This is a genomic window from Undibacterium sp. GW821-FHT11B02, from assembly GCF_058808955.1.
In genome coordinates this window covers 73,552-121,884 of the sequence record NZ_JBXASD010000013.1, presented here as the reverse complement: position 1 = coordinate 121,884, position 48,333 = coordinate 73,552, and the positions used below count along the sequence as shown (strand labels likewise).

Genomic DNA, 48,333 nt, shown 5'->3' with positions numbered 1-48,333 from the left:
GATGTCAACAATTAATTCTTGCTTTGATCAACCAGTTTGTTTTTAGCAATCCAAGGCATCATGGCACGCAATTTCGCGCCCACTTCTTCGATCTGGTGTTCGGAAGTCAAACGACGACGGGAGATCAAAGTCGGTGCACCTGCTTTGTTTTCCAGGATGAAGCTCTTCGCGTATTCACCAGTCTGAATATCTTTCAGGCATTGGCGCATGGCGTTTTTGGTGTCTTCTGTAACGACTTTAGGACCAGTCACATATTCGCCGTATTCTGCATTATTAGAGATCGAGTAATTCATGTTGGCGATACCGCCTTCATAGATCAGATCAACGATCAATTTCAATTCATGCAGACATTCGAAGTAAGCCATTTCTGGCGCGTAGCCAGCTTCAACCAGTGTTTCAAAACCAGCTTTGATCAGTTCAACCGCGCCGCCGCACAAAACAGCTTGTTCGCCGAACAGATCGGTTTCTGTTTCTTCACGGAAGTTGGTTTCGATGATGCCAGCACGGCCACCACCATTAGCCATAGCATACGACAAGGCGATGTCACGGGCAGAACCGGATTTGTCCTGATACACGGCGATCAGGTGAGGCACGCCGCCACCTTGGCTATATGTACCACGTACAGTGTGGCCCGGTGCTTTAGGAGCGATCATGATGACATCCAGATCAGCACGTGGAACAACTTGACCGTAGTGAACGTTGAAACCATGGGCAAATGCCAGCACTGCGCCTTGTTTGGCGTGTGGTGCAACGTTTTCAGCATAAACCTGGGCGATGTTTTCATCTGGCAGCAAAATCATGATGACGTCAGCTGCTTTGACTGCGTCGTTAACTTCAGCTACGTTCAAACCGGCATTTTTTGCCTTGTCCCAGGATGCGCCACCTTTACGCAAAGCGACAGTCACTTTACAGCCGGAATCATTCAGGTTTTGCGCATGGGCATGACCTTGGGAACCGTAACCGATGATAGTAACGTTTTTGCCTTTGATCAGGGACAGATCACAATCTTTGTCGTAGAAAACTTTCATTTTGTATCCTAATAATTAAGTATTTTGTATAAAACGGCAAATGCCTGTATTTTTTTAAACCTTGAGGATGCGTTCGCCGCGTCCTATGCCTGAACCACCGGTACGTACCGTTTCCAGAATTGCCGTGCGGTCAATTGAATCAATGAAAGCGTCCAATTTACCTTTATTACCGGTCAATTCTATGGTGTAGGTCTTTTCGGTGACATCAATGATGCGGCCACGGAAAATATCTGCGGTGCGCTTCATTTCTTCCCGCTCCTTGCCAACCGCTCTTACCTTGATCAGCATCAGTTCACGTTCTATGTGCGCACCTTCGGTCAGGTCAACCACTTTGACCACCTCAATCAGGCGGTTCAAATGTTTGGTGATCTGTTCGATGATGTCGTCAGAACCGGAAGTCACGATCGTCATACGTGACAAGGTCGCGTCTTCAGTCGGTGCAACGGTCAGGGTTTCAATATTGTAACCACGGGCAGAAAACAGACCAACCACACGCGACAAGGCACCGGCTTCATTTTCAAGAAGGATGGAAATAATATGTCTCATCACAGATCCTCCGAACCCAGCAACATTTCAGTCAGCCCCTTACCTGCCTTGACCATAGGCCAGACATTTTCGGTTTGGTCAGTAATGAAATTCATGAATACCAGTCTGTCTTTCATGGCAAAGGCTTCACGCACCGCGCCATCCACGTCTGCAGGGTTTTCTATCTTCATGCCGACGTGACCATAGGCCTCAACCAACTTGGTAAAGTCAGGCAGGGAATCCATATACGATTCAGAATAGCGTGAACCATAATCAATCTGCTGCCACTGCCTGACCATGCCAAGGAAGCGGTTGTTCAACAAAATGATTTTTGGTGTCAGGTGGTATTGCTTGCAAGTTGCCAGTTCCTGTATGCACATCTGTATCGAGGCTTCGCCAGTGATACAGGCTACTGTCGCATCCGGGTTGGCCATCTGCACACCCATGGCATACGGCAAACCCACACCCATGGTGCCCAGGCCACCGGAATTGATCCAGCGACGCGGTTTGTCAAAGCGATAGTATTGTGCAGCCCACATTTGATGCTGACCAACATCAGAGGTCACAAAGGCATCGCCCTTGGTGACTTCCCAGACTTTTTCAACAACGGATTGTGGCTTGATGACTTCCAATGAAGTCGGGTATTTCAGGCATTCACGACCACGCCATTCATTGATCTGCTTCCACCAGGCGGCAAGCGCCTTGGGATCAGGACGCGTCTCAACTGCACTCAGTTGTGACAACATTTCCTGCAACACGTCTTTGACATTACCCACGATTGGAATATCAACCTTGACGCGCTTGGAAATTGACGATGGGTCGATATCAATATGAATGATCTTGCGCGGATGCGAAGCAAAATGTTTCGGGTTGCCAATCACACGGTCATCAAAACGTGCGCCAATGGCAATCAGCACGTCGCAGTGCTGCATGGCCATATTGGCTTCATAAGTGCCATGCATGCCTGGCATGCCAACGAATTTTTCATCGCTGGCTCGGTAGGCACCCAGACCCATCAGGGTATTGGTGCATGGAAAACCCAGTGCATCAACCAGTTTATTCAGTTCCGGCGCTGCATGCGCAAGTATCACGCCGCCACCGGTATAAATCATTGGACGTTCAGCCTGCAACAACAGTTGCACAGCCTTGCGAATTTGTCCTGCATGCCCTTTATCGACTGGCTTGTAAGAGCGCATTTCGATTTCTTTAGGGTAGCTGTAGGTGGTTTTGTGCATGCTGATATCTTTGGGGATATCTACCAGCACAGGACCAGGACGACCTGTCGTTGCAATATAGAATGCCTTCTTGACGGTCTCGGCCAGGTCCCTGACGTCTTTCACCAAAAAATTATGCTTTACGCATGGACGGGTAATGCCAACGGTGTCGCATTCCTGGAAGGCATCCTGGCCGATAACGGCACTGGGAACCTGACCCGAAATGATCACCATGGGTATGGAATCCATATAAGCAGTTGCCAGGCCAGTCACCGCATTGGTAACACCAGGCCCGGAAGTGACCAGGGCCACACCGACTTTATTGGATGAACGGGAATAGGCATCAGCGGCATGTACCGCAGCTTGCTCATGACGAACCAGGATATGTTGAAACTTGTCCTGATTGAAAATCGCATCATAGATATAGAGTACGGCACCGCCCGGATATCCGAACACATGCTCAACACCCTCTTCGGCCAGACACTTGACAAGTATCTCTGCGCCTGTAAATTCTGAACTCATAAATTGTGTCCTTTCAAGGTCCATAGGAGATTGATCGGATGTTCTTTCCTGGCGAAATCGACATGTAAGACCGGAAAGCTGAAATCCCTTTATGTGCGGTCACATTACCCTTTACACATCCGTTGGATATGGTGCCAGGCAAGGCTTAGTGCACTCGTTCAATCAGTATTAAGGCTTTACAACGACAGACTTCTCACGCTTGTGGCATGGGTTAGAACAAACAGCTTCTTAAAGCGAACTTGTCGGTTTCAGCATTGTGAGCTGTTCCAGACAAGTATTTTGTACCCCGAGATTTTGGAGCGGACTCACAAGGTACTGTGTTGCAGCATTTTGGTCAAGGAAAATTCACAGGAAAAAGCAACTTATTCGGGTAAATTAAATTATCAAAAAAATCATTTTCAACGAAATACAGGACATGAACGCGTATTTTTGCTAGCATGTGCGCAATTTTGAGCGCTGGCATCCTCCTTAAAAAGTCCAATCAGATCAGGAACCAGCGCCTGCTTAAACAATAAAACTGCGCAACGTAACTGCCAACGATGGCCACAGACAAAGAATTATCCAGCTTTTTGGAAGGTGTAGAGCGACGCGCTTTCAAGCATGCCGTGTATACCGTCCGCAATGAGGAATCTGCTTTAGACATTGTTCAAGAAGCAATGATTAAACTCGCAGAAAAATATGGCGACAAGCCTGCTGCCGAATTGCCCATGCTGTTTCAGCGCATATTGCAAAACACCATACTGGATTTTTTCCGCAGGGAAAAAGTACGCAATACCTGGGTCAGTCTGTTTTCGAGCATTACTCCAGCCAATAATCAGGATGATGACAATTTTGACTTATTGGAAAGTTACGCTGCAGAAGAAGGCACAGAAGCTTCGGAATCCAGTGCGGACAAGATAGAGCGCGAGCAGGTTCTGAATATCATTGACGAAGAAATAAAAAAGCTTCCTGCACGTCAACGGGAAGCATTCCTCATGCGTTATTGGGAAGACATGGATGTAGCGGAGACCGCCGCTGCAATGGGTTGCTCAGAAGGCAGCGTCAAAACACACTGTTCCAGGGCAACACACGCGTTGGCCGTCACACTAAAGGCTAAAGGAATACACCTATGAATTATTCAAAAGAAGCGAAAGACCTTGAATTTGCTTACAAGGTAAGACGGGCGCTGAATGAATCAGCAGAAAGTCTTCCTGCGCCAACACTGGATAGGTTAGCACAGGCTCGTAAAATGGCCATGGCACGCAAGAAACAGGAATCTCCTGTTGCTGTATTGGCATTCAAAGGCGTGTTTGCCGGCAATTCCGGCTTCTCTTTCCAGGGACCCGGCTCCTGGTTGGGCAAACTCGGTATCGTCCTGCCACTGCTGGTACTGGTGGCCGGTCTGATAGGCATTTACGAATATGAACAACAGCAAAACATCAACGAGCTGGCAGATATTGATACTGCCGTTCTGGTGGATGAATTGCCGCCTGCCGCCTATGTTGATACCGGATTCACTGCCTATCTGAACAAAACGGAGGAATAGGCGTGACGTTGCACTTAATGCGAGATTTGCTCTGCCTTACTGTTGTATTTTTCTCATTATCACCGGCTTTTGCCGGTGGTAACGCTACGCCTGTACCACAAACAAACGTCAAACCTGCCAATAGCGCAGCAAGTTCCAGCTATGCCAAACCTTTATGGACAGAACTCAGCCCCACCCAAAAGCAGGCATTGACCCCGTTAAGCCCTGAATGGGACAGGATGTCCGAACTGGGCAAGAAAAAATGGCTGGAAATCGCCAATCGCTATGCTGCGATGAAGCCGGATGAGCAAGCCAGATTGCAGGAACGTATGCGTGACTGGGTTAAACTGACCCCAGAACAACGCATGGCAGCACGTGAAAATTATGCAAAATCCACCCAGCTCAAACCGGAACACAAATCTGCCCAGTGGCAGCAATACCAGCAATTGAGCGAAGAAGAGAAAAAACGCCTGGCTTCTGAAACCCAGAAAAAGAAAAGCGTTACCAATCTTCCGGTTGAAGCATTGAAAAACCCAAAAATCCTGGCACCGATCAAAGTTGGTCCCCAGCCAGCTACCACAGTCAAGGCCAAGCCACCAATAGCTGCGCCATTGGCCCAACAGCCAGCCGCTGCTTCAGCACCTGCCATTTCTGCGGCACCTGCCCCGGCGTCTGTAGCGACAGTAATAGACGCTGCACCTGCCAGCGCGACCGTATCTCAGGGCCCTGCCAAATAAATCTGTGAATTCTGAACTTACTGCTCCATTATTGCGTCGTCGCCTGATTTGTATGGTCTATGAAGGAATGCTGTTGTTTGGCATTGTTTTTGTGTCCGACTGGATTTTTGATGTATTGACGCAAAGCCGGCATGCCCTGGTATTGCGTCATGCACGCCAGTTCTGGCTATTTCTGGTCATTGGTGCTTACTTTGTCTTTTGCTGGAGCCGCAGCGGTCAGACGCTTGCTATGCAGACCTGGCGCATCAAGGCAGTAGATCTGGATGGTGGCAAGTTGCCTGTGGTGAAAGCTATCGTGCGTTATTGCCTGGCATGGATGTGGTTTTTGCCCGCCATGGCATTGAATTATCAGCTTGGCCTGAAAGAATGGCCGATGGTATTGGTCGTCACCGCTGGCATCATTGGCTGGGCCATGACAGTCCGCCTGGACAAACATGGACAGTTTCTGCACGACAAACTTGCCAAGACGCGATTGATTCACATTCCTGCTGAAAATGAACTCAAACCGAGTTCTGAAACCTGATCTGCTTTTGATGTTGGCTTTTCAATGTTATTCTTATGAAATAGTTTATCGAGAAGAATGACATGCAACACAAAGCTCCTCGTCGCACCAGGGAACGCATACTGGAATTATCCCTGCGCCTTTTCAATGAATTCGGTGAGCCAAACATCACCACAACCGTGATTGCGGAGGAAATGAATATTTCCCCCGGCAATCTGTATTACCATTTCCGCAACAAAGATGATATCGTCAATTCCATCTTTACCCAGTTTGAAATGGAAATCAACAAAAAACTGGCCTTTCCTGAAGGCCGCAAGGCCAATATCCAGGATATCTGGACCTATCTGCACCTGACATTTGAACTGGTCTGGCGTTATCGCTTTTTTTACCGTGACCTCAATGACCTGCTGTCCAGAAATCGCAAGCTGGAACTGAATTTCAAGCAAATCCTCACACACAAGATCAAGGTAGCAACCGAGCTATGCAATGGCCTGCGCGCCGATGGCGAGTTTGAAGCCAGCGATATCGATATCGACGCCCTGGCAACTAATATGGTGGTAGTAGCCACCTACTGGCTTTCGTATGAATATGTACGCAATCCTCGCAAATATACCGAATTACAGACCATGTCTGACTCGCTGGCGCGTGGCTGCTATCAGGTGATCGTGCTGATCAGCCCCTATTTGCGTGGCGAAACTAAAAATGTCTTTGAAAAACTTTCGCAAGATTACCTCCGAAAGATAAATCCAGCATGAAAGCAGTCTGCGTTTATTGCGGTTCTTCACCCGGCATCACGGCTGACTATGCAGCCGGTGCCAGGCAACTGGCGGCACAACTGGTCAGCCAGCAATTGCGCCTGGTCTATGGCGGCGGCAATGTGGGCCTCATGGGCATTATTGCTGATGAAGTATTGCGCCTGGGCGGACAAGTCACCGGCGTCATCCCCAAGGCATTGATGGACAAGGAAGTTGGTCATACCAGCCTGACTGAACTGCACATCGTCAGTAATATGCATGAACGCAAGGCCATGATGGCAGACTTGTCGGATGCCTTTATTGCCATGCCCGGTGGCATAGGCACGTTTGAAGAACTGTTTGAAGTCCTGACCTGGTCACAACTGGGCTTTCATGAAAAACCGATTGGCTTATACAATATTAATAATTTCTACCAGAAGCTGCATGACTTCTTGCTGCATACCGTAGAACAAGGTTTCTTGCGGGCGGCACATCTGGACCTGTTACATATCGACAATGACGCCACCAGTCTCTTGCAAAAATTTGCCCAATACCGCCCTGTCCATGTCAAAAAATGGCTGGATGTCAAAGACCTGTGACATCCATTGCATGATTTGAAACCTCGTCTGGGGCATCATCTGAAGACTTACTTCACAGGCAAAAGCCGTTTCCCGGTCAAAACCGGAGTAAAATGCGACTTTTCCCCGACCTTTTAGTGTTTATTTCAAATTATGAAATTCTCCAAGCAATTCCCGCTGTACGAATCCGAAGCAACCAACTTCATCAAAGACCTGAAAAAGGCCAATCCTGCTTTGGAACAAAGCCAGCGCGATGGCCGTGCCCTGCTGTGGGACAAGACACCGGTTGATCTCGATACCCAAAAGCGTCAACTCGAATCCCGCGTCAATCAACAAGCTTACGTTTATCAAAACAAGGGCTAACACCGCCCACACCCGTCTGTAGACAGAGAAGCTTGTGACAACCACCAATGTGTTACCGCCAACCGAATTGCCACTGGTTGGTGCCGTTGACAGCACACCTGATGTTGTTGATGGGCTAGCCTTTGCCAAATTATATGGCGAGCCACTGTTCAAGCTTCCTACTGATCTTTACATCCCGCCCGACGCGCTGGAAATTTTTCTGGAAGCATTTGAAGGGCCACTGGATTTGCTGCTTTACCTGATACGCAAGCAAAACTTCAACATCCTCGATATTCCAATGGCGCAAGTCACCTTGCAATATCTGCAGTATGTTGATCAGATACGCAAACACAATCTGGAACTGGCTGCAGAATACCTGCTGATGGCTGCCATGCTGATTGAAATCAAATCACGCATGCTGCTGCCATCGAATAAAAGTGCTGACAGCGATGAAGCGGACGATCCACGTGCCGAACTGGTACGCCGCCTGCTTGAATATGAGCAAATGAAACTGGCGGCCTATGACCTGAATGCTGTGCCACAGCTGGGACGCGATTTCTTGCATGCCCAGGTTTTCATTGAACAAAATACCGTCCTGCACTGGCCCCATGTAGAGATTGCCGATTTGCAGTCTGCCTGGGCCGATGTACTGAAACGGGCAACGCTGGTGGCACATCATAAAATCAGCCGGGAAGAGTTATCGGTCCGCGAACACATGACTGGCATTTTACGTAAATTGCAGTCGGCCAAATTTGTAGAATTCTCTGATCTGTTTGACCCCAGCCGGGGTGCGCCTGTGCTGGTCGTCAATTTTGTCGCCCTGCTTGAACTGGCCAAGGAAACGCTGATAGAAATCACGCAGGCCGAAGCCTTTGCGCCGATTTATGTGCGCCTGGCCTATTCACCAGCCTGATTTGTGCGTCATCCATTTGCACTAACACCAACCTATTCATTAACATAGAACTGCATCATGAAAATCATTTCCTCGATTGAAGAATTGCGCGACCAGCTAAGCGGACAATTGCGTACTGCATTTGTGCCGACGATGGGCAATCTGCATGAGGGGCACTTATCCCTGATGCGGCTGGCAAAAAAACACGGCGATCCAGTTGTTGCATCGATTTTTGTCAATCGCCTGCAGTTTGGCCCTAACGAAGACTTTGACAAATATCCGCGTACTTTCCAGGCCGATGTAGAAAAGCTGGAAAAAGAAGGCGTCTATGTCTTGTTTGCACCGACAGAAAAAGACCTGTACCCAGAACCACAAGAATACCGCGTGCGTCCGCCAGATGATCTGGGCAATATCCTCGAAGGCGAATTCCGTCCCGGTTTTTTTACTGGCGTCACCACGGTCGTACTGAAACTGTTTTCATGCGTGCAGCCACGTGTTGCGGTGTTTGGTAAAAAAGATTATCAACAGTTGATGATAGTCCGTAACATGAGCAAACAATTCGCACTGCCGACTGAAATCATCGCGGCAGAAACTTACCGGGCAGACGATGGTCTGGCGCTGTCCTCCCGCAATATGTATCTGTCAGCAGCAGAACGTGCTGAAGCACCAGCACTGTACCAGACCCTGAATGAAGTCGCCGCTGAAGTGCGTGCCGGGCATCTGGATATGTTCGAACTTGAGCGTGAAGCCATGGCCAGACTGGCGGCACGTCACTGGAAACCGGATTATATTTCCATCCGCAAACGCGCCGATCTGCAACCGCCGTCTGCCGGTGACATTGCCCAGCAAGCACCGTTGGTAGTCGTCGCTGCGGCCAAACTGGGCGGTACCCGCCTGATCGACAATCTGGAAATTTGATGCGCGTTCTGCAAGCCGTAACACCTGCGCTGAAACGCTTGTACGCCGCAGGTACGCTGGCGCTGCTTGCTGGTGTTTTTGCTACAGATATGGCACAAGCTGCCATCACCGTACTTGATGATGCACAACGCCAGGTTACCGTAGCCAAACCGGCGCAACGCATCGTCAGTCTGGCGCCACACATTACCGAATTATTGTTTGAAGCCGGTGCGGCCAAACAAATTGTTGCCGTCACTGACTACAGCGATTATCCGGAAGCCGCAAAAAAACTGCCTTCAATAGGAAATATCTTTGCCCTGGACCTGGAACGCCTGCTGGCCCTGAAACCCGATCTGGTCATCATCTGGGGGACCGGCAATGCCAGGATACTCGCCAACAAATTACGCAGTAATAACATCACCGTTTTTGAAAGCGAACCCCATGATTTTGAAATGGTGGCGACCTCAATAGAGCGGCTGGCAACACTGGCAGGCACAGATGCGGTAGGTAGAGCTGCTGCGCAACAATTCCGCCTGCGTCTGGATAATTTGCGTAAGACCTACGCCTTGCCAGCATCAGCAACCCCGGTCAGTGTGTTTTACCAGATGGCGCGCAGGCCGCTGATGACACTCAATGATCATCATATGGTGTCAGACGCAATACGCCTGTGCGGCGGCAGAAATGTATTTGGCAAATTGAAGGAACTCAGTTCCACCATTACTACTGAAGCAGTGTTGGCGACCAACCCCGACATGATGCTGACCAGCGGTGACAATGTGGAAGCTTTGGCCGACTGGCGACAATTCCCCATTCTGACTGCAGTTAAAAAAAATAACTTCTATGCCGTCAACGGTGATTGGCTCAATCGTGCCGGACCACGCATACTCGACGGTACCGAAGCACTGTGCAAGCACATACAAACAGCCAAATCAAAATGACTGTGAAAAGCAAGCAATCCGCTTTAAGGCGATAATAGCTGTCTCGCCTGTTCTGCCGGGCTTTCTTATTTTGATTGGCATCAATGCGTAAAGGTATCTTGTTTGCAGGCTCCGCGTATCTTCTCTGGGGCCTTTTCCCTATCTATTTCAAAGCCCTGCATGAAGTACCTGCACTGGAGATTTTACTCAATCGCATGGTGTGGTCACTGCTATTCCTGTTTGGTGTACTGACCTGGCGCAAGCAATGGTCATGGATCAGTGAAGCTGCACGACAACCCAAACTGATAGGTGGTTTTGCCATCAGCGCTCTGCTGCTGTCAGCCAACTGGTTTGTGTATATCTGGGCAGTCAATCATGGTCATATCATCGACGCCAGTCTTGGTTATTTTATTACCCCGTTGGTCAACATTCTCATCGGCTCAGTATGGCTGCGTGAACGCCTGCGCCCAATGCAATGGTTGGCAGTTGCACTGGCAGCCTGTGGCGTGGCCTGGCTGACATGGCAGGCTGGCCATTTGCCGTTGATAGGCTTGATCCTGGCGACCACCTTTGGTACCTATGGCCTGTTGCGCAAAACCTCGGCGCTGGGTGCACTGGAAGGTCTGTCGCTGGAAACTGCCCTGCTGTTCCCCTTCGCCTTTGGCTACCTGATCTGGATGGGCATGCATGGCCAGAATACCTTCGTCAGCAGCAACATCGATATCAAAATACTGATCATGATCAGTGGCCCCATCACCGCCATTCCGCTGCTGTTGTTTGCCGCCGGTGCAAGACGCATTCCCATGACCACACTGGGTTTGTTGCAGTACATGTCACCATTGGTTCAGTTACTGCTTGGTGTATGGCTGTATCACGAACCTTTTGACTCGAACAAACTGGCTGGCTTTATTGCTATCTGGGCTGCTCTGGTAGTGTATTCTTGCGAAGGACTTTGGCGTAATTTCAGATCATATGAAAGCCCTGGAAAACCAGCTGTTCAAAGTCGAAATTGAGATCAAACAGCGTCTACAAACCCTGCACTCATGCAGGGTTAGTGTTTATCTTGTTGTGCTTAATTTGATGCGTAAGGGAAATTGCATTTTGCACGGTGTCCCCTTGCACAGACCAGGCTTATATCGTTCCTGTATCAATGCCGTCGCAACCAGGTTTGTCATCCTTTCATCCGGCGATTTCATCACACCAACAGCATTTGGTGTCCCATCTGCATTGACTTCGACAAAGACAGACAAATCCCCTTGCAGATGAAGTACATCCTGGGCATTCGAAATCGCACTGAGAATTGCTTTGGTGCCTTTTAATGGATAAGGTGGTTCATCCGCTTCATCCAGATGTTCATACAATGAACGAACAATGGATTTTTGCTCGCTAGTCAACTCAGCATAAGATTTATTGGCAGGTACTTTCATACCAGTCACAGCATTTTGACGGATACGCGAGCCAGTTGAGTCATTCTCGCGTTTAAGCGTATATTCCGGCGCAGATGCACCTTCTTGAGCAAAGACTGACGTAACGCCGAACAGGCAAAAAATTAAACCCAAGCGCTGAAAATTGGATGTAAACATATTGAGATTGAGATGTTGAAGTGTGTATAAATGGTTATTTGAACAGACATTATTTGCCGATTATACATGCACGTTATACATGTATGTATTTCAACAATTAATTGGGAAAATAGTATTTTTTTAATTAACATCAAGATTCCACTGCACACCAGATCACTGTTCAAGTCCTGCTGCCCGCTTTCATGTTAAAGTACCGGCTTCGCTAGGGGTCCTGGAAACAAACGTTTCCGGGTGAGAGAGTCCCTTCTACCTGATCTGGATAATGCCAGCGAAGGGAAGCGCAAAGTCCCGTCTGTCCGTTTCTTTGTTTGCTCCCGCGCTGTCATCCGCAACGCATTAAATAGCAAATAAAGAGCAAACCATGTCTGATACACCATTTCGCCCTGCCCTGCTGGCTTTTTCCATTGCACAGGCATTTGCCTTATTGCCGCAGGCATATGCCCAAACCGCAGATAAATCTCTGCCTGAAGTCGTGGTAACAGGCAACAAGACTTCCGAAGTGAAAGCAGAGCGCAGCAAGGCATCCGGCTTTATCGAAACAGCCTTGGTCGATACCCCTTTCTCGGTAAATGTCATGACCAGCAGCCAGATGCAGGATTTGCGCGTGCGCCAGACCACCGATGCAATGAAATTCGATGCCAGCGTGAATGATGCCTACAACGCCATCGGCTATGCCGAACAATTCTCGATACGTGGCTTTGCCCTCGATAATTCATCCAGCTACCGCAAGGATGGTTTCGCCATTCCTGGTGATGCCTCTATCCCGCTGGAAAACAAGGAGCGTATAGAAATACTTAAAGGCATCGCCGGTTTCCAGGCTGGTTTTGCTACACCGGGCGGTATCATCAACTATGTGACCAAACGTCCGACCAGTGCACCGCTGCGCTCGGTCAACCTGGAAATCAGTGAACGTGGCACGCTGTATGGCGCAGCAGATATCAGCGACTATTCCAGCGACCGCCAGTTTGGTTTCCGCATCAATGCTGCAGGTGAGCGCTTGCGTTCTTATGTCAAAGGTGCAGATGGTGAACGCCAATTCGTGTCCGCTGCATTTGACTGGCATATCACACCGCAGGCGTTGTTGCAGATCGATGCTGATTATCAGCATAAATCGCAGTTGTCGGTTCCTGGTTTTCAATTATTCAATGGCACGGATTTGCCACGCGGTGTGCCAGCAGACCTGATGCTGAATGCACAGCCCTGGGCCAAACCTGTGGATACACGCAACAGCAATCTGGGTTTGCGTTTTGAATACCAGATCAACAAAGACTGGCAAGCCAGCCTGTCTGCCAACAAACATGAATTCAAACGTGACGATTACACAGCCTTCCCTTATGGTTGTGGTGCAGCGAATCTCTACCCTGGTTATTGCGCAAATGGCGATTATGATGTGTATGACTACCAAAGCGTTAATGAATCAAAATCAATGCGCGGCAGCCAGGCGCTGCTGAACGGCAAATTGACGACTGGCTCTGTACGTCATGAACTCGCCATCGGTCTCAGCAATTCACAACGTAAAGATTATTTTGGTGACTACGTGTATGACTATGTGGGTAGCAGCAATTTATTCCACCCTGTGACGGTTCCTTCGTCTACCAATAAGACCGGCCCGGTTTTGCTGCGCCGTACTGACAAGGAATGGTCTGCCTTTGTACAAGACATCATCAGCCTGCAAGATAATCTGAAACTGCACTTAGGGTTGCGTCAACTGCATATCTCGCGCAGCCAATTCGATAACCCTGGCTATGATCAAAACAAATTGCTATCCAGCGCTGCTGTCGTGTTCAAACCGGCACAGCAATGGTCGCTCTACGCCAGTTTTGCAGAAGGGTTGGAACATGGTGGTATCGCCCCATTTGGCACCAGCAATGAAAACAAGATGCTGGACCCTGCCAAATCAACCCAGTTTGAAATCGGTGCCAAAGCTGACCTGCAACGCGACCTGAGCATTTCTGCCGCTGTATTCCGCATTAAAAAACCACTGGAATACATCAATAGCAGCAATACTTACGTCAGCAATGGTGAAGCACTGCATACCGGCCTGGAACTGTCAGTACAGGGCAAGCTGGCTCCGCAATGGAACATTGGTGCCAGCATGACCGCGCTGGACGCCAAGCAGCAAGACACTGGTATCGCGGAACTGGATGGCAAACGCGTCATGAACGTGCCAAAATTAAAGTCTTCTGTCTATGTTGATTATGCCGTTGCCGACATCCGTGGCCTGAATCTGAACGCAACCTGGCAGTATGCAGGCAACAAGGTATTCAGCCCGGATAACAGCGTCACAGTACCTGGTTACCACGTCATCAACCTCGGCGCACGCTACGCCACACAAATAGCCGGTACGGCAACTACGTTGCGCTTCAATATCGACAATGCTCTGAACAAATTCTACTGGCGTGATGTGACGCAATCACTGGGTGGTTATTTATTCCCTGGTGCGCCACGTACATACAAAGTGTCAGCGCAATTCGATTTCTGATACGGTTTACGCCGTTCAAAACCCGATGCCAGATAAATCTGGCATCGGGTTTTTTATTACCTTTGGTACTGATATTCAATACTTCGCAAGCAATGCGTGGCGTCACACGCAGACTATGTCATCCTGAACCTGGCATTTAACCAAAAGGACCAGGCATGATGAATACGTTCAAGTATATTTTTGCTATCGCAAGCTCCCTGCTAGTCAATCTTGCGAGTGCGGAAGAAGTTTTAAAATGCCACGCCAGTTTTCCCGATTTTGGCAATGGCAACAGTCAATTTGAAATACAAATTGACAAATTGACTGATGGAACACTGGTCGGGAAAATCGATGGCAAGGCAGTCAATCAAGACATCAGGATGAAAGTGTATCCTGTATCCAGCGATCTTGATTATGACACCGATCCGAATTCAGCTGCCTATCGCAAACTCAATGAGGCGGAAGTATCACTTATCCATATCCACAAACTGCAACACGACCCGCATTTGGGGAAACTGGCTATCGTTTCATTTCCGTTAAAAGCAGTCAGCAAGATCCACTTTTATGACATGCTGGGCGCGAAACCAAACAAGTTTGGCGGCACGGTATTATTTGAAGCCTATGATAAATCCGGAAAATTACTGGGACGTGTATTCAGGTCATTGATGGTGGCTGATTGCATTTGATTGAATTTGATAACATTGCATCCTTGCCCAAATAAAATTACAGGGCAAGGAATTGCCAATATGGCTGACGAAAAAATTTACACATTCGCCCTGACCAAGAAATCTATCCCGATCTCTCGCCAGGCTTCAATTTCTTTTTGCAACCAGTAGGCCACTGTTGGATGGACACTGACCCAGTCGCGTTTCATTTCCAGCTCTACCCTGCCCTTCATCTTCAGGCGGATATCTTCAAAGTCAATCTCTGCACGTGAATGCATGAGCATGACTGACAGACGCAAGGCCAGCACGGCCTTGGCAAAATCCACATCTGCCAACCCGTCACCGATCTTGCGCAAATTGCCTTTCTGACTGAGAATCAGCTTGCTCATCACTCTTTGTTCGCGCGTGGTAAAACCTGCCATGTCGGCGTTTTCTATCATGTAAGCACCATGCTTGTGATAGCCGGTATGCGATATCACCATACCGACTTCGTGCAGAGTGGCACTCCATTGCAGCAGACGTGTATAAATTTCCGACGATGGTTTCAATTGCAGGTAGAGCGATTTCGCCATATCTGCCACCCGGTTAGCACGCGACAAATCACTATGAAACACCTGCGCCATGCTTTGCACCGCGACTTCACGACGGTCACGCTTGGTGGCGCGCAGGTACAAATCCCACATTACCCCCATGCGCAAACCGGCTTCTACCGGCAACAAGATGGCGATATTGAATTCCGTCATCAAGCCTATCAGGATGGCTAGACCACCCACTACCATGGCGACCCGTTCAGGTTTGATACCGCTCAATTCCAGTTGTTCTATCTGCCCGGTCTGCACACAATATTGCTTGAGCAGATTGAGATTTTTCAGTGTCAGTGTGCCGTCACCCAAACCACCTTTGCCGATAGCGTCTGAAATGGCACGCATGGTACCGGAAGACCCATAAGCTTTACGCCAGTGCTGAGGCTGATACGGTGGTGCAGAATCTTCAAACATGGAGCGGGCAGACAAGATCGCAGCTTCAAAAGCTGCATCAGTCAAACGACCATCCTGGAAGAAACTGGCACTGTGCTTAACGGTACCTATGCTGAAAGATTCAACCCTGGCAATCTCGTGACCATGGCCCAATATCACCTCGGTTGAACCGCCACCGATATCGAGTACCAGCCGGCGTTCACCAGGAATTGCCACCGCATTCGAGACACCCATATAAATCAGGCGGCCCTCTTCCTCACCCGATATCACTTCGATAGGGCAGCCAATTGCTGCTTCAGCCAGCGGCAATAATTGCGTGGCGTTTTTTGCAATGCGTATAGTATTGGTGGCGACAACCCGCAGATTTTCTACCGGATAAGCATCCAGAATTTCCCGAAAGCGCGCCAGGCATGAAACTGCTTTTTGTATCGCGTCTGGCGTCAGGTTGCCATTACGATCCAGGCCTGCGGCAAGACGTATGGGGTCGCGCGCACTTTTAACGACTTTAATGACATCGCCTTCATGTCGGGCGATGTGCATGCGAAAACTGTTGGAACCCAAGTCAACGGCGGCCAGCATGTTTTCTATCCTTTATTGATGATAATGATGATTGAACTGAATTAAGCATAAATGATATTAATCATTTTTTATGACCTGACAGTGACCAACTTGCAATATGTCACAATAATAGGACTTACGCAAAACCGCCCCAGCTGCGTTGCAGCTCCCGCATTTACAAGACCAAGTACCAATGTACTGCCTTCGTCACCGACGCCTTGCTGGGGCAATTTTGCGTAAGTCCTGAATAAGAGACTATTGCACAAAGAAACGCCTTCCCATGGCTTCCAGCCCTGTGGTTTTCAAGACCTCTGCCAGACGCTCCGCCGGGCGCTTTGCTGGCAGGTTTTTATATTCGGCCACGATCAACTCGTTTTTCATTGAATGCTCCCATCCTACCAGTTCCGTGACCCTGACCTGATAACCATGCGCTTCCAATTGCAGGCAACGCAGCACATTGGTGATCTGGCTGCCAAATTCACGTGTATGAATGGGATGACGCCACAGTTCCGACAGCGGGTTATTGCGTACCGCCTCGCCCTTGTCCTTGCGCAACTCGGCCGCCACTTCTGCCTGGCAACAAGGCACCAGCACCATAAACTGTGCCTTCTTCTTCAGCGCAAACTGAATGGCATCATCGGTAGCCGTATCACAGGCATGCAAAGCAGTGACGATATCAATTTTTTCAGGCAAGGCATCTGATGTAATCGAATCGGCAACCGACAAATTCAGAAAAGACATACCGGGAAAATCCAGCCTTTGTGCCAGCTCGGTCGAACGCTGCACCAGTTCATCTCTGGTTTCTATGCCATAAATCCTGGCCTTGCTTTGCGCCTGTGCAGACTTGAAAAACAGGTCATACAAAATAAAACCCAGATAAGACTTGCCCGCGCCATGGTCCACCAGGCTGATGTCCGCATGGTCTTGCTGCAGTTTCAGCAACAGGGGTTCAATAAACTGATACAGGTGATACACCTGCTTGAGCTTGCGGCGGCTATCCTGATTCATCTTGCCATCACGCGTCAGTATATGCAGCTCTTTCAGTAATTCCAGAGACTGACCAGGACGTATTTCATGCTTCTCTTTAGTTTCTTGCGTTTCTGGCACTTTAGTACCGGTCTTTTTCATGGTGATTTACTCGTATCTTATACTTCTTCAACATAGGGCATGATAATTCCACAGGCCACAAAAGAAAACCAGATGGACTGACTCAATTTATCGACAATGACATCCATCCACACTCAAATGCTGGCTGTGACGTAACAGGATATTTATGCCATGCATATCACTGTCCCCCACTACAAAATGCAAGCCGCTGATTCAGTATTACAGATATCTGAGCAGAAAAACAAAAAAGGACTCAGGTATGACACCTGAGTCCTTTGTTTTGGTAGGCCGTGCGGGATTCGAACCTGCGACCAACGGATTAAAAGTCCGCTGCTCTACCAGCTGAGCTAACGACCCAAAACTGCTAAAAAAGATAAAGACTTAGTGATGTGACCTAAGTCTTTGGTATTCGTGGTAGGCCGTGCGGGATTCGAACCTGCGACCAACGGATTAAAAGTCCGCTGCTCTACCAGCTGAGCTAACGACCCGAAGACCGAGATTATAGTATGTTCAGGCTACCCTGTCAACGCTGCTGGCAGATTATCAAGACTGGGCTTACTTCATGGCTGACAAGCGGTTCTTGGCGGCTTGTGCTGCTTCCGTGTCAGGATACTGGGCAATCAGGCTTTCCAGCACTTTCTTGGCAGCGTTTTTTTCTTTCAATTCCATATGGCAGGAAGCGATATTGAGCATGGCTTCTGGTGCCTTGGGATGATCGGGATACGTCTTTACCAGTTGCTGCATGGCTGCGATGGTATTGCGGAAATCACGCTGAGTGTAATACGAATTACCCAACCAGTACTGCGCAGAACCAGCATAGGCCGACTGCGGATAGTTCACCATGAAGCTGGAAAACGCAGCCGCTGCATTTTTGTAGTCTGCCCCTTTGAACAGATTCATGGCAGCATCAAAGGCGCGCTGCTCATTGACATCCACTGTCGCTTCCTTGCCATCCACGGTCATGCGCTTGGGTTCGAGCTTGCGGACGCGGTTGTCCAGATCGACATAAAAATCCTGTTGGCGGCGCTGGGTATTGGCGAGGTCATTGCTCAGCACTTCAATTTGCCCGCGCAGTTTGGCCATTTCTGCCCGCAACTGCTCATTTTCATTGGCCAGTTCAAGCGCCGTGCTTTTGTCTGCCTTGGATTCCAGCTTCGCATCAAGCTTGTTGCTTACAGCATCTACCTTGTTGCGCAGATCCAGTATGGCCTTGCGTGCTTCATCATCATCAAAAATGCCGGCTGACGCGACAGAAGGTGCCAGTGCAATGGCGATAGCCGCTGCAATGAAAGAAGTGCGTATGGAATTGAGTTTCATGGCGATCTGCAAAAAAATGGAAACACGCCGGAAAAGCTGAACAAGCTATCCGGCGTTGAACGCGAATGAAGACCAGGTGATGTCAGGTCTCCAGACACGAAGATTACTTGTACAGGATGTCTGAACGACGGTTTTCAGCCCAGGAAGCTTCGTCGCTGCCAGTTGCTTTCGGCTTTTCTTTGCCCAAAGAAACGGCTTCGATTTGTGCTTCTGGTACACCCAACAGGCTCAGGGCTTTACGTACTGCTTCAGCACGTTTTTGGCCAAGCGCCAGATTGTATTCACGGCCACCACGTTCATCCGTATTACCTTGAATCAGAATACCGCGATTTTTGTTTGCCACCAAAAATTTGGCATGGGCTTCGATAACAGGTTTGAACTCATCTTTAACGACATAGCTGTCATAGTCAAAATACACACTACGTTTTGCCAATGCGCCTTGCGTCAATGGGTCAACTGTTGTTGTTACCGTCTTGACGGCGTTAGGATCAGCCTGGTTGTTTTGTGCGGCAACTGGCTTTTCTTCAACTTTCGCCTTATCTGCCAGAGGCACTTTGGAAGCGCAAGCAGTCATCAGAACGATGCTGGAAATCAGCATGGCCAGAGTCTTGGATTGGGATGTGAAACGCATTTTCTCTCCTGATTAAATAAATGAATACCGAAATAAATACGGCTTATTTCATGAAAGGACCCCAGGTGGGCTCCCGAATATCTCCGGCCTGGACCGTCAATTTCTGCTTCACCTTGCCATCTACCGATACCACGGCGAGCGAGCCGCGACGGCCTGACTCTGTGGCATACATGATGTAACGGCCATTGGGTGAAAAACTCGGTGACTCGTCTTTGGTGGTATCAGACAATCTTTGCTCCTGACCACTGGCCAAATCCATGACATATAACTGGAATTTGCCTTCACGACGTGAAATATAAGCCAAAGTCTTGCCATCCGGGGATATTCTTGGTGTGATATTGTAAGTGCCGCTAAAGGTTACCCTTTTTGCTTCGCCGCCCGCAGTACTCATGCGATAAATTTGTGGGCCGCCACTACGATCACTCAGGAAGTAAATTGATTGACCATCTGCAGAAAATTGCGGCTCGGTATCAATGCCGGAACTGCTGGTCAATTTTTGCAAGTTACCGCCATTCGCATTAACGGTAAAAATCTGGGTTTGGCCATCACGTGACAGTGCAACAGCCAATTTGCTGCCATCTGCCGACCAGGAAGGCGCAGAATTACTACCCTTGAAGTTGGCGATGATGGTGCGCTCACCGGTAATCAGGTTTTGGACCCAGATAACAGGTTTGCGGGATTCAAAAGAAACATAGGCCACCTTGGTGCCATCTGGCGACCATGACGGTGAAATGATGGGTTCGGCAGAACGCAGGGCAACCTTGATGCCCTCACCATCAGCATCGGCAATTTCCAGACGGTATTCAGAGCCAGCTTTGGTGACATAGGATATGCGGGTAGAAAATATGCCACGGACACCTGTCAGCTTTTCATAGATATCATCTGCGATACGATGTGCTGTCAAACGGATGTTACCTGGCGGCGCAGATACCGAAAAACCAGCCAGGGCAGCAGATTTCAGCGTATCAAACAATTTATAACGGACATCAAAACGGCCATCGCTCAGGCTTTGCACGCTGCCAACGACCAGGGCATCCGCGCCTTTGGATTTCCAGTCACCGAAATTGATGGCAGCATTTTCATTGAGCACGACATTGGTATCAATCAGCCTGAAATAACCGCTACGGTTCAGGTCATCCTTGATGATGCTGGTCACCTGTTGGGGTGTCAGGGCTTCATCGGTAAAGCCGGCAATGGCAATCGGGATCTGGTTGGAACCCACACCAGACACTTCAACCCGTATTTGTGCATACACAGGTGCCAGGCCGCTCAGACTACCTACTGCGGCCAACACGGTGGACACCGCAATTTTCTTCAACATGGACATCATTGGTATTTATTCTTCCTTCATACGATAAACCAGCTCCAGGCTGGGAGGCACTTCGCCTGACTTGTCACGAGGAAAAGGCGCAGACTTTTCTATACCTTTTGCCACTGCTTCATCAAAGCTGGGTATCCCCGATGATTTAAGTTTGCGTATTGCACCACGGAGTGAACCATCTGGCAATAGGTCAATGCGATATTCGACTGTAGGATTACCGGCCGTGCTGTCAATTGCACTGAAATTGGTGTTGGAACGAACCTTGGCGGCAATTTTTGCAATATAACTGGGGTCGCCGCGATTATTCCCTGTCGATTTGGCAACAACGCCGGAACCACCACTGCCCGTATTGGCTGCCTGGTTCGTCATGCGCTGCATTTGTTCTTTGAACAATTTATCACTGGCAAGCTTATCCTTGATCTGTTGTTTCTTTTTGTCAGCATCTTCCAATGCCAGTTTCTCTGCCTTGCGTTTTTGCTCGGCCAGTTTTTCCTGTTGCTCTTCCTTGCGCTTTTTCTCAGCTAATTCGCGTTGCTGCTCTTCTTCTTTTTTCTTTTCGAGCAACTTGCGCTTTTTTTCCTGGGCGATCGCGATTTCCGGGTCTTCCTGCCTGACTTCTTCCTTCACAGGGACCGGTTCTTTGGGCTTTTCTTCAACAACCGGTGGTGGATCCGGCTGGATAACGGGTTTGGGAGCCGCTTCACGTGTGGTCATATCCCACACTTCAGCCTCAACTGCAGTGCTTTCCTTATTTTGCCAGCGTATGCCTATCCACAAAAAACCGATCAAAAGAACGTGCACAAGTGCAGCCAATATGACGGACCGCAATTGACCTGACTGATGCCGGTGATTACCTGGATACGCTTGCTTGGAAACCTGATTCATAGCCGATATGACTTCATTTGCCTGACTTGGTTCCGGGAATTGCTCGCCTAATCAGTAGCAAAGTGCCAATCTAATTGTTGTAACAGCTGAAATTATAAACTGCAAAGTGGAATTTCCCTCAAGACTTGACAAGTTCGTGCATAACAAAAAACCAATCCGTGTAAAATTTGATCACCGTTTCCACCTACTTGGAACCTGTTTTCGATCTGTAGCGAGCGTGCGTCAGCGAGGTCAGGGTCACTAAGCGCAGCGCAAAAAGCGGAATGTTCTGGTACATGAGCCTCGATCACGCACGCTCGCTACAGATCGTAAACGGGTTCTTAGCGGTATTTCAACCAAGGCAGTCACCTCATTTAAGTACATCATGTCCAGCTTACCTATTCCAGGCGCAGTCATTTACGCAAAGAATCTGACCAGGCTTAGTCAATTTTATGAGCAAATCATGCAGTGCCACATAAGCCATGCCGACGACATGCATTCGATTCTAGCGTTGTCCCATTTCCAGTTGGTGATACACGCGATACCACATCATATTGCAGATAACATTGACATCAAAACTCCGCCTGAACGCAGGGAAAATACTGCCATCAAATTAATCTTGCCCGTTACCGATATCAACCAGACAAGGGAAACAGCAACCCGCCTGGGTGGGCCAATTGATGCGCCTGAACGCGAATGGGAATTCCAGCATTGCCGCATTTGTGACGGTCATGACCCTGAAGGTAATGTATTTCAAGTCAGGGCAGCTTTACCCATACACGGAAAATAGAAAATCTGGCGCATGAAACTGTCTGACCAATCACATCACACGTATCACCTGGACCTCATTTGACATGGAATGCAAAAACGTAGAAGCAACAGAAATCGATACTTTACTGGCAATGCTCATTGATTTGGGACGTAGCGACGGCGTGAAAGAAATACGCACTGACCAGGCAGCATTACTCAATGCGCTCTTTGGCCCCGAACCGGCAGCCATGGCAAAGTTTATTCTGTTTGAGCAGAATATTGCCGGCTTTGTCATTTATTCGTGGAAATGGGGTACCTTCACAGGTGTCCGGGACATGTATATGCAAGCCATCTACATACATCCTGATTACCGGCGTCAGGGGCTTGCACTAGCCACCATGCAGCATCTGGCCGGTGTCGCCCTGGCTCATGGTTGTAGCAAAATCGAATGGCTCACCGTCAAAGACAAAGCCATGAGCAAGCAATTTTATGATTCCATCGGTGCGACAGAAGCAAGCCATATGACGGTACGCCGTCTGCAGGGTGAAGTACTGACCAGGCTTGCAACAGTCTCTAGGCAATAAAATCTTTATAGAAATCGATGAAAGCCCTGACCTTGGCCGGAACATGCCGGCCAGGCGGCAATACTGCGTAGAGGCCACCTTTTGGCAACTCGTAATCTGGCAAGATACGTATCAGTTTTCCTGCCTCGATGGCGGAAACCGAGCTCAGCTCTTCCATCGCCGATATGCCAGCGGCATTTTGTAAGAGCGCCAGCAAGGCATTCGGTGAATCAACCTGCATGCGTGATTTCATGTGTATGGTCTGCACGCTCCCTTTGGCATCCGTAATTTTCCAGGTCAGGGGTGTCGGTAACAAGGACAGGGCTATCCATTGATGTTCACGCAAATCTTGAGGTACTTTTGGTGTGCCGTGTTTTTTCAGGTAAGCAGGAGCAGCCACGAGAAACTGCTGAAACTCTCCCAGCTTGATAGCCCTTTGCGAAGAGTCACGCAACCAGCCCATGCGGAAAGATAAATCGATACCATCTGCCACCAGATCCGAAATGCGGTCGCCAGTACGCAAATCGATGCGCAAATTTGGATGGAGCCGCGAGAATTCAGCTACAGCAGGTGCAACCGACAACGTGGCATGACTGACGCTGGCCGATAGCCGCAGCAAACCCGTCAGCTCACTCTGTTGACTATCCAATTGCGTCAGGGCGTCACGCAAGCCGGATAACAAAGGCTGGCATTGCTCATGCAAATGCCGTCCGGCATCAGTCAACATCATCTTGCGTGTGGTACGGGTAAACAGAGCGGTCCCCAACTGACGTTCCAGGCGATTGATTTGTACGCTGACTTTTGCCTTGGCGACATCCAGGCGATCGGCTGCCGCTGTAAAACTGCCAGCCTCAACTACTACGTCAAAAATCGTCAGACTGTTCAAATCGATCTGATCCAGCGCAGCCATATGTGCCTCTTACGTGTCAATTGATAAGAAGAATAGAACAATTAATTATCAATTATCACGTTTATTCAGTCAATTAAAAATGGCAGACTGCTTTCTATCAACACTTTTATGAAAGAGAAGAAAATGAATATCGCATTGATAGGCGCCAGTGGTTTTATCGGTTCCGCCATTTTAAAAGAAGCTTTATCAAGACAACATACAGTAAGTGCCTTTGTGGCTCACCCGGAAAAACTGACAGCAGCAACCAATCTGACGGCCTTTGCCACTGATGTGCAAAATCTGCCTGCACTGACTGAGCAACTGGCTGGTTTTGACGCCATCATCACCGCCTTCAGCGGTCACGCAAATGGTGATGTGCAAGGCTATTATGTCAGTGGTATCAAGAACATCATTCAAGCAGCAAAAAGCGTGAATGCACCGCGCTTGCTGGTGGTTGGTGGTGCTGGCTCGCTGGAAGTCGCACCCGGCGTACAGGTGCTGGATACGCCGGGTTTCCCCGATGCGTACCGTGCATCTGCTGAAGGTGCCCGCGCTGCCCTGCAAATTTTGCGTGATGAAAGCAGTCTGAACTGGACTATGCTCAGCCCTTCCGCCATGATTGCTCCTGGCCAGCGTACAGCACAATTCCGTCTCGGCAAAGATACGTTGCTGGTGGCAGTAGATGGCAACAGCCATATCTCGGTCGAAGACTATGCCGTCGCCATGATCGATGAACTTGAGCAGGCAAAACACCCACGCCAGCGCTTTACCGTCGGTTATTGAATAAAAGTCTGGGCACAGGACGTGCCCGGACATGCAAAACCCAAGGATGCTCTGCTGAGACCCGCCTCAGGTCAAACGCTTGAGGCGTCGCAAATACTGGCCTGGCGTACCCACGTTCAGGTAATCGTTACCATCAAAAAGAAAATCCCGCTTTTGCACGGTGCCGGTGTACGCCCGCATGACATCAGAAAATACATTCATGACTATCGTGCCGCCAAGGTGCGGATGATTATTATCCATCTCCACCGTATAGCTGCCAAAGTAGGCGTAAGGGCTGGCGGTCGCAAACGTATCAATCAGCAATGAATGCGGTACTTCCCACGGCTTTTGCGGCGTAAGCCAAGAAGGCTGCGGTGCACCGCTGAAGGGATCTGCCGGAATCGCCAGCGGTGGATTTTGCGAAATCATCAGGCTGAAATGCCCGCTCTTGTCATAGACCCAGTAGCCAGCAGATGGATGTCCCCATGGGTAGGTTTTTTTGGTCGGGTCACTCGGGTCATCGCCTATATCCCAGGCTTCGACCATTTCCCAGCTGCCGATAATGGAATGTGCGTTCAGGCTCATGATGTCTCTCTTTCTTCCATATTGGAAATAAACTATTTTGGAAAACCCTGGCTCATCCATGCCTGAAACATGGCAACCTGTTCTTTGGTCAGAGGTGGATACGGTGGTGGTGGCATGCCATTTTGAATCTGCGCCAGGACCATCGTGGCATTGGCTTTGACCTGTTCATAATTGGTCAGGTCAAGCCGCCACATCATGGAGGCACGAAATTGATTGAACAGCGGGGCAATATCTTTTCCAAAAGAAACCATGCTCATGATCTCAGCTCCATAAAATCAACAGGTATTTTCCAGACGCCGCCACTACCGGCGCGCGCCACAATGTCTTTTTTTGCAGTAAATTCAAAATCGCCAAAGTCGACCACATAGACATAGGCACCGTCAGCAGAAAACGCCACATCAATGGGTCTGTACCAAGGTAGTTGCGGCATGGGATGCAAGCTCCAGTCGCGGGTATTCACCCTTACCAGATTACGACCGACACGCGGACCGGGTGGCCCGGTCATGGGACGTTCATCACCAAACTGTGCCACCAGCAAGTCACCGGCATGCGACAGTTTGTCAGGTATCAGTGCCATCTTGACGGCGCAGGCATTGACTTCAAATGCAAGCAGTGGTGATTCTGGCGGAGGCAGCTCTGGGTGGTTGGTCAACACAAAGTCCTGTGCCGTACCTTCCGGGCTGCGATAAGCGGGTGAGCTAATCGGCTTTCCACCCAGGTAATCTGGCCAGCCATACCAGGCACCCTGTTTGATCTCAAACAGAAAATCAGGGCAGTTCCAGACCGGGCGCACGCCGCGCACATCGGTACCCTGCTCGCTTGCGATCAAACGGCCATCCGGCAAGAACAGTAAGCCATAGGCATTGCGTACGCCCCAGGCCACCAGTTCCAGGTCGCTGCCATCCAGATTGCAACGCATGACGCTGGCAGTACAGGGCAATTGCGCTGGCATGCGGGTACCCGCTGCATGTACATGACCATAGCGGGCAAAGGCGCTGGTGGACACCAGCTTCCCTTCCGGATCGGTAATGGTCGCCACTTGTCCGCTCAGGCTGATGTCATAGCCGGGAATATCTGCCGCATGTTTGATTTCGCGCAGCCATGCAAGGTCATTCGAATCTGTGCCGATGACACCGCTATTGGTCATCGCGCCCTGGCCAAAATAGATTTTATGATCAGGGCCTATGGCCACCATATTGGTATGGTAGTTGCCAAAACCAGGTAAATCATCCAGCAGGGTATGGCGCTGACCAGTTGCGAGATCAAGCCGGCTGATGCGCCCCGGAAAACCGCCTTCAGAGATGATAAGGCCGTTGTCATGCCAGACCAGGCCATTCACAGGTTGCCGCAAATCCTTAAGCAACTCGGCCACGCTGCCATCTTCATTGATACGTAATACACGCCCGCCTTTGGGTGCATGATCAAAGGGCAAACCTGATTCCGCCACGTAGGCCTGACCATCCGGTGCCAGCGCCAGGCTGGTGGGAAAATTAAGTTCGGTAACGAATGCACGCATGGTCGTCAGTCAGCAACCATCATGCGGACAGCAAGAAAGCACAGGTAAGCACCTGCTATCATTTCTATGCGCCTTGGCATAAACCGGCGCAACCAGTTGGCCAGATATAACCCTGAACAAGCCATGACAGCACTGATCACACCAACCACAATGGCAGAAGTGAGTACCGGGGCACTGGAAAAACTGATGCCAGCACCAGCAATCACATTGTCAAGGCTCAGTGATACAGGCAACAAGAACAGCACGGCTTTGTGATTCACAAAATGCGGCAAGGCTTTTGACTCGTTACGAAAGGCCAGCCACAAAATCACCAGACCGCATGTCAGCATCACCAGTGGTGCCAGACCATTCGCCAGCGGGCCAATCTGGGCAAGAAAAGCCTTCCCCAACAACAGGCCGAGTACGGCACCACCTAGTTCGCAGATACAAAATCCCAGGGCCAACAGATGCAGGCGCCGGCGTTGCATGGGCATCAGGCCTATGGAAGAACCTGCCTGCAAATTGTCCAGGCCAGCGGCAACACCAAATAAAATAACTTCAAGCATCATAGCCTCACTTGTCTTTCAAACCGTAGATACGCAGCACGCCGCCCTGTTTGCCAAATACCAGTGCACCCGCCACCATGTAGTTGCCAGCAACGGCAGGCCCCAGACAGTAGCCGTAACCGCCATTCATACCACCGGTCTGTTCACCCAACTGGTCTTGCCACAACACTTTGCCGGTATAGGCATCAAAGGCATACACTGCCACTTTGGAGGTGGAAAAGAATACCAGGTCATTCACCACCACAGGCGAGCTCAGACCAGATTCGCCCGGGGTTCTGTACATCGGCGGCTGTGATTCGATATACAGCCGGGGATCGCTGTCATCCATGGCCCAGGCGTCTTCCAGGGTTTCCCAATCCAGCGCGCGCATGAAAGGCGTGGTACGGTAATCGATACCGGCTTCGACATCATGATAATTATTGCCACCGACGCCCATATACAAACGCCCCAGTTTTGTATGCACGGCAGCCGTGCTGTAGGTGCCGGAATAATTTTCCTGGTCTTCTTCATCGGAAGCATGATTTGACACATAAGGATCAAGGCGCGGATCATTTGGCGACACATGCGGGTCAACAGTTGGAATCTGGCTGCCGTCATTGTAGTAAGGCAGCAACTGGCGCCAGTTCAGCAATTCCAGCGTGGCGGCATCCAACCGGAAGAAGCCGCCATTCTTGCAACCGGCTGTGACCACACGCTGGCCATTGATGGTCATCAGGGTTGGTGACCCACCGAAATCAACATCCACGTCGGTGGAGCGATAACTGCTTTCAGGTGGTGGCTGGAAAAAACCACGGAACGTGCCTGTCGCGGCATCCAGTGACAAGATGCCGTTGGAAAATCCCTTGCTGGGCAAAGCACTGTCCGGCACAGGATTGCCGGTCGCACAATACAGGCGGTCCAGTCGTTCATCATAGGCAATGGATGACCAGACGGAAGCCCCGCGAATGGCAGGATTATTCGGTCCTATTGAATACATCGCTGGCAAAGTACCAGATACCGATTCAGGCGGCAGCACGTTCGGCAAATTGGGCACGCCTTCTTCATACTGGCAAGTGCAGTAGATCCATTGCACCTGACCGGTCAGTGCATCCAGCGCATACACAAAGCCGAAACAGCCAGGATTTTCACCCTCGCCCATGCCAACAAACACCAGCCCATTCTCACCATCCAGCGAAGCAATGACCGGAGACGACCAGCCAGCAGCCGGCACACCTACGCTGACATCGCCCAGGTTAGTCGTAGGCTGGTTGTAATCCGGGTCGGCATGGCGCAAATCAACCACCCAGTTCAGGCTGAGGTCAGTCGCATTCAGACAGTAAAACTTGCCATTGAATGCGCTGAAATACACATTATTATTCCATATCGCCGGGGTACAACCCATGCCCATGAAGCCGTGGGTATCACCTTCTGCCGGGTCTATCGGCCATTCATAATGTGCCACTGTCTTGCCGCTGGCCAGTTCAATTTTCATGAACTTGCCGCCGTTTGCACCAGGCAATTCATGGTTGTTCGCCAAGCCTACATACAGATAGCCATCCACGATGGCTGGCACTGACAATACCGGGCCGGGAATGGGTACGTCATGCAGCAGCGTGAAACGGTCCAGGCTGTCACGATTGATATCGCTGCCCTTTACCTCGCCAGTATGCGCCGTATCACCATGAAACATCCACCAATTAGTTTGTGTCATCAATGTTCTCCAAAAAATCAGGCTGGAATATAGTCAAAGGTCGGACCGGCAGTCTGGCCAGGCACCACTTCCTGCGTCATCAACAATTGCGCCTGTTCGCGCAGTGCCTGCATGGACAACAAGGCCAGTGCGAGCCTGTCTGGTTGGCCATTGAATACGGCATGCAGTTTGCGCAGCATGTCGGAATAGGTACTATTGAAAGTCAGGTTCAGGTCTTCAATACGTGGCTTGCTGACATAGCTAAGTCTTTGCGGATTGCTGATGACGGGGTAAACACCATCAGCATCAAATTCGATGCGGTGGCCTTCAAATACCCACGCCGGTTTTCCGGGTTGTGGATCAGGGTTGGGAATGATTTTCCTGCCATAATAAATTTCGGCATATTTGTAATAGTGAGCCAGTTGATGTTCGGGATCGATGGGGCTGACATCACTGCCCTCGCCTTGCTCAACGATCATATCTATGGCTGCCAGAGCACTGGCTTCATCAGTCACACCTTTGTTCTGCAATTCCGGGAAACCTGTAACCAACTGTTTTTCCGGGTCGCCAGTAAAAATATTTCCCAGTTTGCAGAGCGCAGTAATTTCATTTTGTATGTGTTGATAAAACTGCCCTATCGTCATGCCCTCTGGTGGCGGATCAACACCATCAACCGTTTTTGCAGGTTCTTCTATCACCATAAACACGTCGTACACCAATTGCTTGGACAAAGCCGCCAGCGGTACGATCAAGCTATCTTCCACGCTACCAGGCAGATGGCCTGGGTAGTGTGGGATAAAGCGGGGATGATCGATTTTCGGGTGCCCCCCTATCGCATTCAGGACATTGCAGTCCAGCGCCATATGCAGCATTTCCTGCTTCACTATGGATTTGATGAGATGGGCAATTTCCAGGTTCCGATCCGTCTTGATCGAATACAAGGCATACAGATATGGCGGAATGGTCGAGTGTTCTAGCTCGATGGCAGTTTGCAATGAATGCTTGAGTGCTTTCAGCCTGCCTTCAAAGCTATTGTCATGACTTTCAATCAGTGCATGTTTGAGGCGAATCATGAATTCTCCTTACTGGAATCAGAACTTGCGGTTAAATCACTTTCTGGATACGACCAGCAAACCCGGCGAGCATGTCGTGGATTTCCTGCAGACCTCCTGCGCCAGCCGACACTGGTATGTGGCATTTTCCTGATACATCGTCATCTCCCATCTGGTACTGCGATGATGTGGCAATGCTGGCCATAATGTAGTCAGCATTTTGTGGTTTTCTTATCATCGTTCACGATTGCAAAATATGCAAGGAGTTATTATAAAAATAAGATGAAAACGAGATTAATTTAGCAAATGTGTGTCATTTTCACAATTTAAAATTGGAATGATGTTGACCTCAAAGAGCGCTATATCTGCACTAACAAATCAAGGAGAAGTTCACTTTTCTGCCATAAATTATTTAGATATCAACAGAAAGTACCAAGTTCCAGTACCTGACGTGCAGACAGACGAAGCCTGCCATTTTCAATTGGCATTGGTATTCATTCTTTGCGAGACTTCGCTCCGAACTCTCCGCCGGAGAGCTTTGGGCGACCAGCAAGTCGCCAAAATGTAAGTATTTTGCGTCTCTCGAATAAAGGATCACCATGAACACTATTTTCAAACTCAGTGCCATTGCTCTTTCCACTTTTATGGCCATGTCATTTTCTGCGCATGCAGAAGACAAGACGGCGCCTGAAGCAGAATCTGAAGCTGTCGTTGGTGCTGGCGTATTTTATGGACCTGAATACATAGGTGCGAAGAAAAATCGCTTCGGCCCTGCAATTTTTGGTGAATACAAGAACAAAAATGGCTTTTTTGCAAGCACCACACGTGGTGTTGGCTTTGCCAAGAAAGTCGATGATTTCAACTTCAGTGCAGCAGTCGGTTACCGTGCCGGTCGTGATGACTCCCGCAATTCAAGCTCCCTGTTCAGCTCGGATGACCTGAAGGGCATGGGAGATATTAAAGGTTCCGTCACTACCAATCTGCATGCGGGTACTAATATTGCAGGTCTGGTCAATGCCACCGTTGATGCCAACCTGGCGTTGTCGAATCGTGAGAACGGAAATATGTATCGCTTTGGATTGTCAGCACCACTGATGCAGACGAATACAGACAAAGTGGAAATTGGTGCATCGCTCAATTATGGCGATGCCAAATACAACCAGACTTACTTTGGCGTGACACCTACGCAAAGTACTAATTCCGGCTATAAAGCCTTTACCGCGAAAGCCGGCTTCTCACAAGCCACCAGCACTGTCGCCTGGACACATGTGATTGACAAAAATTGGTCTGTACGCACGGCTGCTGGTGTCTCGCAAGTGTTGGGCGATGCAGGCGACAGTCCTCTGACCAAAAAGAAGACCAATCCACTCCTCATCACTACAGTGAATTACGCTTTCTGATTTTCCTCCACGCTCTACCTGTAAGTGTGTTTGACAGCGGAACTGTGCCTCCCTACACAGTTCCGCTTTTTTTCCGTTTTTTTTTTGCATCTTACTCCGGCTTGTTACGCAAGGCAGTCATGACGCCGGCAATCAACAAGACTATGCCTAGCAAGGTCACAGGTTCAGGAAATTGCCGTTTCAAAATAAAGGCATAGGACAGAGCTGCCAGGGTTTCAAAGACAATCAGTTGCCCGGCCAGATTGGTGGGCAATAACTGGCTGGCCTTGTTCCAGCACAAAGTACCTATCCAGGACGCAAACAAGCCGATGATGAGCATCAGACCAATGAAATACTGGGGTCGCGGGCCAAACGGCATAGGGAAATTCAACTGCGTAGCTTCCATGCCGCCCCACAATAGCAAATAACCCAGCACTGCCAGTGGCAGGGTTGCCACACCCTGAGCACTGGCCCATACACGCGGATGACGGTCCGGATGATGACGCAGCCAGTCTGCATTGCGCAGCGGGTACCAGGTCCAGCAAGCCACGGCAATGATAGCCAGGCCAGCACCACTGAGATACGTCAGCAGATCGGCACGGTTTGCCGTTTTCATGGCGGCGACTTCTGCCTGGTTCACACAGGCAACGCCTACCCCTATCATCAATAAAGACGGCAGCATGCGACGCCATGCGATGCGACCATCACGCTCGGCATTCCGGTAATTGGCGGTAATCGCAATCACCACCGGCAAAGTACCTATCAGCATGGTTGGCAAAGGTGCGCCCGCCCGCTGTATGGCACTGGCAAGGCAAAGGTAATACAAGAGATTGCCAACGGCTGCCAGCTTCAGTGCTTCCAGCCAGTCGGCCCTGGTCAGCAAACGCAATTGCCGACGGTCCAGCCAGGCTAAAGGCAGGGTAATCAGGCCAAATGCCAGATAACGCCCCACTGATTGCAAGGCCGCCGGATATTCAGGCAATAACAGAGGGCCGATAAATACCAGCCCCCACATCAAACCCGCTGCCAACGCATAAAAGATACCTGCCCACATTTCTGGTCCTTCACAAATAAAGCCAGCTTAAAAGCTGCGCCGTATTCTGTCTTGTACCAGATTGCGCTTAAACGGCAATTTTGAGGAATGAGGTTGCAGATATCAGGTATGTGTTTAACCACGCACTTGCTGCTGATAACGTGCCGGGGTAACACCGTAGCGACGCACAAATGCCTTGTTCAGGTGGGATTGGTCAGTCAACCCGGTTGCCGCCGCTACCTGCGCAGGTGGCAAGCCTTTGCCAAGCAGACACTTGGCTTCGAACAGGCGCAAGGCCATCAGCATTTGCTGCGGGGTGGCATGATATTGTGTTTTAAAACTGCGCAAAAAATGGAAAGGGCTCAGGCCCGCTACCAGGGCCAACTTGTCCAGGCTAAGTGCATCTGCCAGGTTGGCGCGCATATAGTCCAGGACATCAGCAAAGCGCTGCCTGGCTTCTGCCCCCTGGGGTCTGTCTATGCAGGCATGCTGACGAAACCCGGACAATAATTCAAACATCAGGCTATCAAAGCTCAGCTCATCTTCTGCCTGCCACAACTGTTCGAGCAAATAACTGAGCTTGCGGGCACTCAGTGCATCATGGGCCACTGCATCGCGGAACCACCAGCCGTGTTCGCCAGTAATTTCCTCGATCACTTGCGGGTCTATGTACAGCATGCGATAGCGCCACCCTGTTGCCGTCTCTGCCCTGCCGGTATGCAACTCATCCGGGTTCATCATCACGACGGTGTCCTTGGGTGCCAGATGATCACTGCCAGCGTAACGGAATCGTTCTACGCCGGATTCTATAGCCCCCAGACCAAAGGCTTCATGCGTATGTGGTTCAAATGCATGGGCAACGATATGGGCACGATATAACTCTATGCCTGGGCGATGCGCAAGCCGCTTGAATTCAGCTCTGTCAGACACATGCTCAAACACTTCAGGTACACCAGGAAATACCAGGTCTGCCTTGCTGGCTTTACCTTCAAGGTGCTCCTGCTTGCTATTGGTATTTGTCACTGGTGACTTCATGGCAGGCAATATGTTGCATCGGTCTATAACACCGACTCAACACCAAGGTTGGCAAGCTGATCGGCTCTCTCATTACCAGGGTGACCGGTGTGACCGCGCACCCAGCGCCAGTCTATTTCGTGGGTGTTGCGTGCTTCATCCAGTTGCTGCCACAGATCAACATTCTTGACTGGTGCCTTGGAAGCGGTTTTCCAGCCTTTGGCTTTCCAGCCGGTAATCCATTCAGTAATACCTTTCAAGACATACTGACTATCGGTATGCAGGGTGATCTGGCAAGGGCGTTTTAAGGCACCCAGGGCCTGTATCACGGCCATCAATTCCATGCGGTTATTCGTGGTTTCTTTCTCGCCACCAAATAATTCCTTTTTCTTGTCACCTGCAACCAGCAAGGCGCCCCAACCACCTACGCCGGGATTACCCTTGCACGCACCGTCCGTGTATATATCTATTTTATCCATGTTCATTTTTTGATTTGTTGGCGACCGGCAGCGCGTGCCCCGAGCGTACAGGTTTTTGCTTCCAGGCAGGTCCAATCAAATGCATACCCTTGACGCGTTTCACCGCTTGCAACATGTACACGGCCCCCAAATAAGGCCACCAGCGTTGACCCGCTTTTTCCATGAAACGGCTACGCTGCAACCATTTTTCCGATTTAAAAGGTGGTGCATAGCATCCAAAGTCGCTGCTGCCGATTTCCATATTTAATAATTTCAACCAATCCTTAAGCCGTGGATGGCTGATAAACTCGCCTTCCCTGGGTAAGAAATAATTTTTGCTCAAACACCCACTGGCCTGCCTTGCCCCCCATAGACTAGTGCGATTGAAGCCGCTGATGATGACCCGGCCTTCGGGTATCAGCACCCTTTCCACTTCACGCAAGATCTGATGTGGTTCATCAGCAAATTCCAGCACATGCGGCAGCACAACCAAATCGATACTCTGGGATTCAAAAGGCAGTTCGGCAAAATCGTGCACTACCACAGTCGGACGGTTTTGCTTAGGGGTTGCCGGGTCAGGAAAACGCGAATCAGTCAACCAGCGATGCGGCATACGGCTGGCCGCCAGCGCATCAATTTGCGGCAAACCGATTTGCAGCGCATTATAGCCAAAGATATCCACCGTCAGTGTGTCAAGCAGATTTTGCTCCCACTCACGGATATACAGGCCGGCTGGCAACTCTAACCAGGCACCCAGGTCTATAATGTTTTTTTCCAAAGCTTCCATGCGCGTTTATGAAGAATTCCCTGAGTATATTGACTGTCCCCGCCTTTGACGACAATTATCTGTGGATCATCCACAATGGCCAGCATGCTGCCGTCGTTGATCCGGGTGATGCCAAACCGATATTGCAGGCTTTGCAAGAGCACGGCCTGACATTGTCCGCTATTTTACTCACTCATCACCATGCCGATCATATTGGTGGTGTAGCCAGCCTGCTGGAACACTATCAGGTACCAGTGTTTGGACCAGTCAAGGATAAAATCGCGCTGGTCACGCAGAAACTGAAGCAAGACGACATGCTCACCGTGCCAGAGCTGAATCTGGAACTGCGTGTGCTGGATGTACCTGGCCATACGCTGGGCCACATCGCTTATTATGCACCCTTGCAGCACTGGCTGTTCTGCGGCGACACCTTGTTTGCTGGCGGCTGCGGTCGTTTGTTTGAAGGCACACCGTCACAGATGCTGAAGTCGCTGGACCAACTTGCAGCCCTGCCGGATGACACGGCAGTGTATTGCGCACATGAATACACCATGTCGAATTTGCGCTTTGCCAAAGAGGTGGAACCAGGCAATCAAAACTTGCTGGAACGCATACAAAAAGAAAAAGCCAAACGTGATCAGGGTATTCCTACTGTTCCCAGTAATATCGCATTGGAAAAGCAAACCAATCCCTTTTTACGATGCAGGGAAAGCAACATCATTGCCCGCTTGCTGGAAAGTGGAAAAATTACCGCAGTCGGAGATGACATCAGTCACTTTGCCGCCTTGCGTGAATGGAAAAACCATTTCTGAACAAATAGTAAAAGAAAATGCAATTAGAAGAACCACAGCCTCAACATCAACCCGCAAGCCAGCACAACGGCAAGCCTGTCAAAGCCGCCACCACACTAGCCCTGTTTTGCAAAGTGGTGGACAATTTTGGTGATATCGGCATTTGCTGGCGTCTGGCAAAACAGCTGGAAAGCGAACACGGCATTGCCGTCACACTATGGGTTGATGATTTACCCAGCTTTCGCCGCATCTGCCCGGAAGTTGCCATTGATCAGGAACAGCAAGACATTGCCAACGTGCATGTCCGTCATTGGCGCAACCAGGATGGCGAGTTTAGTGCAGCCGACATGGCAGACATCGTCATTGAATTTTTCGCCTGTGACATACCCCCAGGATATATCCGCGCCATGGCAGAATGCACGCCCAGGCCAGTATGGCTGAACCTGGAAGGACTGACTGCTGAAGCATGGGTGGAAGGCTGCCACACCCTGCCATCGCCTCACCCTTCGCTGTCTTTGACCAAGCATTTTTTCTTCCCCGGTTTTAATAAGAAAACCGGTGGCCTCTTGCGCGAATCAAGACTGGATCAGGAAAGACCAGGCTTTCAGGCAAATCCGGCAGAAACGGAACAATTTCTGTCAGGCTTGGGACTTACCCCGGCGGAAATAAGCTCCACCAAAATTTCCCTGTTTTGTTACCCCCATGCACCGGTAGCGGCACTATTCAAAGAATGGCAAAGCAGTGCACAGGCAATCACCTGCCTGGTGCCTGAAGGTGTTGCGGCAGAAGCAGTTGCGGCATTTCTGGGGCAACCAGCCACAGTCGGCAACAGCGCCACGCATGGTGCACTGACTGTCAGGGTATTGCCTTTCATTCCGCAACCAGATTACGACAAACTGTTGTGGGCTTCCGACCTCAATTTTGTGCGGGGTGAAGATTCATTTGTCCGGGCGCAATGGGCAAACAAGACCTTTATCTGGCATATCTATCCACAAGATAAAAACCTGCATCACGTCAAGCTGAATGCCTTCCTGAAAACCAGCATTTCATGCACTGCCAACCTGGCAGCCTTTTCCCGTGCATGGAATGATGCCAGCGTGGAAACGGTCAATTGGTCGCAATTATGGCCAGCCTTGCAAGCAGATATGCCCCAAATTGCAGATTTATCCACGGAATGGCAGCAAAAAATGCACGAAAATGGTGACTTAGCGTCAAATTTGCTGAAGTTTGTCACCTCAGTTCAGCAGGCAAGCCAAAAAGATGCAGTATAATGTTGGGTTAATTTTTAACCTGTTTTAAATCTCAATCAAACGTGGGCTTGCGGTGCTTTTTGCCAGTGGGCGACAGATGATTTTTATGCAACCTACTTTTTACGTATACTCGCTATGAAATTTGCAAAAGAAATTCGTGTTGGCAACATTATTATGGTTGATAGCAAACCTATGATCGTGTTGCGTTCTGATGTCAACGGCTCCAGCCGTACAGGCTTCACTTACAAGTGGAAAATGAAAAACCTGTTGACTAACAGCCCACAAGAAAACGTCTTCCGTGGCGACGACAAGTTTGACGTAGTTGTATTGGACAAAAAACCAGTTACTTATTCTTACTTCGCTGACCCACTGTTCGTATTCATGGACCAGGAATACAACCAGTATGAAATCGAAGCCGAAAACATGGGCGACTCCATCCATTACCTGAAAGATGGTATGGAATGTGAAGCGGTGTTCTATGATGGCAAAGCAATCTCCGTTGAATTGCCAACGACCATCGTTCGTCAGGTTATTTATTCTGAACCAGCAGTCAAAGGCAATACTTCAGGTAACGTACTGAAAGAAGCCAAGATCGAAAACGCGATCGAAGAATACTGCCATAATGTTCAAGTTCCTCTGTTCGTCAGCCAGGACGACATGATCGAAATCGACACACGCACAAACGAATACAAAAAAGTCGTACGTAACTAATACATACTAACGCATAAAAAACGCTGCTTTTTCAAGCAGCGTTTTTTTTCGCTCTACATTTAAATTTGCACAAGCCCGACAAGTTAAAGCCTGTTGTCAGAATGCAGGAACAACTGCGCCTTTGTATTTTTCTTCAATAAATTTCTTCACCTCAGGCGAGTTCAGCGCAGCAACCAGTTTTTTGAATGCAGGGCTGTTTTTGTTGTCTTCACGTGCCACCAGCAAATTGGCATAAGGTGAATTGGCATCTTCTATGAACAGCGAGTCTTTCACAGGATTCAGTTTGGCTTCTATCGCGTAATTGGTATTGATCAACGCCAGGTCAACCTGCTCCAGCACGCGTGGTAATGTCGCTGCTTCCAGTTCCTTGAATTTCAATTTTTTAGGATTTTCAATAATATCCTTTTGGGTGGCAGAGATATTTTTCGGATCCTTCAATTTCAACAGCCCCTGTTTGGCCAGCAGCAACAGGGCGCGGCCAGAATTCGATGGATCATTCGGGATAGCGACTGTGGCACCATCTGGCAAATCGGCCAGCTTCTTATATTTGCTGGAATACGCCGCGAATGGTTCTACATGCACTTTGGCGATAGGCACTTCGATATCGTTCTTGTGACTTTTCTTGAATTCATTCAGATAAGGCTGATGTAAAAAGAAATTACCATCCAGGTGTTTTTCGTTGACCTGTACTGCGGGCTGTATATAGTCGGTGAAGACTTTTACTTTCAAATCCACGCCTTCTTTAGCGAGTTGCGGCTTGATGAATTCCAGTATCTCGGCATGCGGCACCGGGCTGGCTGCAATGTTCAAGGTTTCCAGTGCCAATACGGTTGCTGGTGCGAACAAGACAGCAGTTGTCAGGCCACCAGCCAGGACGAGGGTGAGACGACGTTTCAAATTCAAAGACATATAGACTCCATTTAAAAAAAGAACTTATTTGCGGGAAAATTTCAAAACCAGTTTGTCGCCCACGAATTGCAGCAACTGCACCAGCACAATCAAAATAAATACTGTTACCACCATGACCTCGGTTTGAAAACGTTGATAGCCATAACGCAGAGCCAGGTCACCCAGGCCACCGCCACCGATAACGCCAGACATCGCTGCATATGACACCAGAGCAATCGTCGTCACCGTGGCGGCAGCCAGCAAACCCGGCAAGGCTTCGGGCAATAAGGCATGCCAGATGATTTGCCAGGTCCTGGCACCCATGGCCTGACAGGCTTCGATGATTCCCTTGTCCACTTCACGCAAAACGTTTTCCACCAGTCGCGCAAAGAAGGGAGTCGTGCCTATGACCAACGGTGGTATCGTGCCCGGCACACCCAGTGATGTCCCCATCAATAACAGAGTGAAAGGAATCAGCACTATCAACAAGATGATGAAGGGAATGGAGCGCAATACATTCACGACGACAGATAACACCGCGTAAAAAATGCTCTGCTCCAGCAATTGTTTCTTGCCTGTCAAAAATAGCAGTACACCCAAAGGCAAACCCAGCAACACCGTGAAGATCAGAGAAGCACCTGTCATGGTCAGGGTATCCAGTGTCGCCAATGCGATATCGGCCCAGTCGATTTGAGAGAAATCCATCAATGCACCTCTGCCGCAGCGCTGGCTTTAACTCTGATTCTGGCAACCCTGACACCAGCATTGACCAGCAACTGTTCAACCTTGTCTGATTGTTCTGGCGTGCTGTGCAATTCGACCAGCAGTTGTCCATACGGTGTATTCTTGATGCGTCCAACCACACCTTGCAAGATGGCGATATCTATCCCGGTTTGTGCGGCAATACGTGTGATGATGGGTTCATGCGTGCTTGATCCAACATAACTCAGGCGCAGTAAATGACGTTCCAGTTTTTGCTCACCACCTTGGTCACTACGCTCCAGCACAGATAAATCCGGAGCCTGGTTTTCTGCCACCAGACTTTGCGTCACCGCATGCTGCGGATGGAGGAATACATCAACTACTTCGCCAGTTTCGACAATTTCACCCGCATCAATGACTGCCACCTCATCACAAATTGTGCGAATGACTTGCATCTCATGCGTGATCAGAACGATAGTCAGACCCAGCTTTTGATTGATATCCAGCAGCAGGCGCAAGATAGCTTGCGTGGTTTCAGGGTCAAGTGCCGAGGTCGCTTCATCGCACAATAAAAGCTGCGGGTAATTGGCCAGTGCACGGGCTATACCCACTCTCTGTTTTTGCCCGCCGGACAATTGCGCGGGATACTTGCTACCCTGATCTTTCAGCCCGACCAACTCCAGCAATTCTTCTACTCTTGCCTGGATGGTGTCGTTGGTATATTCCCCGGTGAGTTTGAGCGGGAAAGCAATATTTTCAATAACGGTTTTCGCGTGCAGCAAATTGAAATGCTGAAACACCATGCCTATGCTCTGACGCAAACCATGCAAGCGCTGACGATCAAATTTGGTGATGTCCTCACCGTCTATCCACACCTTGCCGCTGCTTGGCCGCTCCAGCAAATTCAGCGTGCGCAGCAAGCTGCTTTTACCTGCACCTGAACGTCCTATGATGCCGAAAATTTGTCCTTTTTGAATGTCAAGATTGATATTGTGGAGAGCCCTGACTGCGTGGCCATTTACCTTGTAATATTTGCCTAATTGCTCGATACGTAACACTGAATTCCCAACCGAAAGATATAGCCGATGAAGAGAACTGTATCGAAAGGGATTGCGCTTTTCCAATCATATAAACAAACTTGTATATACAAGCCCGGCGCATAAAGACAGATGAAAAAATCACAAACTTGCCCATCATCAAGTTTATTTCAAGCAAGAAAAGCGAATTTGTGTTTAAATCGCTTGTATATTCCAGGCATGACTACTATGTTGGAAAGAGATTCATCAGCCGCTCCATGCGAGCAAAGCGAGTTAATATTATGGTTACTTCAGTCAGTTCATCCAGTTCAGCACAGACCCAGCAGCTGTTACAGCAAGCAGCCGATGCGCGTGCAAAACAAGATAGTGAAACCATAGGCGCTGCGGCTGACCGCGATTCCAGCACAGCTGATGCCATTGCAGATCAAAAAAGAATTACAGCTTCACAAGCCGATCAGCAGGCACAAGCCGTCAACAAGCAAAATAATGCGAAGCCAGCCGAATCACCGCCGCCAGAACAGCCAAAACCAGTTGTCAATACCAGTGGGCAAGTGACTGGCACAACGATCAATACGACGGCTTAAGCGCTACATAATGCAAAAAAGGCCACCCTGAATTAATTCAGGGTGGCCTTTTTATTGGCGTCAGCAAGTAGCTGCAAATAAATTTCTATCAAGCTTTATTCTGAAATAAGTTGAAGTTCGCCCTGGCATAAGATTGTTCAGGAAATACCTTGAGCAATTGATTATCCGACAAGCCCATGTGACGTTCACATACCTGCGTCAGGACAGAACGAAAATCGGTTGTCACCGGTACATCACGACCTTCATACAACTGATCATTGCCAAGACCACGCCAGTCACCAAGCACTTTGCCACCCGCGACCTTGCCCCCCATGACCCACATGACATTACCATGTCCATGGTCCGTGCCGCCATTGCCATTTTGCTTGGCAGTGCGACCGAATTCTGACATGACAACTATCGTGGTGTCATCAAACATGGGGCCAAGACGTTTGGCAAGATTGGCCAGCCCCTGTCCCAGTGGAGCCAGTCGATTAGCCAGTTGACCTTTGCCTGCCCCCTGGTTGGCATGGGTATCCCAGCCGCCCAACGCCATAAAGACCATCTGGATTTTTGGATCATTTCGCATCAGGGTAGCGATGCGGGTGCTGTCGTCCGGGAAGCCATTTGGCAAGGGTGCGCCACCATCCGCAGCCTGCTGTTCGTTTGCCATGGAAGCCCCCATCATTTCCTGATGGGATTCCTGGGCATCACTAAAAGCTTTCGCATATTTATCGCTTTCCTTGTACATCTGTTCAAAGGCGGCCCCAACCTTTGGCTTGTCGAGCACATTTGCCCTGGTGCCAGCCGCACCGCTGGCGATATTGCTGGCTGCAACACTGCCCGACAAAATACGCGGCATCACTGCCCCTACGCTGATCGCCCGGGTGGGCGTTGTATTACCTGGCAGTGATGCCAGCAAACGGTTCATCCAGCCATCTGCCGTGCCTTTACGACCAGGTGTTCCAGATTCAAGATAATCCTGAGCATCAAAATGTGAACGGGTAAAATCTGGTGATCCACTGGCATGCACGAACGCCAGTTTCTTTTGCTGCCATAGCTCACGCACATCAGCCAATGCCGGATGCAGACCAAAATAACCATCCAGATCAATCGCACCATCGCTTTGCCCAGGTCTGGCAAGTGCAATGGTCGGTCGCAGTCGCGCATAATTTGCATCCCCATATGGAACCACCACATTCAAGCCATCGACCGCACCGCGCAACATGATGACAATCAACTTGTTTTTTGTTGCAGCTTCTGTAGCGCCACTATTTGCGCTGGCCGCCCATACACCATTGCCAACAGGTATCAACAAACCAGCCCCGGCTGCCATGGAATATAAAAAATTTCTGCGCTTCATTTTGTTCTCTTCATTTTAGATGGTGCACATCGCTCAATAACAGCCGCAAGTTTTTCACCGCTTCAATGCTGCATAAAATCCGGGCTACCCAGTATCAAGGCAGCGCGTAAAGTTTCCTGATTGCCATTGACTATTTCTATGGTACGGCCAGATAAGCCCGGCCCCATGGTCTGGATCAAAGCATTGGCACTCACTGCTGGCATCACTGCCGGTCTGTCTGACTTTTCTTCAGCCTGTTTTGCCAATTGTTTTTTACCCATTTTTTCACCATCCTCAATCTCTTTATCGAATGGCAGGCGACCCGTCGCCAGGGCTGTAGCGAAATTGATGCGGCGCGTGATGGCATCCGGATTCATCCAGGCATCCTGAGTGTTTTTATAACCGTCTGGAGTCTGGCTACCGTACAGAGGCATACCCAGTTGCGCCAACACGCCCAGCGCCGGTCTGACGTTTTGCACTGGTATATCGCTGGCCCGGATAGCGGATACGACATATTGATATGGTGTTTTATATTTCACACCCATATTTTGAGGATCGCGAAACTCTGCACTGGCAAACAATGTTTGCAGCACGGCGCGTATGTCACCACGGGTATCCAGGTAACGCCTGGCCAGCTTGTCTACCAGTGCTGGCGCAGGTTTGTCTGCCACAAAATATTGCGCGAGCTTGAAACTCAGGTGGTGGGCAGTAGCCGGATGCATGGCCAGAACATCCAGCGCAAACTCTGCTTCTGCCTGCCCACGTGGTGCAATGGTCTTTCCTAACCATTGCTTGGTGCCATGATCATGCCGTTCGGCATCGAAATAAAAATTCTGATTATTCCTGACCATAGCGCGCGGATCAAATGTCCAGCCTGTCAGCATGCGAGCCAGCTCCGTCACGTCTTTCTGGGTATAGCCACCATCAACCCCCAGGGTATGCAATTCCATGATTTCCCGGGCATAGTTTTCATTCAAACCATTGGACTTGCCCTTAGGTCCTGCTGCCTTGCCTTGTCGTTCATTCGCATGAAAATCTGCCGAGGTAGACAGCCAGTTATCGAGATAAAACAACATGGCAGGATGCTTGGCAGTGGCCCCCAGCAAATCGCGGAAATTGCCAAAAACATAGGGGCGAATGGCATCACGTTCGTAGCTGGCAACCAGCGCACGGTCCAACCCCTTGCCATTAAAGACATTGAAATGATTGAACCAGAAATCCAGCATCACTTCTTCCAACTGGTGCGAGCTTTCTACGGCGCGATACAACCTGGCTTGCGCGGTTTGCTCAACGATGTGGCCCACCAGTTCACGACGTTTCTTTTGCGCATCATCAGACCCATCCTTGTTGTCTTTCAGGGCTTTTTGATAATCGAACAAGACAGATCCGGCACTCTGACTCATCACATCAAGGGACTTCAATTTTGTTTGCAGCCCTTCTGGCAAAGGCAGGAATTGTGGGTTCAACTGCTGTTCGATATAACTGTCTATACCCATTTTCTTTACCCGCTCTATATCACCGGGACGCGGTCCGTAGGCAAGACGGTTCAATACATGCAAGGCTTCTGCATCTGTCGATGGTGCAGCAGCATAAGACGGTAAAGAACAGATATTTACGGCAATCACCAACAACAAGGAAGCAGAAATTTTTGTCAGGTTTTTCATATATTTTTAATACCCGCTATGGAGACTGTTGAAGTACTTGTCCGGAAGAATAATGCCTTGCACTATTAGTGGCCCTCCGATGTCATCAATATAGAGTCATGCGGACAGCTTTCACAAGTAACGATATGTAAATCAGATTAAGCAAAACTGCGGATTGTTACAGACAAGTCATTGCCCGCCTTGCACGGTATTTTGAATCGTGTCGCTCATGCAGAATGTGCTTCCAGTTGTAAGTTTGACTTATCAAAATAACTAGAACTCATTTCATAAATAGGGATGAGTGCGAGCAAGGCGATTCGGGATGCAGTGCAAGGCGTAAGGTGTTTACCCTGCGCAGCTAAGGCTGGTGCCTTAGCAAGCGGCGCAACGTAGCAATGCGCCCGCGAAGTGTCAATGCGGCCAGCTCCCGGAGGGTTTGCCTCATAACGCGTGCTGGACTGCGTTGGACTCGTTATCAATAGCACCGCTATTGACTGCCTCGTCCGCCTTGCCAGCCCACGTTATGAGGCAAACGCATCTCACCCCTATTTATGAAATGAGTTCTAGAACTCATTTCATATATACAAATGCATTCCCGGCTCTGATGAAATGCTCAGGCAATGGTAAGCTTGCAATATTAAAGCTTGAAAGTTACCCATGTTTTCCATTGGCAAAAAAGTATTCCTCCGCACCCTGCTGGCAGTTTCGACAGGCATGTCTTTGCCAATCTTCAGTGATGCTGCCAATCTCAAAATTGGTCTGGCAGCAGATGTGAATTCCATAGATCCGCATTATTTCAACAGCGGGCCAAATAACGCCATGGCTTCTCATTTGTTTGAGGCGCTGGTCAGTGTTGATTCTGATGGTCGTACCGCACCAGGCCTGGCGCTGTCGTGGAAAGCCATCAACCCTACTACCTGGGAATTCAAATTGCGTCACGGTGTGAAGTTTCATGACGGCAGTGAAATGACGGCGGAAGATGTCGTGTTTTCTCTCGACAGACCGGCACAGATAAAGAATAGCCCCGGCCCCTATACCAGTTTCACCAAACAAATAGTTGGCAAACAAATTGTTGACCCTTATACCTTGCGACTGAAGACAGCAACGGCCTATGGTCCGCTGCCACTGGACATGAGCTCTGTCTTCATCGTTTCAAAAAAAGCCGCGCTGCAAGCCAGCACTGACGACTTCAATAGTGGTAAAGCAGCCATAGGTACCGGCCCCTACAAATTCGCCAGCTTCAAACGCGGCGATGCCATCGAATTGACAAGGAACGATGCTTACTGGGGTGAAAAATCGGTTTGGGACAAAGTCACTTTCCGCATCATCACAGCAGGTGCACCGCGCATGGCCGCCCTGCTATCTGGCGATGTCGATGCCATAGAAAGCATACCCCCGGCAGATTTGAGCAAGCTGAAAAGCAATGCCAAGTTCAAACTGGAACAAAAGATTTCCTGGCGCACTCTGTTCTGGCAACTTGATCACCAGACCAGGGTATCGCCTTACATCACCGACAAGAATGGCAAACCCCTGGCAACCAATCCGCTGAAAGACATACGCGTGCGCAAGGCCATCGCAAAGGCCATCAATCGCACCGCATTGACTGAACGCATACTGGAAGGCTTGGCGGTACCAGCATCCAACCTCGTCGCCCCTGGTGTATTTGGTTACAACGACAGTTTGAAAGTGGAAGCTTACGACCCGGAAGGTGCAAAAAAATTGCTGGCTAAAGCTGGCTATCCAAATGGCTTTGCCATCACCCTGCACGGGCCAAATAATCGCTATATCAATGATGAACAGATAGTACAGACGGTAGCGCAATTCCTGAGCAAGGTTGGCATACAAGCCAAGGTAGAGACACAACCGCTGGCAGTGTATTTCCCCAAAGCTGCCAAGGGCGATTACAGCATGGCCTTGCTGGGCTGGGGTTCACTGGCTGGTGATTTCGCGCTACGTACCGTATTGGGTACTGTTAATGCTGAAAACGGCTGGGGTAGCTGGAACTGGGGCAAATACAGCAATCGTGCACTGGATGAGGCAATAGAGTCATCCCTGGCATCGGTCGAAGCCGACAAGCGTGAAGCCTTTGCCAGGAAAGCAATGGCCACGGCCTTGCAAGACTACGCTGTCATCCCCCTGCATCATCAATACGCCAGTTGGGCATTACGCAAAGGCTTGCACTACAAGGCCAGGACGGATGAATTTACTTTTGCTCATCAGATCAAGCCGGACTGATTGCACTTAAAAATCAGGCACCAAATAAAAAATCCCGCGCCATTGGTGACGCGGGATTTTTTACTTAACTCCGGTTACTTGAACTTGATCAGGACTTCAGCAACACCCCCTGACACACTGCCTTTTGCGGATCACTCGCAGGCAGCTTGCCACAAATGCCATCGAGTTGTGTGCGGGCTTTTTGGTAAGCGACCTGATGCTTGCCGTCTTTATTCCAGTCTATGAGGTTTTTACCCATCTTTTCCAGATAAGCACGATTGCGTTCATAGAAGGCATTGTCCACTTTTGCCGCTTCACCAAATACGCTTTGCACTGCCTTAGCTATACGGGCATCATCATTCGGTGCCAGGTCGACCAGGTTGCTGACGTAGTTGGAACCCCATTGGAGACGAGTGGCCGGCCCTTTGGCAGCGTTATACGCCTGCTCATACCAATTTGCTGCCGCCACCTTGTCGCCACGTTTTTTGGCATTCGAACCCAGGGTGGACATGAAATAATAAGGTGAATGCGAACGCTTGAGTTCAGCCTTCAGCAAGCTGTCAGCATCATCAAGCAAACCAGCATCACCCAACGCGTGGGCAGCGGCATTGACGACAGACTGTCGCTCATACGCATCGGTGGTCGCCTGCTCTATCTGGCCTACACGTTTTTGCACATCCTTTTGCAAAGCGACTTCTGGCTTGGCCTTGTCCAGACTGGCCAGGGCCACCTGGGCGCCGACTGCGCTCAACCTGTCGGTCTTGGATAGCGTCGCGTCATCGGCCAGTTTGACCAGGGCAGTATTCCAGGCACGTACCAGCTTGTTGCGCGAATCTGATTTGGCCGTGGTTAGAAATTCCGTTATCTCCCCTGCTCTATTCGACAACAAATCCATATTGTCACGTGCTGTTTTCACATCTGAAATGGCTTTCATGATTTTTTCGGTAGCCTGTGCCTTGTCTATTGCAGGCAGGGGCTGGTCAGGTTTGGCCGTGGCCGCCGCATAAATGCCTCGTATATACAAACGTGTCGCATGCAGACCGGCAGGACTCAGCTCAGACAATTTCAGCAAAGTCGCGGCCAGATCTTTGCCAGCGATCAGCTTCTGCTCCGGGTCGTCCCATGAATAATCCGCCAGCAGGCTCCAGTCTTCATTTTTCAAGGTCTTGCCACCGGCCAGTGCCAGCTTCAGGGTGTCTTGGACTGACAGGCTGGTATTCAGTGCCAGCGTCAATACCTGCAGATAACGTTCAGAATCCACTTCACCCGGCAAACGGGTAATCTCCGTTCCATCCGGCTTGAACAAAATCATGGTCGGATAACCACGCACCTTGAATTGCGCCGCAAATTTTTGCGCGCCCGGCGTATCCCCATCCAGATACACGGGGATAAAATGACGCGATTTGTCGATGAATTCCTGGCGATTGAAAATGGCCGCCTTGACCTGGTTGCAAGGTGGGCACCAAACCGCGCCCCAGTACAGGAACAAGGGCTTGTTGCTGGCCTTGGCCATAGCGAAGGCCGCATCAACATTATTATCTTTACGCCAATCAATACCGTTTTGTGCCGCATGTGCGGATGCAGACGCCTTGGTGTCTGCAGCTAATACAGGCAAGCTTGCAAGGCTTGTAGCCAGCAAAGCTGCCATCAGGGAGGGAATCATCTTCATGGGAATGGACCGGGAATAAATATATTAAGCAAGCAGTGTAACAAAATAAAGCGCTACTTGACACGATCAACATGATGGTTTGTCAGACTAATTTTATGGATGCTTATGCGCCTTGTGTTTATCAAAGGCAGACGAGGTGATTGAAAAATGGAGTACACGCAAAATCGCGGTGAAAAATATGCTGCATCTTCCAAACTCGTGAGTTTCTTTACCGCAGATGAAGTATTCAGCGACTGGAAACAGGCGCAGAAAAACACTTTGATGACGGTGGTGGAGAGTTTGACAGAATTTATCGGCAAGAAATAAGCTGCATTCAAGGCTGCGGTTTTCCATCCAGATCATACCTAAATGAAAAGTGAACTGTCAGACCGAATTTCGAACAAATCAAATCTGCCCCAGAAAGCAAAAAGCCTTGATTTCTCAAGGCTTTTTATTCTCTTCAAAAGAGCTTACTGGCGTCCCCAAGGGGATTCGAACCCCTGTACTCACCGTGAAAGGGTGATGTCCTAGGCCTCTAGACGATGGGGACAAAATCTGTCCGCGTTACTGACCTTAACCTGTTGTCCACAATGAACTCGATGAAGTTGATTGGCGTCCCCAAGGGGATTCGAACCCCTGTACTCACCGTGAAAGGGTGATGTCCTAGGCCTCTAGACGATGGGGACA

At 49.7% G+C, this 48,333-nt stretch carries 51 protein-coding genes, 4 tRNA genes and 1 riboswitch; of the genes, 23 read left to right on the top strand and 32 right to left on the bottom strand.

Translation table 11 applies throughout. The annotated features are described in order from the left end of the window. Positions 1-11: 11 nt before the first annotated feature. From ilvC to AC1RVX_RS24460, 3 genes are read right to left on the bottom strand one after another with little or no spacing between them, the layout of a single operon-like run. Positions 12-1,028 (bottom strand): ketol-acid reductoisomerase, encoded by a 1,017-nt coding sequence (ilvC, locus tag AC1RVX_RS24470; RefSeq protein WP_423037080.1) that lies wholly within the window; start codon positions 1,026-1,028, stop codon positions 12-14. 54 nt (positions 1,029-1,082) lie between these two features. Then, the gene (ilvN, locus tag AC1RVX_RS24465; RefSeq protein WP_162059361.1) at positions 1,083-1,574 is read right to left on the bottom strand and encodes an acetolactate synthase small subunit; all 492 of its coding nucleotides are present in this window, start codon (positions 1,572-1,574) and stop codon (positions 1,083-1,085) included. Further along, a complete protein-coding gene (locus AC1RVX_RS24460; protein WP_493219192.1) occupies positions 1,574-3,289 on the bottom strand; it encodes an acetolactate synthase 3 catalytic subunit in 1,716 nt (571 codons plus the stop codon). Before AC1RVX_RS24460 ends, ilvN begins: the two co-directional genes overlap by 1 nt. Before the next feature lie 539 nt (positions 3,290-3,828). Between AC1RVX_RS24460 and AC1RVX_RS24455 the strand changes: the two genes are divergently transcribed. From AC1RVX_RS24455 to rarD, 11 genes are all read left to right on the top strand, one after another. Continuing rightward, positions 3,829-4,401, top strand: a complete 573-nt coding sequence (locus AC1RVX_RS24455; RefSeq protein ID WP_422986216.1) for an RNA polymerase sigma factor — start codon at positions 3,829-3,831, stop codon at positions 4,399-4,401. Continuing rightward, positions 4,398-4,814, top strand: a complete 417-nt coding sequence (locus tag AC1RVX_RS24450; protein WP_493219191.1) for a DUF3619 family protein — start codon at positions 4,398-4,400, stop codon at positions 4,812-4,814. Before AC1RVX_RS24455 ends, AC1RVX_RS24450 begins: the two co-directional genes overlap by 4 nt. A 2-nt stretch (positions 4,815-4,816) precedes the next feature. Beyond that, entirely contained in the window at positions 4,817-5,530 is a 714-nt protein-coding gene (locus AC1RVX_RS24445) for a DUF3106 domain-containing protein (RefSeq protein ID WP_493219190.1), read from the top strand. 4 nt (positions 5,531-5,534) lie between these two features. Continuing rightward, positions 5,535-6,053, top strand: a complete 519-nt coding sequence (locus AC1RVX_RS24440; protein WP_493219189.1) for an RDD family protein — start codon at positions 5,535-5,537, stop codon at positions 6,051-6,053. A 62-nt stretch (positions 6,054-6,115) separates the two neighbouring features. Next, on the top strand, positions 6,116-6,787 hold the full coding sequence (locus AC1RVX_RS24435; protein ID WP_493219188.1) for a TetR/AcrR family transcriptional regulator: 672 nt from the start codon (positions 6,116-6,118) through the stop codon (positions 6,785-6,787). Next, positions 6,784-7,365 carry an LOG family protein gene (locus tag AC1RVX_RS24430; protein WP_493219187.1) on the top strand — a complete coding sequence of 194 codons (582 nt, stop codon included), beginning with the start codon at positions 6,784-6,786 and terminating at the stop codon, positions 7,363-7,365. Before AC1RVX_RS24435 ends, AC1RVX_RS24430 begins: the two co-directional genes overlap by 4 nt. A gap of 132 nt (positions 7,366-7,497) precedes the next feature. Next, complete coding sequence (locus tag AC1RVX_RS24425; RefSeq protein ID WP_493219186.1) at positions 7,498-7,707, top strand: DUF3460 family protein; 210 nt, start codon at positions 7,498-7,500, stop codon at positions 7,705-7,707. 34 nt (positions 7,708-7,741) lie between these two features. Next, a complete protein-coding gene (locus tag AC1RVX_RS24420) occupies positions 7,742-8,599 on the top strand; it encodes a segregation and condensation protein A (protein ID WP_493219185.1) in 858 nt (285 codons plus the stop codon). A gap of 57 nt (positions 8,600-8,656) precedes the next feature. Next, positions 8,657-9,496 (top strand): pantoate--beta-alanine ligase, encoded by an 840-nt coding sequence (gene panC, locus AC1RVX_RS24415; RefSeq protein WP_493219184.1) that lies wholly within the window; start codon positions 8,657-8,659, stop codon positions 9,494-9,496. Beyond that, positions 9,496-10,413, top strand: a complete 918-nt coding sequence (locus AC1RVX_RS24410; protein WP_493219183.1) for a cobalamin-binding protein — start codon at positions 9,496-9,498, stop codon at positions 10,411-10,413. Before panC ends, AC1RVX_RS24410 begins: the two co-directional genes overlap by 1 nt. An 83-nt stretch (positions 10,414-10,496) precedes the next feature. After that, positions 10,497-11,405, top strand: coding sequence for an EamA family transporter RarD (rarD, locus tag AC1RVX_RS24405; protein ID WP_493219182.1), 909 nt, complete (start codon positions 10,497-10,499; stop codon positions 11,403-11,405). Positions 11,406-11,450: 45 nt separating this feature from the next. Here rarD and AC1RVX_RS24400 read toward each other — a convergent pair whose 3' ends face one another. Continuing rightward, positions 11,451-11,975 carry a hypothetical protein gene (locus AC1RVX_RS24400; RefSeq protein ID WP_493219181.1) on the bottom strand — a complete coding sequence of 175 codons (525 nt, stop codon included), beginning with the start codon at positions 11,973-11,975 and terminating at the stop codon, positions 11,451-11,453. Positions 11,976-12,169: 194 nt separating this feature from the next. Then, a riboswitch (TPP riboswitch) is annotated at positions 12,170-12,269 on the top strand. A gap of 67 nt (positions 12,270-12,336) precedes the next feature. Between AC1RVX_RS24400 and AC1RVX_RS24395 the strand changes: the two genes are divergently transcribed. Further along, positions 12,337-14,457 carry a TonB-dependent siderophore receptor gene (locus tag AC1RVX_RS24395; protein WP_493219180.1) on the top strand — a complete coding sequence of 707 codons (2,121 nt, stop codon included), beginning with the start codon at positions 12,337-12,339 and terminating at the stop codon, positions 14,455-14,457. Positions 14,458-14,612: 155 nt separating this feature from the next. Next, entirely contained in the window at positions 14,613-15,122 is a 510-nt protein-coding gene (locus tag AC1RVX_RS24390; protein WP_493219179.1) for a hypothetical protein, read from the top strand. Positions 15,123-15,199: 77 nt separating this feature from the next. On the opposite strand, the gene AC1RVX_RS24385 is transcribed toward AC1RVX_RS24390, so the two are convergent. The 8 genes from AC1RVX_RS24385 to tolA form a co-directional block, all read right to left on the bottom strand. Next, a complete protein-coding gene (locus tag AC1RVX_RS24385; protein WP_493219178.1) occupies positions 15,200-16,657 on the bottom strand; it encodes a Ppx/GppA phosphatase family protein in 1,458 nt (485 codons plus the stop codon). Between the two features lie 234 nt (positions 16,658-16,891). Beyond that, positions 16,892-17,764 carry a class I SAM-dependent methyltransferase gene (locus AC1RVX_RS24380; RefSeq protein WP_493219177.1) on the bottom strand — a complete coding sequence of 291 codons (873 nt, stop codon included), beginning with the start codon at positions 17,762-17,764 and terminating at the stop codon, positions 16,892-16,894. A 260-nt stretch (positions 17,765-18,024) separates the two neighbouring features. Continuing rightward, positions 18,025-18,100, bottom strand: a tRNA-Lys gene (locus AC1RVX_RS24375). Positions 18,101-18,155: 55 nt separating this feature from the next. Further along, positions 18,156-18,231, bottom strand: a tRNA-Lys gene (locus AC1RVX_RS24370). Positions 18,232-18,298: 67 nt separating this feature from the next. Continuing rightward, positions 18,299-19,060, bottom strand: a complete 762-nt coding sequence (ybgF, locus tag AC1RVX_RS24365; RefSeq protein WP_493219176.1) for a tol-pal system protein YbgF — start codon at positions 19,058-19,060, stop codon at positions 18,299-18,301. Between the two features lie 103 nt (positions 19,061-19,163). After that, a complete protein-coding gene (gene pal, locus AC1RVX_RS24360) occupies positions 19,164-19,691 on the bottom strand; it encodes a peptidoglycan-associated lipoprotein Pal (protein WP_493219175.1) in 528 nt (175 codons plus the stop codon). A 43-nt stretch (positions 19,692-19,734) separates the two neighbouring features. Beyond that, the gene (tolB, locus tag AC1RVX_RS24355; protein ID WP_493219255.1) at positions 19,735-21,012 is read right to left on the bottom strand and encodes a Tol-Pal system beta propeller repeat protein TolB; all 1,278 of its coding nucleotides are present in this window, start codon (positions 21,010-21,012) and stop codon (positions 19,735-19,737) included. Between the two features lie 15 nt (positions 21,013-21,027). Next, entirely contained in the window at positions 21,028-21,897 is an 870-nt protein-coding gene (tolA, locus tag AC1RVX_RS24350; protein WP_493219174.1) for a cell envelope integrity protein TolA, read from the bottom strand. Between the two features lie 364 nt (positions 21,898-22,261). On the opposite strand from tolA, the gene AC1RVX_RS24345 reads away from it, so the two are divergent. Next, positions 22,262-22,666: a VOC family protein gene (locus AC1RVX_RS24345; RefSeq protein ID WP_493219173.1), complete on the top strand. Its 405-nt coding sequence runs from the start codon at positions 22,262-22,264 to the stop codon at positions 22,664-22,666. 64 nt (positions 22,667-22,730) lie between these two features. Further along, entirely contained in the window at positions 22,731-23,210 is a 480-nt protein-coding gene (locus AC1RVX_RS24340) for a GNAT family N-acetyltransferase (protein WP_493219172.1), read from the top strand. On the opposite strand, the gene AC1RVX_RS24335 is transcribed toward AC1RVX_RS24340, so the two are convergent. Continuing rightward, complete coding sequence (locus AC1RVX_RS24335) at positions 23,200-24,099, bottom strand: LysR family transcriptional regulator (RefSeq protein ID WP_493219171.1); 900 nt, start codon at positions 24,097-24,099, stop codon at positions 23,200-23,202. The genes AC1RVX_RS24340 and AC1RVX_RS24335 overlap by 11 nt on opposite strands. A 123-nt stretch (positions 24,100-24,222) precedes the next feature. Between AC1RVX_RS24335 and AC1RVX_RS24330 the strand changes: the two genes are divergently transcribed. Continuing rightward, a complete protein-coding gene (locus AC1RVX_RS24330; RefSeq protein WP_493219170.1) occupies positions 24,223-24,861 on the top strand; it encodes an NAD(P)-dependent oxidoreductase in 639 nt (212 codons plus the stop codon). A gap of 66 nt (positions 24,862-24,927) precedes the next feature. On the opposite strand, the gene AC1RVX_RS24325 is transcribed toward AC1RVX_RS24330, so the two are convergent. From AC1RVX_RS24325 to AC1RVX_RS24295, 7 genes are read right to left on the bottom strand one after another with little or no spacing between them, the layout of a single operon-like run. Beyond that, positions 24,928-25,425: a lipocalin-like domain-containing protein gene (locus AC1RVX_RS24325; protein ID WP_493219169.1), complete on the bottom strand. Its 498-nt coding sequence runs from the start codon at positions 25,423-25,425 to the stop codon at positions 24,928-24,930. Positions 25,426-25,457: 32 nt separating this feature from the next. Beyond that, entirely contained in the window at positions 25,458-25,682 is a 225-nt protein-coding gene (locus AC1RVX_RS24320) for a hypothetical protein (RefSeq protein WP_493219168.1), read from the bottom strand. Continuing rightward, a complete protein-coding gene (locus AC1RVX_RS24315; RefSeq protein WP_493219167.1) occupies positions 25,679-26,941 on the bottom strand; it encodes a PQQ-dependent sugar dehydrogenase in 1,263 nt (420 codons plus the stop codon). Before AC1RVX_RS24315 ends, AC1RVX_RS24320 begins: the two co-directional genes overlap by 4 nt. Positions 26,942-26,946: 5 nt before the next feature. Continuing rightward, positions 26,947-27,489, bottom strand: coding sequence for a manganese efflux pump MntP (locus AC1RVX_RS24310; protein ID WP_493219166.1), 543 nt, complete (start codon positions 27,487-27,489; stop codon positions 26,947-26,949). Between the two features lie 4 nt (positions 27,490-27,493). After that, complete coding sequence (locus tag AC1RVX_RS24305) at positions 27,494-29,176, bottom strand: outer membrane protein assembly factor BamB family protein (protein ID WP_493219165.1); 1,683 nt, start codon at positions 29,174-29,176, stop codon at positions 27,494-27,496. 17 nt (positions 29,177-29,193) lie between these two features. Beyond that, positions 29,194-30,228, bottom strand: coding sequence for a ferritin-like domain-containing protein (locus tag AC1RVX_RS24300; RefSeq protein ID WP_493219164.1), 1,035 nt, complete (start codon positions 30,226-30,228; stop codon positions 29,194-29,196). Positions 30,229-30,259: 31 nt separating this feature from the next. Further along, complete coding sequence (locus tag AC1RVX_RS24295) at positions 30,260-30,445, bottom strand: hypothetical protein (protein WP_493219163.1); 186 nt, start codon at positions 30,443-30,445, stop codon at positions 30,260-30,262. A gap of 361 nt (positions 30,446-30,806) precedes the next feature. Between AC1RVX_RS24295 and AC1RVX_RS24290 the strand changes: the two genes are divergently transcribed. Next, entirely contained in the window at positions 30,807-31,607 is an 801-nt protein-coding gene (locus AC1RVX_RS24290) for a MipA/OmpV family protein (protein WP_493219162.1), read from the top strand. 91 nt (positions 31,608-31,698) lie between these two features. On the opposite strand, the gene AC1RVX_RS24285 is transcribed toward AC1RVX_RS24290, so the two are convergent. The 4 genes from AC1RVX_RS24285 to AC1RVX_RS24270 form a co-directional block, all read right to left on the bottom strand. Next, on the bottom strand, positions 31,699-32,640 hold the full coding sequence (locus AC1RVX_RS24285; protein WP_493219161.1) for a DMT family transporter: 942 nt from the start codon (positions 32,638-32,640) through the stop codon (positions 31,699-31,701). A 114-nt stretch (positions 32,641-32,754) separates the two neighbouring features. Next, positions 32,755-33,585, bottom strand: a complete 831-nt coding sequence (locus AC1RVX_RS24280) for an AraC family transcriptional regulator (RefSeq protein ID WP_493219254.1) — start codon at positions 33,583-33,585, stop codon at positions 32,755-32,757. 92 nt (positions 33,586-33,677) lie between these two features. Further along, the gene (gene rnhA, locus AC1RVX_RS24275) at positions 33,678-34,112 is read right to left on the bottom strand and encodes a ribonuclease HI (protein ID WP_493219160.1); all 435 of its coding nucleotides are present in this window, start codon (positions 34,110-34,112) and stop codon (positions 33,678-33,680) included. Then, positions 34,105-34,878 carry a class I SAM-dependent methyltransferase gene (locus tag AC1RVX_RS24270; protein ID WP_493219159.1) on the bottom strand — a complete coding sequence of 258 codons (774 nt, stop codon included), beginning with the start codon at positions 34,876-34,878 and terminating at the stop codon, positions 34,105-34,107. The genes rnhA and AC1RVX_RS24270 overlap by 8 nt, the downstream gene beginning before the upstream one ends. 8 nt (positions 34,879-34,886) lie before the next feature. On the opposite strand from AC1RVX_RS24270, the gene gloB reads away from it, so the two are divergent. The 3 genes from gloB (at position 34,887) to AC1RVX_RS24255 (ending at position 37,609) form a co-directional block, all read left to right on the top strand. Next, the gene (gene gloB / locus AC1RVX_RS24265) at positions 34,887-35,669 is read left to right on the top strand and encodes a hydroxyacylglutathione hydrolase (RefSeq protein ID WP_493219158.1); all 783 of its coding nucleotides are present in this window, start codon (positions 34,887-34,889) and stop codon (positions 35,667-35,669) included. Between the two features lie 17 nt (positions 35,670-35,686). Further along, complete coding sequence (gene earP / locus AC1RVX_RS24260; protein WP_493219157.1) at positions 35,687-36,919, top strand: elongation factor P maturation arginine rhamnosyltransferase EarP; 1,233 nt, start codon at positions 35,687-35,689, stop codon at positions 36,917-36,919. Positions 36,920-37,033: 114 nt separating this feature from the next. After that, positions 37,034-37,609, top strand: coding sequence for an elongation factor P (locus AC1RVX_RS24255; protein ID WP_493219156.1), 576 nt, complete (start codon positions 37,034-37,036; stop codon positions 37,607-37,609). Between the two features lie 96 nt (positions 37,610-37,705). On the opposite strand, the gene AC1RVX_RS24250 is transcribed toward AC1RVX_RS24255, so the two are convergent. Genes AC1RVX_RS24250 through AC1RVX_RS24240 form a run of 3 tightly spaced genes read right to left on the bottom strand, consistent with a single transcriptional unit; the run spans position 37,706 to position 40,257 of the window. Then, on the bottom strand, positions 37,706-38,518 hold the full coding sequence (locus AC1RVX_RS24250; RefSeq protein ID WP_493219155.1) for a MetQ/NlpA family ABC transporter substrate-binding protein: 813 nt from the start codon (positions 38,516-38,518) through the stop codon (positions 37,706-37,708). Between the two features lie 24 nt (positions 38,519-38,542). Further along, entirely contained in the window at positions 38,543-39,202 is a 660-nt protein-coding gene (locus tag AC1RVX_RS24245) for a methionine ABC transporter permease (RefSeq protein WP_493219154.1), read from the bottom strand. Continuing rightward, positions 39,202-40,257, bottom strand: a complete 1,056-nt coding sequence (locus tag AC1RVX_RS24240) for a methionine ABC transporter ATP-binding protein (RefSeq protein WP_493219153.1) — start codon at positions 40,255-40,257, stop codon at positions 39,202-39,204. The genes AC1RVX_RS24245 and AC1RVX_RS24240 overlap by 1 nt, the downstream gene beginning before the upstream one ends. 260 nt (positions 40,258-40,517) lie before the next feature. Between AC1RVX_RS24240 and AC1RVX_RS24235 the strand changes: the two genes are divergently transcribed. Continuing rightward, on the top strand, positions 40,518-40,820 hold the full coding sequence (locus tag AC1RVX_RS24235; RefSeq protein ID WP_493219152.1) for a hypothetical protein: 303 nt from the start codon (positions 40,518-40,520) through the stop codon (positions 40,818-40,820). Positions 40,821-40,908: 88 nt separating this feature from the next. Here AC1RVX_RS24235 and AC1RVX_RS24230 read toward each other — a convergent pair whose 3' ends face one another. Together AC1RVX_RS24230 and AC1RVX_RS24225 are read right to left on the bottom strand one after the other, a co-directional pair. Continuing rightward, positions 40,909-42,162 carry a DUF1501 domain-containing protein gene (locus AC1RVX_RS24230; protein ID WP_493219151.1) on the bottom strand — a complete coding sequence of 418 codons (1,254 nt, stop codon included), beginning with the start codon at positions 42,160-42,162 and terminating at the stop codon, positions 40,909-40,911. 62 nt (positions 42,163-42,224) lie between these two features. Further along, positions 42,225-43,805: a DUF1800 domain-containing protein gene (locus AC1RVX_RS24225; RefSeq protein ID WP_493219150.1), complete on the bottom strand. Its 1,581-nt coding sequence runs from the start codon at positions 43,803-43,805 to the stop codon at positions 42,225-42,227. Positions 43,806-44,441: 636 nt separating this feature from the next. On the opposite strand from AC1RVX_RS24225, the gene AC1RVX_RS24220 reads away from it, so the two are divergent. After that, complete coding sequence (locus tag AC1RVX_RS24220) at positions 44,442-46,019, top strand: ABC transporter substrate-binding protein (RefSeq protein ID WP_493219149.1); 1,578 nt, start codon at positions 44,442-44,444, stop codon at positions 46,017-46,019. An 88-nt stretch (positions 46,020-46,107) separates the two neighbouring features. On the opposite strand, the gene AC1RVX_RS24215 is transcribed toward AC1RVX_RS24220, so the two are convergent. Continuing rightward, entirely contained in the window at positions 46,108-47,667 is a 1,560-nt protein-coding gene (locus AC1RVX_RS24215) for a thioredoxin family protein (RefSeq protein ID WP_493219148.1), read from the bottom strand. Positions 47,668-47,814: 147 nt separating this feature from the next. On the opposite strand from AC1RVX_RS24215, the gene AC1RVX_RS24210 reads away from it, so the two are divergent. Continuing rightward, a complete protein-coding gene (locus AC1RVX_RS24210; protein ID WP_493219147.1) occupies positions 47,815-47,973 on the top strand; it encodes a hypothetical protein in 159 nt (52 codons plus the stop codon). Positions 47,974-48,120: 147 nt separating this feature from the next. On the opposite strand, the gene AC1RVX_RS24205 is transcribed toward AC1RVX_RS24210, so the two are convergent. After that, a tRNA-Glu gene (locus tag AC1RVX_RS24205) sits at positions 48,121-48,196 on the bottom strand. Positions 48,197-48,256: 60 nt separating this feature from the next. Then, a tRNA-Glu gene (locus AC1RVX_RS24200) sits at positions 48,257-48,332 on the bottom strand. Between the last annotated feature and the right edge of the window lies 1 nt (position 48,333).

What these genes read in the sequence shown, in the direction of transcription:
- ilvC (WP_423037080.1), bottom strand. Translation starts at nt 1,028, where the DNA reads ATGAAAGTTTTCTACGACAAAGATTGTGATCTGTCCCTGATCAAAGGC.
- ilvN (WP_162059361.1), bottom strand. Translation starts at nt 1,574, where the DNA reads ATGAGACATATTATTTCCATCCTTCTTGAAAATGAAGCCGGTGCCTTG.
- AC1RVX_RS24460 (WP_493219192.1), bottom strand. Translation starts at nt 3,289, where the DNA reads ATGAGTTCAGAATTTACAGGCGCAGAGATACTTGTCAAGTGTCTGGCC.
- AC1RVX_RS24455 (WP_422986216.1), top strand. Translation starts at nt 3,829, where the DNA reads ATGGCCACAGACAAAGAATTATCCAGCTTTTTGGAAGGTGTAGAGCGA.
- AC1RVX_RS24450 (WP_493219191.1), top strand. Translation starts at nt 4,398, where the DNA reads ATGAATTATTCAAAAGAAGCGAAAGACCTTGAATTTGCTTACAAGGTA.
- AC1RVX_RS24435 (WP_493219188.1), top strand. Translation starts at nt 6,116, where the DNA reads ATGCAACACAAAGCTCCTCGTCGCACCAGGGAACGCATACTGGAATTA.
- AC1RVX_RS24430 (WP_493219187.1), top strand. Translation starts at nt 6,784, where the DNA reads ATGAAAGCAGTCTGCGTTTATTGCGGTTCTTCACCCGGCATCACGGCT.
- AC1RVX_RS24425 (WP_493219186.1), top strand. Translation starts at nt 7,498, where the DNA reads ATGAAATTCTCCAAGCAATTCCCGCTGTACGAATCCGAAGCAACCAAC.
- panC (WP_493219184.1), top strand. Translation starts at nt 8,657, where the DNA reads ATGAAAATCATTTCCTCGATTGAAGAATTGCGCGACCAGCTAAGCGGA.
- AC1RVX_RS24410 (WP_493219183.1), top strand. Translation starts at nt 9,496, where the DNA reads ATGCGCGTTCTGCAAGCCGTAACACCTGCGCTGAAACGCTTGTACGCC.
- rarD (WP_493219182.1), top strand. Translation starts at nt 10,497, where the DNA reads ATGCGTAAAGGTATCTTGTTTGCAGGCTCCGCGTATCTTCTCTGGGGC.
- AC1RVX_RS24400 (WP_493219181.1), bottom strand. Translation starts at nt 11,975, where the DNA reads ATGTTTACATCCAATTTTCAGCGCTTGGGTTTAATTTTTTGCCTGTTC.
- AC1RVX_RS24395 (WP_493219180.1), top strand. Translation starts at nt 12,337, where the DNA reads ATGTCTGATACACCATTTCGCCCTGCCCTGCTGGCTTTTTCCATTGCA.
- AC1RVX_RS24390 (WP_493219179.1), top strand. Translation starts at nt 14,613, where the DNA reads ATGATGAATACGTTCAAGTATATTTTTGCTATCGCAAGCTCCCTGCTA.
- AC1RVX_RS24385 (WP_493219178.1), bottom strand. Translation starts at nt 16,657, where the DNA reads ATGCTGGCCGCCGTTGACTTGGGTTCCAACAGTTTTCGCATGCACATC.
- AC1RVX_RS24380 (WP_493219177.1), bottom strand. Translation starts at nt 17,764, where the DNA reads ATGAAAAAGACCGGTACTAAAGTGCCAGAAACGCAAGAAACTAAAGAG.
- ybgF (WP_493219176.1), bottom strand. Translation starts at nt 19,060, where the DNA reads ATGAAACTCAATTCCATACGCACTTCTTTCATTGCAGCGGCTATCGCC.
- pal (WP_493219175.1), bottom strand. Translation starts at nt 19,691, where the DNA reads ATGCGTTTCACATCCCAATCCAAGACTCTGGCCATGCTGATTTCCAGC.
- tolB (WP_493219255.1), bottom strand. Translation starts at nt 21,012, where the DNA reads ATGTTGAAGAAAATTGCGGTGTCCACCGTGTTGGCCGCAGTAGGTAGT.
- tolA (WP_493219174.1), bottom strand. Translation starts at nt 21,897, where the DNA reads ATGAATCAGGTTTCCAAGCAAGCGTATCCAGGTAATCACCGGCATCAG.
- AC1RVX_RS24345 (WP_493219173.1), top strand. Translation starts at nt 22,262, where the DNA reads ATGTCCAGCTTACCTATTCCAGGCGCAGTCATTTACGCAAAGAATCTG.
- AC1RVX_RS24340 (WP_493219172.1), top strand. Translation starts at nt 22,731, where the DNA reads ATGGAATGCAAAAACGTAGAAGCAACAGAAATCGATACTTTACTGGCA.
- AC1RVX_RS24335 (WP_493219171.1), bottom strand. Translation starts at nt 24,099, where the DNA reads ATGGCTGCGCTGGATCAGATCGATTTGAACAGTCTGACGATTTTTGAC.
- AC1RVX_RS24330 (WP_493219170.1), top strand. Translation starts at nt 24,223, where the DNA reads ATGAATATCGCATTGATAGGCGCCAGTGGTTTTATCGGTTCCGCCATT.
- AC1RVX_RS24325 (WP_493219169.1), bottom strand. Translation starts at nt 25,425, where the DNA reads ATGAGCCTGAACGCACATTCCATTATCGGCAGCTGGGAAATGGTCGAA.
- AC1RVX_RS24320 (WP_493219168.1), bottom strand. Translation starts at nt 25,682, where the DNA reads ATGAGCATGGTTTCTTTTGGAAAAGATATTGCCCCGCTGTTCAATCAA.
- AC1RVX_RS24315 (WP_493219167.1), bottom strand. Translation starts at nt 26,941, where the DNA reads ATGCGTGCATTCGTTACCGAACTTAATTTTCCCACCAGCCTGGCGCTG.
- AC1RVX_RS24310 (WP_493219166.1), bottom strand. Translation starts at nt 27,489, where the DNA reads ATGATGCTTGAAGTTATTTTATTTGGTGTTGCCGCTGGCCTGGACAAT.
- AC1RVX_RS24305 (WP_493219165.1), bottom strand. Translation starts at nt 29,176, where the DNA reads ATGACACAAACTAATTGGTGGATGTTTCATGGTGATACGGCGCATACT.
- AC1RVX_RS24300 (WP_493219164.1), bottom strand. Translation starts at nt 30,228, where the DNA reads ATGATTCGCCTCAAACATGCACTGATTGAAAGTCATGACAATAGCTTT.
- AC1RVX_RS24295 (WP_493219163.1), bottom strand. Translation starts at nt 30,445, where the DNA reads ATGATAAGAAAACCACAAAATGCTGACTACATTATGGCCAGCATTGCC.
- AC1RVX_RS24290 (WP_493219162.1), top strand. Translation starts at nt 30,807, where the DNA reads ATGAACACTATTTTCAAACTCAGTGCCATTGCTCTTTCCACTTTTATG.
- AC1RVX_RS24285 (WP_493219161.1), bottom strand. Translation starts at nt 32,640, where the DNA reads ATGTGGGCAGGTATCTTTTATGCGTTGGCAGCGGGTTTGATGTGGGGG.
- rnhA (WP_493219160.1), bottom strand. Translation starts at nt 34,112, where the DNA reads ATGGATAAAATAGATATATACACGGACGGTGCGTGCAAGGGTAATCCC.
- AC1RVX_RS24270 (WP_493219159.1), bottom strand. Translation starts at nt 34,878, where the DNA reads ATGGAAGCTTTGGAAAAAAACATTATAGACCTGGGTGCCTGGTTAGAG.
- gloB (WP_493219158.1), top strand. Translation starts at nt 34,887, where the DNA reads ATGAAGAATTCCCTGAGTATATTGACTGTCCCCGCCTTTGACGACAAT.
- earP (WP_493219157.1), top strand. Translation starts at nt 35,687, where the DNA reads ATGCAATTAGAAGAACCACAGCCTCAACATCAACCCGCAAGCCAGCAC.
- AC1RVX_RS24255 (WP_493219156.1), top strand. Translation starts at nt 37,034, where the DNA reads ATGAAATTTGCAAAAGAAATTCGTGTTGGCAACATTATTATGGTTGAT.
- AC1RVX_RS24250 (WP_493219155.1), bottom strand. Translation starts at nt 38,518, where the DNA reads ATGTCTTTGAATTTGAAACGTCGTCTCACCCTCGTCCTGGCTGGTGGC.
- AC1RVX_RS24245 (WP_493219154.1), bottom strand. Translation starts at nt 39,202, where the DNA reads ATGGATTTCTCTCAAATCGACTGGGCCGATATCGCATTGGCGACACTG.
- AC1RVX_RS24235 (WP_493219152.1), top strand. Translation starts at nt 40,518, where the DNA reads ATGGTTACTTCAGTCAGTTCATCCAGTTCAGCACAGACCCAGCAGCTG.
- AC1RVX_RS24230 (WP_493219151.1), bottom strand. Translation starts at nt 42,162, where the DNA reads ATGAAGCGCAGAAATTTTTTATATTCCATGGCAGCCGGGGCTGGTTTG.
- AC1RVX_RS24225 (WP_493219150.1), bottom strand. Translation starts at nt 43,805, where the DNA reads ATGAAAAACCTGACAAAAATTTCTGCTTCCTTGTTGTTGGTGATTGCC.
- AC1RVX_RS24220 (WP_493219149.1), top strand. Translation starts at nt 44,442, where the DNA reads ATGTTTTCCATTGGCAAAAAAGTATTCCTCCGCACCCTGCTGGCAGTT.
- AC1RVX_RS24215 (WP_493219148.1), bottom strand. Translation starts at nt 47,667, where the DNA reads ATGAAGATGATTCCCTCCCTGATGGCAGCTTTGCTGGCTACAAGCCTT.
- AC1RVX_RS24210 (WP_493219147.1), top strand. Translation starts at nt 47,815, where the DNA reads ATGGAGTACACGCAAAATCGCGGTGAAAAATATGCTGCATCTTCCAAA.